The organism is Enterobacter huaxiensis (assembly GCF_003594935.2).
Taxonomy (GTDB): domain Bacteria; phylum Pseudomonadota; class Gammaproteobacteria; order Enterobacterales; family Enterobacteriaceae; genus Enterobacter; species Enterobacter huaxiensis.
The window spans coordinates 1720751-1778421 of record NZ_CP043342.1; the positions used below are offsets into that span (position 1 = coordinate 1720751).

Below are 57671 nucleotides of genomic sequence, written 5' to 3' on the forward strand. Positions count from 1 at the left end.
GCTTTACACTGATTTACAGGTGTTATGTTCTGTTTGTTGGTTTATTTATGGGATTTTGGTTTGTCCGGTTGTGAATGTAAGGGCATTTGTTTGTACTTGCCGCAGCTAAGAAAATTCCCTGTTCTGCTGATGGGAATATTCTTATCATTTTAACTCTGACCGCAACCGTAGCCCGGGGGATATAAAAAGCTTTCCTTAGCTTTGCATTGATAATATTAATTATCTGACATGTATGTCGTTGGAAACAGAATCAATTGTGAATGTTCTCTCTATTTGAGGGAGGGGTAGCCTTTGCAATTAAAACCATGATGGTGATGATTATGAACACGAAAAAGGTCTTCCTGCTGAGTTATGACATTTATCTTTTCTCAGGGATTAGGTCATTTTTACCTAATCTGATACTGGTGGATACCGGAACCTACATCAACGATTCTGATATCTCCACGCCCCAGTACAAAACCTGCCTGTTAATTATTGATAGCCGAATGCCATTTGGCCTGGTGAAACGGTGGCTGCAAAGAAACAGCAGCCAGTTTATTAATATCAAGAGTGTGGTTATTAGGCTGAGTGAAAATAAATGTATTAACCGAGGCTTTGAATACGCGGAGTGTATCGATGCCAAACTGGACGCTGATGACATCATTGATTCGCTGAAGCAGATTTTGATGGCGAACACTGAAAACGGTGCGCCCGCCAGAATAGGCCTTGTGGATGAATTCCGCCTGAGCGATTTTGAACAGGAGATGCTCAATGCCTCATTCACCCGAACCGGCCAGGAGGAATTTTGCCGGGCGAATTCGCTGGCGGTGAAATCGCTTTATCGCTATCGGGATAAAATAACCCATCGTCTGGAATTTGATAATTTCAACGAGTCTATTATTTTCCTTTCCCGCAACGGCCTGCTGGCAGAGAGAATAAGTGGAAATGAAAAACCGCCGCGCTATGTCTGTGATAATAACGAGACCGATCGATTGAGCCTGGCGCTGAAAAATGAGGAGATTATTCCATATTATCAACCTATTATGGGCAGCAGTGGAGAGCTGAGCGGGGTAGAGGTGCTGGCGCGCTGGCCGTTGGGTCATAATTACGCTATCTCCCAGCGTGAGTTTATTCCGCTCGCGGAAAAAAGCGGGCTGATTAATGAGCTGACCAGCTATTTGATGAATAAGGTGGCCAGCGACTTGAATCACAGCATTCACCGGCACGGACAGTCTTTTTTTGTCGCCTTTAACGTAAGCCCTTCAAGCCTGAGCAATCCCGTCTTTTACTGGGAGTGCCTCAACTTTTTAGAGTTAACGGAATCGTTACCGATAAGGCTGATGATCGAAATAACCGAGAACCAGACGCTGGTGGTCACTCCGGCAATAAAGGAGCTGATCCGCTCCCTGCGCAATCGTGGGGTACTGTTTGCCCTGGATGATTTTGGCACGGGGTATGCGAATCTTTGCTATCTGAACGAGCTTGAACTCGATGTGATCAAAATCGACAAGACCTTTATCAACGGCATCCACGCGCATGAGCAGTCGCTGCCGATGCTGGAGTCGATAATAAACCTCGCCGCCATTCTGGGGCTGCAAACCGTGGCTGAGGGGGTGGAGTATGACTACCAGCGCGACTGGCTTGTGGATAATCAGGTCGACTACCAGCAGGGGTACTTTTTTATGCCCCCGGTGGCGCTGGCGGAGTTTAAAGGCTTCATGAAGCGGTGTGAAAATATCGCGAGGCCCGTCCGGGAAAAGAAGTCCCCAGGGCAGGAAAAGCAGGACAATCCCCGCCTTACCGCACCCTGAATTCGCTCGCCCCGTATAAGGGGCGAGCGTAGTTTTAACTAAACATCACCTGCGCCCAGCGCGCTAACCCTGCGGTCACGGATCCAAAATCATCGCCCCCGGCAATCGGAATGCCCGGCAGCTGTTCCGCCAGCGCTTTCTTGATCAGCGGCGAGCGGGCGCTACCGCCCGTCAGGTAAATTACGTCCGGCTTCTCGTTGCCGTTTTCCAGCGCCAGCTGCACCTGCTCCAGAATGCGCTGCAGCGGCTGGGCGAGCGCGGTTTCGAGGCCATCCTGGGAAATCGCCGTGGCGAGATCGTTGCTGATGAACGGCAGCGAAACGGCGTGTTCCGCGCGATCCGAGAGCGCAATTTTGCTCTCTTCGGCGGTGCGTACCACGCGGTAGCTAAGGCGCTGACGCCACACCTTATACAGCAGTGCGACCTTCTCGGCGTCCTGCGCGTCGCGCACCAGGTCGTTGAGGAAACGACCGTTAGCGGTGCTGTAAAAATCACTCTGTGCGGGAACGTCGTTAATGGCGATCGCGTTCCACCACGGCAGGATCGGCAGGGCGATCCCTTTTTCGGTTTGCCCGCCCATGCCGAGCAGCGGCATCAGGCTCTTGAAGGCCAGGGCGATATCCAGATCGTTACCGCCCACGCGGCAGCCGCTGTGCCCCAGCAGGCTGTTTTCACGATCGCGACGATTATGCCACTCCGGGCCCATCAGCAGCAGCGAGCAGTCTGTGGTACCCCCGCCGATATCCACCACCAGCACGCGCTTTTCTTCCGTCAGGGTGGCTTCGAAATCCAGTCCTGCCGCAACCGGCTCATACTGGAACACCACGTCGCGGAAGCCCGCACGGTGCGCAGCACGCTCCAGGATCCCCTGTGCCTGCTGGTTCGCGTCATCACCGCCCAGCCCCTGGAAGTTGATCGGGCGGCCAATGACCGCCTGAGTGATGGCGTCCGGCACCTGGGCCTGCGCCTGATTGCGGATATGCAGCATCATGGCGCACACCAGGTCTTCAAACATCGCCACCTGCTGCGGCTTCAGGCCGCTCGCACCGAGGAATGATTTTGGCGATTTAACGAAGTAAACCTCCTCCGGGTCCTCTATATAGTGCCCGAGAGAAGAGAGGCCGAACTGCACGCTGGACGGCGTAACGTCGATGTCTTCTTCACGGTTAAAGCTGACCGCGCGGCGCAGCAGCGCCTGGGATTCCGCCGCCGTGGCGGAAACCTGATGATGGCGGAACAGCCATTCACTCACCGCTTCACGGGTTGGGGCGCAGAGCATCGAGGGCAGCAGCGTGCTCTCGTTCTCCATTTTCAGGAGCTGTGGTTGTCCGTTTTGCATAATCGCAACCGAACAGTTTGCGGTACCGTAGTCAAATCCAATAAACACGCAGGAGTCCCCATGCCGGTGAGAAGGGGCGAGACTTTAGCGAAATGTCCGCGCGGCGACAACTGGAATATGAAAGCAAGGCGTCGCGCGCGCAATCGGTTTATGCTGGAGAGAACTGAAAAGGAGACGCGATGTACACCCTGAACTGGCAACCCCCTTACGACTGGCAGTGGATGTTTGGCTTTCTCGGCGCGCGTGCGGTGACGGGCGTGGAAACCGTCACGGAACGCTATTACGAGCGCAGCTTTGCCTGCGAAGGGCATCAGGGGATATTTCGCGTTACGCCGGATACCCAACGCAATACGCTGACGGTGGCGCTTAGCCCGGGCCTGGAGCCGGTGGCGCCGCGCTGTCTTGAACGTATTGAACGCCTGTTCGATCTCGCCTGCGATCCAAAGCAAATCGCGGACGCGCTGGGCGAGCTTGGCGCCGCGCGGCCTGGCTTACGTTTACCGGGAGCCATGGATGCCTACGAGCAGGGCGTGCGGGCCATTCTCGGGCAGCTGGTGAGCGTGGCGATGGCGGCGAAACTGGCTTCGCGGGTGGTGGCGCTGTGCGGTGAGCCGGTGAAGGACGCTCCGGCCTATACCTGTTTCCCCACGCCGCTGGCGCTGGCGGCAGCCGACCCGCTGGCGCTGAAGGCGCTGGGCATGCCGGTTAAGCGTGCGGAGTCGTTGATTCATCTTGCGCAGTCGGTGGTGGAGGGGGAATTCCCGCTTTTTCCGCCTGAGGATATTGAGGCCGGGATGAAGGCGCTTCAGCAGCGTCCGGGGATCGGGCGCTGGACGGCCAATTATCTGGCGCTGCGCGGCTGGCAGGCGAAGGATGTCTTCCTGCCGGATGACTACCTGATTAAACAGCGGTTCAGCGGCATGACCCCCGCGCAGATCCGCCGCTACGCTGAGCGCTGGCAGCCGTGGCGCTCTTATGCGCTTTTACACATCTGGTATACCGACGGCTGGTCACCGTTAATTGATGGCGAAGTAGCTGGTGTTCAGGAGTAGCTCCAGCGGCTGCGGTTCGGCAATGGTATCGCCGTAGATAAAATCAATGCCAATGCCGGAGAGCGTGTCCATCATGATCGGCTGGTTGCACGGTCCGGCAAGGGTTTTCATCCCCAGACGCTGGGCGTGCCCCTGAATAATGGTCACCATCATCTCGTCCATCAGATTGCCGTGCACGTTGCTCACCACTTCGGTATCCAGCATCAGATAGTCCGCCATATTGGGGCTGAGGTGATTAAAGACGTCCATATCGCGTCCCACCTGGCTTAGCACCACCCGACAGCCCGCATGACGAAGTTTTTGCAGGCTCTGATGCACGTTTTCGTCCGGGCTGTGCAGCACCTCAACGGCGATCGTCAGATGCAGCAGACGGCCCGGCAGCGGGCTTTTCTCAAGCAGCTCGAGCAGTTCATCCACCAGCGTGACGCTGGCCAGGCCGGCCAGTGAGAGCGGGAGGGCAACGCCCATGCCTTTTGCTGCCACCGGTGCGGCATACGCCCGGAAGAATTCGCTGAAGATCCGCCTGTCGAGCGCGTGGAGCAGCTCGGGCTCTGCCAGCCCGGAGCGGAACGCATGCTCTTCCTGCACTTCTCCCTGGCTGGTCCACAGGCGGAGCGAGATCAGCCAGAAGTTACAGCTTTCCGGAATACGCGGTGAGGCGACGCTGCGGGCAATCATCAGCAGGTGGTTGTCTTTGATCATGTGCCACTGCTCGTCCAGCGACATCATGCTTCGGTGGCTGTGGATCCGATCCTGCTGCGGTTCGTACACCGTCACCACGCCACGGCCGCTGTTTTTCGAGGCGTAGCAGGCAATATCGGCCTGCGACATCACTTCCGCCGCCTGGTGATTACCGTCGTCTATCAGCGCGATCCCCGCGCTGGCGCCGATCCGATGCAGGCGGCCTTCCCACATAAAGTGATAGTTGTTGATGGCGTGGATCAGGCGCCCGGCAATGTACCGGGCGCTTTCGACATTGCAGTCCGGCAGCAGCAGCCCAAACTCATCCCCGCCCAGACGCGCCAGCACATCGCTGGAGCGCAGCAGGGTCAGCATTAACGACGACAGCTCGCGCAGCAGGGCATCGCCCGCCGCGTGGCCGGCGGTATCGTTCACCGCTTTGAAGCGGTCGAGATCGATAAACACCAGCGCATGGCGCTGACGCGTCTCCTGCACCGTCTGCAGCAGGCGCTTGAGGTGGCTCTCAAAGCTGACGCGGTTAGCCAGGTGGGTGAGGGCGTCGTGGGAAGCGCTGTAGCTCAGCTGGCGCAGCATTTTGCGCGACTCGGTAACGTCCTGAATCACCAGCACGGAGCCGATGTTTTGCCCGTCAAGCGTACTCAGCGGGGTGATGCTGTAGTGAATATCGAAGCTCCCGCCGGTGCGGCAGTTGAGCACCACGTCCTGTTCGATGTCGGAGCGAGACATATCGCCGCTGTGGATGTTCTCCATCAGCGGGCCATTTTCGCCAAAGGTAATATGCAGCACTTTCAGGATCGGCTGCCCAATGGCCTCCGCCTGCGGCCAGCCGCTCATCTCCTCCGCGACCGGGTTCATAAAGGTGACGTTCATGTCGATATCGGTACAGAGCACGGCTTCGCCGATGGAATCAAGCGTGATGTGCAGCCGCTCTTTTTCCTGGAACAGCGCCTCGTTAAGCGCTTTAACCTCGGTCATGTCCATATTGATCCCGAGCAGGCGCTCCACCTCACCCTGCTTGTTCAGCACCCGATTGGCGAGAGAACGAATGTGGCGAACGCCTTCCTTCACCCGAATGCGGAATTCCAGCTTAAACGGCAGCCTCGCCATCAGCGAATCGCGGAGCACCTGTTCGGCATGTTCGCGATCTTCAGGCACCATCGCCTCGTGCCAGAGCTGCCAGGTTGGCTTGATGTGCGGCGGAATTTCGTAAAGCTCGAACATCCGCTTATCCCAGCTGATAACGTCCGGCTCAAGATCCCACTCCCAGATGCCGATACCGCCGGCTTCGTTGGCGAGCGTAATCCGCTCCATCAGGCGTTTGTTAACCCATTCGGTCTGCTTGAGATCGTTAATGTCTTCAATCTGAGCGATAAAGTAGAGCGGGGTGCCGTCGGCATGGCGCACAACGGAGACGGCGAGCAGGGCCCAGACAACCTCTCCGCTGCGGGTGTAGTAGCGTTTTTCCAGGGAGTAAGTGTTGATTTCCCCGTTGACCAGCTGTTCCAGCTGTTCCAGGTCGGTGTTCAAATCCTCCGGCCAGGTGAGCTGCTGAAAGGTGAGGGACTGGAGCTCCGTCTGGCTGTAGCCGAGGAAATTGCACAGCGCTTTGTTAGCCTGCAGCCACTGGCCTTCAATGCCGACCAGCGCCATACCAATCGCGGAATATTCCATCGCATTGCGAAAACGCTCTTCGCTCTCGGTGATGTGTTTACGCTCGGCGCGAAACGCATACATCACCATCGTCATCACGTTAGCGGGCAAAAGCAGCATCAGGAACGGCAGCCAGGGGGCGTTGAACATGACGACGGTGGTTTGCGGCGATATCACGATCGGGTCTCGCGCCATCATCAGCGAAACCATCATCACGGTGACTAGAAAGACCAGGAAGGCTTCCATGCGCGGCAGGCGCACGGCGCTCCACATCAGCAGAACGATGACGCAGGTAAACGGCCAGGGCAGCCAGGAAATCGCCGCCCAGCTCAGAACCAGCGTTACGGCCAGCGTGACCAGCGTTTCCAGCAGCAGCCTGGGGTTACGATGACGCAGCAGATAGTGCGGTTTAAACAGCAATCCGAGCGGGACCAGCGCCAGCGCGCCGATGGATTCTGACAAGACCCAGACGAGGAAGGTACGCAGCGGCTCTGCGCTCGGCACCAGAAAATGGACCAGCACCCCGCCGATGAGAGGGGGGATGAGGGCGCTACCGATAGCCAGGCGGACCCAGTCGTTCAGGTTTTGCAGCGGGTTGTACCAGGGGAGCAGCTTGCGCAGCAGTATCGCACCAATGCTGGCCTCGATGATGTTTACAACGGGATAGGTAAGGCTGACGGAGTCCCACGAAAACAGCATCCACGAGGCCAGCACGTTCCCGAACGAGCAGGCAAGCGCGATGCCGGGCCACATTTTTCCCGCGTGGCGGTAAAACGCCACCATCATAATGGAGGTCGGGAACCAGAGCGGGGCCAGCAGCGTACCGAAGCGGGTCAGCTCAAGGGAGAATAAGGTGAAGATGAACGTGACCAGACCCAGACAGACAAGCCGCAGTAAAGGATGTGGGGTCGTAACCAAAACCCGCTGGTATTGTTTATTCATTACCGCTTTATCCAGGGACGCCATGCTGTCAGGAGCGAGGTCCGGACGCGCGAAATTAATAATTTGGTTTATGCTAGTACAAACAATTTACAATTTATATGCCGACTGCTCATAATTTGACATCATAGACTTATTAAATAGTTACTCTGCTAAAAATTCACGTTAAACGCCGAAAAAGTGCTCGTTAAAATTTAGCTCAGGGCGCGAAAAGCGACTTTACAGCCCGTCTCGCATAACCTGCGCATTCGACTGGTATCATGCCCGCGAAATCCCTATAATTGCCGCGTTTGACGCTCCGGCGTCGTCCTTCCTTAACATCCAGGTTAATCAGGTCGCTAAATTTATGACTGATAAGTCTCATCAGTGCGTCATCATAGGCATCGCCGGCGCATCAGCTTCAGGTAAAAGTCTTATTGCCAGTACGCTTTACCGCGAACTGCGTGAACAAGTTGGTGATGAGCACATCGGCGTCATTCCCGAAGATAGCTATTACAAAGATCAATCCCATCTTTCGATGGAAGAGCGCGTTAAAACCAACTATGACCATCCGAGCGCGATGGATCACAGCTTGTTATTCCAGCATCTTCAGTCACTTAAAAACGGCACGGCCATTGAGCTGCCGGTTTATAGCTATGTAGAACATACCCGCACCCAGGAAACTGTCCGCATTGAGCCGAAGAAGGTGATTATCCTCGAAGGTATTCTGCTGCTGACCGACGCCCGCCTGCGTGAGTCGATGAACTTCTCGATTTTCGTCGACACCCCGCTGGATATCTGCCTGATGCGCCGCATTAAGCGCGACGTGAACGAACGTGGCCGCTCCATGGACTCGGTCATGGCGCAATATCAGAAAACCGTCCGCCCAATGTTCCTGCAATTTATCGAGCCATCTAAGCAATACGCCGATATTATCGTGCCTCGCGGCGGTAAAAACCGTATTGCCATTGATATCTTGAAAGCGAAAATCAGCCAGTTTTTTGAATAAGCCGCGCGAATTGTGTACCGTTCAGAGATAACCTGGTTTTGCCCTGAGCCTGAAAAGCCTCAGGGCGCGATGCACGAAAGGAGAAAGTGCCATGCGTCTTTGTGACCGTGATATAGAAGCCTGGCTGGATGAGGGCCGCCTGTCTATCACCCCGCGCCCGCCGGTAGAGCGGATTAACGGCGTGACCGTTGATGTGCGTCTGGGGAATAAATTCCGCACCTTCAGCGGCCATACCGCCCCGTTTATCGACCTCAGCGGGCCGAAAGACGAAGTCAGCGCGGCGCTGGATCGCGTGATGAGCGATGAAATCGTTCTCGACGAGGGTGACGCTTTCTATCTGCATCCGGGTGAGCTGGCGCTGGCGGTGACGTATGAATCCGTTACGCTGCCTGCGGATCTGGTGGGGTGGCTGGATGGCCGTTCCTCACTGGCGCGTCTGGGCCTGATGGTTCACGTGACCGCGCACCGTATCGATCCCGGCTGGTCTGGCCGTATCGTGCTGGAGTTCTTCAACGCCGGCAAGCTGCCGCTGGCCCTGCGCCCTGGCATGATGATCGGTGCGTTGAGCTTTGAGCCGCTGACGGGCCCGGCCGATCGTCCTTATAACCGCCGCCAGGACGCAAAATATCGCGACCAGCAGGGTGCGGTTGCCAGTCGTATTGATAAAGACTGATTGTTAGACCACTGAGGATGCCATGAGAAGAGTTCTGACAACGCTGATGATTTTGCTGGTGGTGCTGGTTGCTGGCCTTTCCGCGTTGGTGCTGCTGGTTAACCCCAACGATTTCCGTACCTATATGGTGCGGCAGGTCGAAGCACGCAGCGGGTATGAACTCAAGCTGGACGGCCCGCTCCGCTGGCACGTCTGGCCGCAGCTCAGCATTCTCTCTGGACGCATGTCGTTAACCGCTCCCGGGGCGACGCAGCCGCTGGTCTCGGCGGATAATATGCGTCTTGACGTGGCGCTTATCCCGCTTTTCTCGCATCAGCTCCAGGTGGACCAGGTGATGCTGAAAGGGGCGGTGATCCAGCTCACGCCTCAATCGGAGGCGGTCCGTGAGGCGGATGCGCCGGTGGCTCCGCGCGAAAATACCTTACCTGATGTCCCCTCAGATACCGGCTGGTCATTCGATATCGGCAAACTGAAAGTGGCGGACAGCGTGCTGGTTTTCCAGCATGAGGGTGACGAACAGGTTACCGTTCGCAATATCAACCTGAAGATGGAGCAGGACGAACTGCACGTCGCTACCGTGGAGTTCTCCGGGCGCGTCAACCGTGACCAGCGCGATCTGAACCTCTCCATGAATGCCAACGTTGACGCGTCGGACTATCCCCATCAGCTCACCGCGGATATCCAGCAGCTCAGCTGGCAGCTGACGGGCGCGGATCTGCCGCTCAAAGGCATTACCGGCCAGGGGACGCTGCAGGCCGTCTGGCGTGAAGAGCTGAAGCAGCTTGAGCTGAAAAACCTTAACCTGCAGGCCAATGACAGCAGCCTGAAAGGGCAGGCGAGCGTCACGCTGGCTGAAGAGCCGAAATGGGTTCTCGACCTGCAGTTCGATAAGCTTAATCTGGAGAACCTGCTTCCGCCGCAGCCGGCGAGCGCGACGGACGGCGACGCCGTTCAGACGGGCCAAAGCCAGCTTGCGAAATCTCGCCCGGTGATCTCCTCCAATCTCGATCAGCCCGACTACAACAGCCTGCGCGGGTTTACCGCCGACATTCTGTTGAAAGCCAACGCCGTACGCTGGCGTGGCATTGATTTTACCGACGTCAGCAGCCAAATGTTCAACCATAACGGGCAGCTGGCCATCTCTGAGCTTAGCGGCAGAATGGGGGCAGGGCATATATCGCTGCCGGGTACGCTGGACGTTCGAAAAGATGTCTCCCGCGCCGAGTTCCAGCCGCGGCTTGAGAATGTTGAGATTGGTACAATCCTTAAAGCCTTTAATTACCCCATCGCCATGACCGGGCAGCTGACGATGGCGGGGGATTTCTCCGGCACCAGGATAGATGCCGAGGCGTTTCGTCACAGCTGGCAGGGCCAGGCGCACGTTGAGCTGAAAGATACGCGCATGGAAGGGCTGAACTTCCAGCAGCTGGTGCAGCAGGCGGTTGAGCGCAGCAGCAACGTGAAGGCCAATGAGAATTACGACAGCGCTACCCGCCTCGACACTTTCACTACCGAACTGTCGCTCGCAAACGGGCAGCTCTCAATGGATAACATGGAAGGAACGTCATCCCTGCTCTCCTTAACGGGTGAAGGCTCGTTGGATCTGGTGAAAGAGACGGCCGATACCCGCTTTAACGTCCGGGTCCTTTCTGGCTGGGAAGGGGAAGGCGAGCTTATCGACTTCCTGAAGGAGACCCCGGTCCCGCTGAATGTTTACGGCAAATGGCAGGAGCTGAACTACAGCCTGCAGGTTGATCAAATCCTGCGCAAGCATCTGCAGGATGAAGCTAAACGTCGGCTGAGTGACTGGGCGGAACGCAATAAAGATTCACAAAACGGCAAGGACGTGAAGAAGCTGTTAGATAAGCTTTGATGTCGGTGGTGCCGGGTGGCGGCTACGCCTTACCCGGCCTACAAAAGCTGACGCGCCGGGTGGCATGTGCGGCCTGATGCCCTCACCCCGACCCTCTCCCACGTGGAGAGGGCGCAAACACTAAAAACGGCAACGAGGTTGCCGTTTTGCTTTTATCTACACCTCAAAATCTATCTCATCCTCGCTTCGCAGCGGTATTAGCTGCACCTTCTGCACGCGATGGCTTTCAACCTGCAGCGTTTTGAGCATGAAATCCCCCACCTGAACCTCTTCTCCCGGCTGCGGGATCCGCTGCAGATACTCCATTAACAGTCCCGCTATGGTGTGGTATTCGCGCTTGTCGTCCAGCGGCAGCGGTACAAACTGCACCAGGTCCTCCAGCGGCATATGGCCGTTTGCGGTCCAGCTTCCGTCGGCATTCTTCTGAATGTCATGGCGCGCATCGATCTCATCCACCTCGTTAGGCAGATTACCCGCGATGGTTTCCATCACGTCGCTGAGCGTCACCAGGCCTTCGACAGAGCCGAACTCGTCGACCACAAAGGCAAAGTGCGTGCGCGCATTGCGGAACTGTTCAAGCGCGGAGAGCAGCGGCAGGGCTTCAGGGAACACCAGGGGCTGGCGCACCAGCGCGCGCAGGTTAAGCGGTTCACCGTGCAGCTGCTGCTGCAGCAGATCGATCACATGCACCACGCCCAGCAGCTCTTCCTCTTCTTCACCGCCTGTCACCACTACGCGGGTGTGCTGGTTTTTATCCAGAAGGGCGAGGATCTGCTCTTCCGGGGCCGTCAGGTCGATATGCTCAATGTCATGGCGCGAGGTCATGATGCTGCTGACCGAGCGCTGGTTCAGGTTGAGCACCCGCTCAATCATCCTGCGCTCCTGCGGGTTGAAAATCTGCCCGTCGCTGTGATCGGCAAGCATCGACGCGGATTCTGCGTCCAGCTCTGCATCCTCTTTCCGCCCGCTGAGCAGGCGCATCACGGTATCGGCAGTGCGCTGACGCAGGGTCTGGTTCGCCGAAAGGAAGCGGCGACGATTGAATATAGCAAGCTGGTTCAGCGACTCAATCATGACCGAGAAGCCAATCGCTGCGTACAGGTAGCCTTTCGGGATGTGGAAGCCAAAGCCGTCGGCGACCAGGCTAAAGCCAATCATCAGCAGGAAGCTCAGACAGAGGATCACGATGGTCGGGTGGCTGTTCACAAACCGCGTAAGGGCTTTACTTGCCATCACCATCAGCGTGATGGCGATGATCACGGCGGCCATCATCACGGCCAGATGGTCGACCATCCCGACGGCGGTGATCACCGAATCCAGCGAGAAGACGGCGTCCAGCACCACAATCTGCGCGACGACCGGCCAGAATTTCGCCCCGCGTCGCTGGGTGGGGTTGTCGCTGTCCTTCCCTTCGAGCCGCTCGTTCAGTTCCACCGTGGCTTTGAAGAGCAGGAATAGCCCGCCAACGAGCATGATCAGGTCGCGGGCGCTGAAGCTGAAGCCGCGAACGGAGAAAAGGGGAGTCGTGAGGGTGACCAGCCAGGAAATCGAGGCCAGCAGCAGCAGGCGCATAACCATCGCCAGCAGCAGACCCGTCACGCGCGCGCGGTCGCGCTGCGATGGGGGCAATTTTTCGGCAAGGATGGCGATAAAGACCAGATTATCAATACCGAGAACTAATTCGATAACGACCAGCGTAACCAGCCCGGCCCAGATTGATGGATCGGCAATCCATTCCATAGTAATAGCAATACCTTCTGTTATATGACCAATGTCACACTTCGATCATGGATAAAGCTGACCGAAAATGCAATGCCGGGATGAGATTTCTCTTAATAGCCTTCTAAAAAATCAGCGCAATTCGCCAACGGTGTAAATAAGCTAATGACGTATATTTTATTACGCTGAGGTGTATTTAGGATATATCGCAATAAATGGTTTGAATTGATATTTTGTCAATATAAAGAAAATCCTAAAACGTGAAAATTTTGCGCTTAATATTAATCTTAAAAACCGTTATTAGGACAGTTGTCTCCTTGCCTGCTATTAGGTTAGCTGCAACAATTCTCCCAGCATCAAATGTTAAATTTCCTTGTTGCTATTATTGTTTCGGTCTTTAGTCACGGTAACGCTTTATCAGCATGCTTGCTGAAGCTGCTGATATATTTCCAAAAAGACCTTATCCATGAGGGTGTATATCCATAACATATTGTTTAGACAGTGGATTGGTAACTGAAAGCCAAGGGCGGTAGCGTGCCTGAAAGCGTGTGAATCAGCCTCGATTATTCTGTCAATAGCCAATGGATGAATAAGCTTTTTTTAGGACTGATGCCAGTTATATTTCGAATTGATTAACTGCATTCTGAATGCCAAAACGACCCGCGCTTATTTAAATTGCACAGGATAATTACTCTGCCAAAGTGATAAATAATCAATGATGAAATCCAAAATGAAATTGATGCCATTATTGGTGTCTGTGACCTTGATGAGTGGTTGCACGGTCTTTCCCGGCAGCAATATGTCAACAATGGGCAAGGATGTGATCAAACAGCAAGATGCTGATTTTGATCTCGACAAAATGGTGAATGTTTATCCATTGACGCCACGTCTGGTAGAACAATTACGTCCGCGTCCGAATGTTGCCCAGCCGAATATGTCTCTGGACCAGGAAATTGCCGCCTACCAGTATCGCGTAGGGCCAGGTGACGTTATCAACGTGACCGTCTGGGACCATCCTGAACTAACAACTCCTGCGGGCCAGTACCGCAGCTCAAGCGACACCGGTAACTGGGTGCAGTCCGACGGCACGATGTTCTATCCGTACATCGGCAAAGTGCACGTGGTTGGCAAAACGCTGGCTGAGATCCGTAGTGATATTACCGGCCGCTTAGCGCAGTACATCGCTGACCCGCAGGTGGACGTTAATATCGCCGCATTCCGTTCGCAAAAAGCCTATATCTCCGGCCAGGTAAACAAATCGGGCCAGCAGGCGATCACCAACGTTCCGCTGACCGTTCTCGATGCCATTAATGCCGCAGGCGGCTTAACCGACGGTGCCGACTGGCGTAACGTCGTTCTGACCCACGAAGGCAAAGAGCAGCGCATTTCCCTGCAGGCGCTGATGCAAAACGGCGACCTGACGCAGAACCGCCTGCTCTATCCGGGCGACATCCTGTACGTGCCGCGTAACGACGATCTGAAAGTGTTCGTGATGGGTGAAGTGAAGAAACAGAGCACCCTGAAGATGGACTTCAGCGGGATGACCCTGACCGAAGCGCTGGGCAATGCGGAAGGTATCGATCTGACCTCCTCGAACGCCAGCGGCATCTTCGTGATCCGTCCGCTGAAAGGCGAGGGCAGCGCGAAAGGCAAAATTGCCAACATCTACCAGCTCGATATGTCCGATGCGACGTCGCTGGTCATGGCCACGGAGTTCCGCCTCCAGCCATACGATGTGGTGTATGTCACTACCGCGCCGGTTGCCCGTTGGAACCGCCTGATCAACCAGTTGCTGCCAACCATCAGTGGCGTTCGCTACATGACGGATACGGCGCGCGACATTCATACCTGGTAATCCGCGATGTTTAACAAAATATTGGTGGTATGCGTGGGGAACATTTGCCGTTCCCCCACGGCTGAACGGCTGCTTCGCCATTACCAGCCTGGCTTAACGGTCGACTCCGCGGGGCTTGGGGCGCTGGTGGGCAAAGGCGCCGACGAGCGCGCCGCAAGCGTGGCGCAAGATCACGACCTTTCTCTCGACGGGCACATCGCCCGTCAGATTTCCGGCCGGATGTGCCGCGAGTACGACCTGATCCTGACGATGGAAAAACGCCACATTCACGCGCTGTGCGAGATTGCTCCGGAAATGCGCGGCAAGGTGATGCTGTTTGGTCACTGGGACAATGAGCGCGAAATTCCCGATCCGTATCGCAAGAGCCGTGAGGCATTTGAGGCGGTATACACCTTACTTGACCAGTCTGCCCGACAGTGGGCGCAGGCACTGAAAGCTCAGCAGGGATAACAATGACAGAAAAAACAAAACCTTCTGCCGCCCCGATTTCGGGCAGTGATGAAATCGACATTGGTCGCCTGGTCGGCACCGTGGTAGAGGCAAAGTGGTGGGTGCTTGGGATCACCGCCGTGTTCGCCGCTGCGGCCGTCGTCTATACGCTGTTTGCGACGCCGATCTACAGCGCCGATGCGCTGGTGCAGATAGAGCAGAACTCCGGTAACTCGCTGGTACAGGACATCGGCTCTGCCCTGGCGAACAAGCCGCCCGCCTCCGACGCTGAAATCCAGCTCATCCAGTCGAGACTGGTGCTGGGCAAAACGGTTCACGATTTAGGGCTGGATATCTCGGTTACCAAAAATACCTTCCCGGTGTTTGGTGCCGGCTGGGACCGCCTGATGGGCCGCAGCAATGACACCGTGAAAGTGACGGATTTCGTGCTGCCAAAAGGCGGTGCGGAGCAGACCTTTACCCTTACCGTGCTTGGCCCGAAACAGTATCAGCTGACCAGCGATGCGGGCTTTAGCGCGCGCGGTGAAGTGGGGCAGATGCTGACCAAAGACGGCGTCAGCATGATGGTTAGCGCGATCAATGCGCAGGAAGGCGGTGATTTTACGGTCACCAAATTCTCCACGCTGGGGATGATTAACAACCTGCAGAACAACCTGACCGTCACCGAAAACGGCAAGGACACTGGCGTCCTCAGCATGACGTTCACCGGTGAAGATAAGGACAAAATCCGCGATATCCTGAACAGCATCACCCGCAACTACCTTGAGCAGAACGTTGAGCGCAAATCAGCGGAAGCGGCAAAAAGCCTGGCCTTCCTCGCGAAACAGCTCCCGGAAGTGCGCGCCCATCTTGATGACGCAGAGAACAAGCTGAACGCCTATCGTCAGGATAAAGATTCCGTCGACCTGCCGCTGGAGGCGAAATCGGTTCTCGACTCGATGGTAAACATCGACGCCCAGCTGAACGAGCTGACCTTTAAAGAGGCGGAAATTTCCAAGCTGTACACCAAACGTCACCCGGCGTACCGAACCCTGCTGGAAAAACGTCAGACGCTGGAAGAAGAGAAGGCGAAGCTGAATAACCGCGTTACGGCCATGCCGAAGACGCAGCAGGAAATTGTGCGCCTGACGCGCGACGTGGAGTCCGGCCAGCAGGTTTATATGCAGCTGCTGAACAAACAGCAGGAGCTGAAAATCACCGAGGCGAGCACCGTAGGCGACGTGCGTATCGTTGACCCGGCGATTACGCAGCCTGGCGTGCTGAAGCCGAAGAAAGCGCTGATTATTCTCGGCAGCATTATTCTCGGCCTGATGCTCTCCATCGTTGGCGTACTGCTGCGCTCCCTGTTCAACCGGGGTATCGAAAGCCCGCATGTGCTGGAAGAGAACGGCATCAGCGTCTATGCCAGCATCCCGCTTTCCGAATGGCAGAAGTCGCGTGACAGCGTTAAAACCGTTAAGGGCGTCAAGCGCTACAAGCAGAGCCAGCTGCTGGCCGTCGGTAACCCGACCGATCTCGCGATTGAAGCGGTGCGCAGCCTGCGCACCAGCCTCCACTTCGCCATGATGCAGGCCAAAAACAACGTTCTGATGATGACCGGCGTCAGCCCGTCTATCGGTAAAACGTTCGTCTGCGCCAACCTGGCGGCGGTGGTGAGCCAGACCAACAAGCGCGTGCTGCTGATCGACTGTGACATGCGTAAGGGCTATACCCACGAGCTGCTGGGCACCAACAACGTCAACGGTCTTTCGGAAATTCTGCTCGGCAAAGGGGCGATCGAAGAAAGCGCGAAGCCGACCTCGATTCCGAAATTTGACCTGATCCCGCGTGGCCAGGTGCCGCCGAACCCGTCTGAGCTGCTGATGAGCGAACGCTTCAGCCAGCTGATTGAATGGGCGAGCAAAACCTATGACCTGGTGCTGATCGATACGCCACCGATTCTGGCCGTGACCGACGCCGCCGTAGTGGGCCGCCATGCGGGCACTACCCTGATGGTCGCGCGCTATGCGGTGAACACGCTGAAAGAGGTGGAAACCAGCCTGAGCCGCTTCGAGCAGAACGGTATTGAGGTGAAGGGGGTCATTCTGAACTCCATCTTCCGCCGCGCGACCGGGTACCAGGATTACGGTTACTACGAGTACGAATACAAATCTGACTCTAAATAAAAAAGATCTCTCACCCCTCACCCTCTCCCTTCGGGGGAGAGGGCCGGGGTGAGGGGTGAGGGGAAAATATGACCACACAACGCCCTTTGATTTCTATCTATATGCCGACATGGAATCGTCAGCAGCTGGCGATCCGCGCGATTAAATCGGTCCTGCGTCAGGATTACGACAACTGGGAGCTGATCGTCGTGGATGACTGCTCCTCCTCTTTTGAACAGCTGCAGGCATTCGTTGACGACCTTAACGACCCGCGCGTGGTGTACACCCATAACCCGATCAATTCCGGGGCGTGCGCGGTACGCAACCAGGCGATTATGCAGGCGAAAGGGCAGTATCTGACCGGCATTGACGACGATGACGAATGGACGCCAAACCGGCTGTCGATTTTCCTGTCGCACAAAGCGCAGCTGGTGACGCACGCGTTTCTCTACGCCAACGACTATGTCTGCCAGGGCGAAGTGTACTCGCAGCCGGCCAGCCTGCCGCTGTATCCGAAATCACCTTACTCCCGCCGCCTGTTTTACAAGCGCAACATTATCGGCAACCAGGTCTTTACCTGGGCGTGGCGATTCAAAGAGTGTCTGTTCGATACCGAGCTGAAGGCCGCGCAGGATTACGACATTTTCCTGCGGATGGTGGTGGAGTACGGCGAACCGTGGAAGGTGGAAGAGGCGACGCAGATCCTGCACATCAACCACGGGGAGATGCAAATCACCTCCTCGCCGAAAAAATTCTCCGGCTACTTCCACTTTTACCGCAAGCACAAGGACAAGTTCGACCGTGCCAGCCGTAAGTATCAGCTCTTTACCCTCTATCAGATCCGCAACAAGCGCATGAACTGGCGCACGCTGTTTACGCTGCTTTCGGTACGTAACGGCAAGCGTCTGGCCGACGGGCTTCGGGGGAAATAATGTTTCTGGAAGATTGCCGCGCAAACGGCTGGAGCCTGCGCCCGTGCTGTATGGTTCTGGCGTACCGCATCGCGCATTTCTGCTCGGTGTGGCGCAAGAAAAACGTGCTTAACAACCTGTGGGCTGCACCGGTGCTGGTGCTGTACCGCATCATCACCGAATGCTTTTTTGGCTATGAAATTCAGGCCGCTGCCACCATTGGCCGCCGCTTCACCATTCACCACGGCTACGCCGTGGTCATCAACAAGTTCGTCGTCGCGGGCGATGATTTTACCATTCGCCATGCCGTCACTATTGGCAACCGCGGGCCGGAGAGCCTGGCCTGCCCGGTGATAGGCAATAACGTCGAGCTGGGCGCGAACGTGGTGATGATTGGCGATATCACCGTCGGTAACAACGTGACGATTGGCGCAGGCAGCGTGGTGCTGGACAGCATTCCGGATAACGCGCTGGTGGTGGGTGAAAAAGCCCGCGTGAAGGTGATTAAATGAACATTCTGCAATTTAACGTGCGCCTCGCAGAGGGCGGCGCGGCAGGCGTGGCGCTGGATCTGCACCAGCGCGCGCTGCAAAAAGGGCTACAGTCGCGCTTTGTTTACGGCTACGGCAAAGGCGGCAAGAAAAGCGTCAGCCATGATAACTACCCGCAGGTGCTTAAGCAGACCCCGCGACTGACCTCCATTGCCAACATCGCGCTGTTTCGCCTGTTCAACCGCGATCTGTTTGGCAACCTGAACAGCCTGTACCGCACCGTGACGCGCACCCCCGGTCCGGTGGTGCTGCATTTTCACGTGCTGCACAGCTACTGGCTGAATCTGGAAGAGGTGGTGGCGTTTTGTGAGAAGGTAAAGGCGCATAAGCCGGATACCCGATTCGTCTGGACGCTGCACGATCACTGGAGCGTGACCGGACGCTGCGCCTTTACGGACGGCTGCGAAGGCTGGAAAGATAACTGCCAGAAATGCCCGACGCTAAACAATTATCCGCCGGTAAAAGTGGACCGTGCGCATCAGCTGGTTGAGGGCAAACGCCAGCTGTTCCGAGACATGCTCTCGCTCGGCTGCACCTTTATTTCCCCAAGCCAGCACGTGGCGGATGCCTTCAACAGCCTGTACGGGGCAGGGCGCTGCAAGATCATCAATAACGGTATCGACGTGGCGACGGAAGAGATTCTGGCGGAACTGACGCCGGTCGCCGAAACGCCGGGCAAACCGAAGATTGCCATTGTTGCGCACGACCTGCGCTACGACGGCAAAACCAACCAGCAGCTGGTGCGCGACATCATGGCGCTGGGCGAAAAGATCGAGCTTCACACCTTTGGTAAATTTTCCCCGTTCGAAGGGGTAAACGTGGTGAACCACGGGTTCGAAACCGACAAGCGCAAGCTGATGAGCGCCCTGAACGGAATGGATGCGCTGGTCTTCAGCTCCCGCGTGGACAACTATCCGCTGATCCTGTGTGAAGCGCTCTCCATCGGCGTGCCGGTGATTGCCACCCACAGCGACGCCGCGCGCGAAGTGCTGGAAAAGTCCGGCGGAAAAACCTTTGCCGAGCAGGAGGTGCTGCCGCTGGTGCAAATGCCGAAGGCGGATATCGCGCAGGCAGTTTTTGGCACTGACCTGGAATCGTTCCGCAACCGAAGCCGCAAGGCCTACAGTGGACAACAGATGCTGGAGGAGTATGTCTCGTTCTATCAGAATCTGTAGTTATCTGCTGCTCCCGCTGATCTACCTGCTGGTCAACGTTAAGATTGCCCAGCTGGGAGAAAGCTTCCCGATCACCATCGTCACCTTCTTGCCCGTGCTGCTTTTGCTCTTCGTTGAGAAGATTAGTCTTAAGAAGCTGATGATTGCGCTGGGTATGGGGGTTGGCCTGACGGCATTTAACTACATCTTTGGTCAGTCTCTGGACGCCAGCAAATACGTCACCTCGACCATGCTGTTTGTTTATATCGTCATTATTATCGGCATGGTCTGGAGTATTCGCTTTAAAACTATTTCCCCGCACAATTATAGGAAAATCCTTAGGTTCTTTTATATTGTGGTCGGGATCATCGTTATGCTTGCCGCGATGGAGATGGCGCAAATTATTCTGACCGGCGGCAGCAGCCTGATGGAAATAATTTCGAAATATCTCATTTACAGTAACAGCTATGTTCTGAACTTCATTAAGTTTGGCGGAAAACGTACCACCGCGCTCTATTTTGAACCGGCTTTCTTTGCTCTGGCGTTAATCTCAATTTGGCTCAGCATCAAACAGTTTGGTATCAAAACCCCCAAGACCGATGCTATGATTCTTGCAGGAATTGTTCTGTCAGGATCGTTCTCAGGGGTAATGACGTTTATCCTGTTTTACCTGCTTGAGTGGGCGTTCCAGTATCTGAACAAAGATGCCATAAAGAAAAAGATGCCGCTGGCGATTATCTCCCTGACGGTATTTATGGTGGGCATAGTATTTGCTTTCCCATACATCTCTGAACGTTTGGGCGATCTGGGAACCGAAGGCTCATCATCTTATTATCGCATCATTGGTCCGCTGGTGATGGTGGGTTATTCCTTAACCCATATTGATGGCGTAGTAAGATTTGGCTCACTTTACGAATATGTTGCATCATTCGGAATCTTTAACGGTGCGGATGTCGGTAAAACCATAGACAATGGTCTGTATCTGTTAATTATCTACTTTTCGTGGTTCGCCGTACTGTTGACGCTGTGGTACCTGTTTAAAGTTTTCAAAATGATGATTAACGCGTTTGGTGATAACCAAAACTTTCGCGTGCAGCTTTATCTTTTTACGCCCGTGTCGCTGTTTTTTACCGGGTCAATATTTAGCCCGGAATATGCATTCTTAATTGTATGTCCGTTTATTTTGCGCAAGGCGCTCAATATTACGCGCGTATGACGAAATGAGGTGATTTATGTTTCTTAGCGTCATTACTGTCGCCTTTCGTAACTACGAAGGGGTGGTAAAAACCTGGCGCTCGCTGCGCAACCTGGCGCGCGACCCAAGCCTCACCTTTGAGTGGATTGTGGTCGACGGCGGCTCGGACGACGGTACGGCTGAGTTTCTGGAAAAACTCAACGGTGAGTTCAACTTACGTTTCATCAGCGAGAAAGATAAAGGCATCTACGATGCGATGAATAAAGGCATTGCCATGGCGCAGGGGCGCTATGCCATCTTCCTGAATTCCGGTGACGTATTCCATGATGACGTGGCGCTGTTTGCCCGCCAGCTGTCTCGCCAGAAAGAAGAGGCAATGTTTATTGGCGATGCGCTGCTCGATTTTGGCGACGGAAATAAGGTGCTGCGTAGCGCAAAGCCGGGCTGGTATATTTACCACAGCCTGCCGGCCAGCCATCAGGCGATTTTCTTCCCGGTGAGCGGCCTGAAAAAACAGCCCTACGATTTGCAGTATAAAGTCTCTTCAGATTATGCGTTGACCGCCAGTTTGTACAAGTCAGGCTATCCGTTCCGTCGAATTAAAGGGCTGGTATCCGAATTTTCCATGGGCGGCGTGTCAACCTCGAATAATCTGGAATTATGCCAGGACGCAAAAAAAGTGCAGCGTAAAATATTACGCGTGCCGGGCTTCTGGGCAGAATTGTCTTATTTCTTGCGTATTAAAACCACGGGTAAAGCGAAAGCCTTATATAACAAAGCCTGAAATATAAGGAAACGTAATGCAGGAACTCAAAGGATTCACCGTGCCGAAAGGCTTTCGCGGTGGCAACGGTATTAAGGTGCAGCTGTGGTGGGCCGTTCAGGCAACGTTATTTGCCTGGTCGCCGCAAATACTGTACCGCTGGCGAGCATTTTTATTGCGTCTGTTTGGCGCAAAAATAGGAAAAAACGTAGTCATTCGCCCCTCGGTAAAAATTACCTATCCCTGGAAATTAACGCTCGGGGATTATGCCTGGGTTGGGGATGACGCGGTATTATATACCCTTGGCGAGATTACGATTGGCGCAAATTCGGTGGTTTCACAAAAGTGTTATTTGTGCACCGGCAGCCACGATTTTATGAGCCCGCATTTCGATATTACCGCCACGCCCATAGTGATTGGCGAGAAATGCTGGCTGGCAACCGATGTGTTTGTTGCACCGGGCGTCACCGTTGGCGACGGCACGGTTATTGGTGCCCGCAGCAGCGTTTTTAAATCGCTTCCGGCAAATAAAATTTGCCGGGGCAACCCCGCAGTGGTGATACGCGAACGCGTTGAAACTGAAAAACTTTGATAAGTACAGAGGAATATAAACATGTCTAAAGTCGCTCTCATCACCGGCGTTACCGGACAGGATGGTTCTTACCTGGCAGAATTGCTGCTGGAAAAAGGGTATGAAGTACACGGTATTAAGCGTCGTGCTTCTTCGTTCAACACCGAGCGCGTTGACCATATCTATCAGGACCCTCACTCCGCGAACCCGAAATTCCATCTGCATTACGGCGATCTGACGGATTCCTCGAACCTGACCCGTATTCTGCAGGAAGTTCAGCCGGATGAAGTGTACAACCTGGGCGCGATGAGCCACGTTGCGGTCTCCTTCGAATCCCCGGAATACACCGCTGACGTTGATGCCATGGGCACCCTGCGTCTGCTGGAAGCCATTCGCTTCCTCGGCCTTGAGAAGAAAACCCGTTTCTACCAGGCGTCCACCTCCGAGCTGTACGGCCTGGTGCAGGAAATCCCACAGAAAGAGACCACGCCGTTCTACCCGCGCTCTCCGTATGCGGTCGCCAAACTGTACGCCTACTGGATCACCGTAAACTACCGTGAATCCTACGGTATGTACGCCTGTAACGGCATTCTGTTCAACCACGAATCCCCGCGCCGCGGCGAAACCTTCGTGACCCGCAAAATCACCCGCGCGATCGCCAACATTGCACAGGGTCTGGAATCTTGCCTGCACCTCGGCAACATGGACTCCCTGCGCGACTGGGGCCATGCGAAAGACTACGTGAAAATGCAGTGGATGATGCTGCAGCAGGACAAGCCGGAAGACTTCGTGATTGCAACCGGCGTGCAGTACTCCGTGCGTCAGTTCGTTGAGATGGCCGCCGCGCAGCTGGGCATCAAACTGCGCTTTGAAGGCACCGGCGTGGAAGAGAAGGGCATCGTTGTTTCCGTGACCGGCCACGACGCACCGGGCGTGAAGCCGGGCGACGTTATCGTTCAGGTTGACCCGCGCTACTTCCGTCCTGCTGAAGTGGAAACCCTGCTGGGCGACCCAACCAAAGCGCACGAAACCCTGGGCTGGAAGCCAGAAACCACGCTGCAGGAGATGGTCTCTGAGATGGTAGCTAAAGATCTTGAAGCAGCGAAAAAACACTCCCTGCTCAAGTCTCATGGCTACGAGGTTGCCATCGCGCTGGAGTCCTGAGAATGACAAAACAACGTATTTTTGTTGCCGGTCATCGCGGAATGGTGGGTTCCGCGATTGCACGCCAGCTGGAGCAGCGCGGTGACGTAGAGGTGATTGTCCGCACCCGCGACGAGCTGAACCTGCTCGACAGCGGCGCGGTGCAGGACTTCTTTGCCAACGAACGTATTGACCAGGTGTATCTGGCGGCGGCGAAGGTGGGCGGCATTGTCGCTAACAACACCTACCCGGCGGATTTCATCTACGAGAACATGATGATCGAGAGCAACATCATTCACGCGGCGCATCTGCACAACGTGAATAAGCTGCTGTTCCTCGGCTCATCCTGTATCTACCCGAAAATGGCGAAGCAGCCGATCGCCGAAAGCGAGCTGCTGCAGGGCACGCTGGAAGCGACCAACGAGCCGTACGCGATTGCCAAGATTGCCGGGATCAAGCTGTGCGAGTCCTACAACCGTCAGTACGGCCGCGACTATCGCTCGGTGATGCCGACCAACCTGTACGGGCCGCACGATAACTTCCACCCGAGCAACTCGCATGTGATCCCGGCGCTGCTGCGCCGCTTCCACGAGGCAACCGCCGAGAACGCGCCGGACGTGGTGGTGTGGGGCAGCGGTACGCCGATGCGCGAGTTCCTGCACGTGGACGATATGGCAGCCGCCAGCATTCACGTGATGGAGCTGGATCGCGAGGTGTGGCAGGAAAACACCGAGCCGATGCTGTCGCACATCAACGTCGGTACCGGCGTGGACTGCACCATCCGCGAGCTGGCGCAGACCATCGCCCAGGTGGTGGGCTACAAGGGCCGCGTGGTGTTTGACGCCACCAAGCCGGACGGTACGCCGCGCAAGCTGCTGGACGTCACCCGCCTGCATCAGCTGGGCTGGTATCACGAGGTATCACTGGAGCAGGGGCTGGCCAGCACCTACCAGTGGTTCCTCGAAAATCAGCACCGCTTCCGGGGGTAATGATGTTTTTAAGTCAGGAAGATTTTGCCACGGTAGTGCGTTCCACTCCGCTGATCTCAATTGATTTGATCGTGGAGAACGAACGCGGCGAGTTCTTGCTGGGGAAACGAACCAACCGCCCTGCTCAGGGCTACTGGTTCGTGCCCGGCGGGCGCGTGCAAAAGGATGAGGCGCTGGCAAATGCCTTTGAGCGCCTCACTCTGGCGGAACTGGGCCTGCAGCTGCCGATGGCGGCGGGCCAGTTTTACGGGGTCTGGCAGCACTTCTATGACGACAACTTTTCAGGCACCGGGTTCTCCACGCACTACATCGTGCTGGGGTTCCGCCTGAAGGTGAGTGAGGCAGACCTGCGTCTGCCTGATTCTCAGCATGACGACTACCGCTGGCTGACGCCAGAGGCGCTGCTGGCAAGCGACAACGTCCACGACAACAGTAGAGCGTATTTCCTCGCTGAGCGTCAGGCCGAGGTGCCGGGCCTATGAAGATCCTCGTCTATGGAATTAACTACTCGCCGGAGCTGACCGGTATCGGGAAATACACCGGCGAGATGGTCGAGTGGATGGCGAGCCAGGGACATGACGTGCGGGTCATTACCGCGCCGCCGTACTACCCGGAGTGGAAGGTGGGCGAGCGCTACTCAAGCTGGCGCTATCGCCGCGAAGAGGGCGCGGCGACCGTGTGGCGCTGCCCGCTCTACGTGCCGAAGCAGCCTTCGACGCTGAAGCGTTTACTTCACCTGGGCAGCTTTGCCCTGAGCAGCTTTTTCCCGCTGATGGCGCAGCGTCGCTGGAAGCCGGACCGCATTATCGGCGTGGTGCCGACGCTGTTTTGCACGCCGGGCATGCGCCTGCTGGGCAAACTCTCCGGCGCGCGCACCCTGCTGCACATTCAGGATTATGAAGTCGACGCCATGCTCGGCCTGGGGATGGCAGGCAAGGGCAAGGGCGGCAGGGTGGCGAAGCTCGCCAGCGCCTTTGAGCGCAGCGGGCTACACAACGTGGATTACGTCTCGACGATTTCGCGCTCGATGATGAATAAGGCCCAGGAGAAGGGCGTACCGGCCAGGAAGGTGATCTTCTTCCCGAACTGGTCCGAAGTGGCGCGCTTTCGCGACGTGGCTGAGCAAGACGCTCAGGCGCTGCGCGCCCAGCTCGGTTTGCCCGATGACCATAAAATCATTCTTTACTCGGGCAACATCGGCGAAAAACAGGGGCTGGAGAGCGTGATTGAAGCCGCGCACCAGCTCAGCAAACATGCCTGGACGTTTGTGATTGTCGGGCAGGGCGGCGGCAAAGCGCGGCTGGAGAAGCTGGCGCGCGAACGCGGCCTGACAAACGTGAAGTTCTTCCCGCTGCAGTCTTACGAGGCGCTGCCGGCGCTGCTGAAGATGGGCGACTGCCATCTGGTGGTGCAAAAGCGCGGCGCGGCGGACGCGGTGCTGCCCTCCAAGCTGACCAACATTCTGGCGGTGGGCGGGAACGCGGTGATTACGGCGGAAGCCGAAACCGAATTAGGCCAGCTGTGCAACAGCTATCCGGGGATCGCCGTATGCGTGGAGCCGGAATCGGTCTCTGCGCTGGTGGCCGGAATTGAGCAGGCACTCGCCATGCCAAAAGAGAACACGGTGGCACGTGAATATGCCGAACGCACCCTCGAGAAAGAGAACGTGCTGAGCCAATTTATTGCAGATATACGGGGATAAATCATGAGTCATACCACGTTGTATCCGGTTGTGATGGCAGGTGGCTCTGGTAGCCGGTTATGGCCGCTGTCCCGCGTGCTCTATCCAAAACAGTTCCTCTGCCTGAAAGGGGAGCTCACCATGCTGCAAACGACGGTCAACCGTCTGCAGGGCGTGGAGTGTGAAAGCCCGGTGGTGATTTGTAACGAACAACACCGCTTTATCGTTGCCGAGCAGCTGCGCCAGCTGAACAAACTGACAGAAAATATCATTCTGGAGCCTGCCGGACGTAATACCGCGCCCGCTATCGCCCTCGCGGCGCTGGCGGCAAAACGCAGCAGCCCGGACTGCGACCCCCTGATGCTGGTGCTGGCCGCAGACCACGTGATTCAGCAGGAAGATGCCTTCCGTGACGCGGTGCGCGCGGCGATCCCTTACGCCGACAGCGGCAAGCTGGTGACCTTCGGCATCGTGCCGGACCTGCCGGAAACCGGCTACGGCTATATTCGCCGTGGCGCAGTGACGCCGGGCGCGGGCGATAGCGTGGCCTTTGACGTCGCGCAGTTCGTCGAGAAGCCGAACCTGGAAACCGCCCAGGCCTATGTGGGCAGCGGCGAGTATTACTGGAACAGCGGCATGTTCCTGTTCCGCGCCGGTCGTTATCTTGAAGAGCTGGAAAAATATCGCCCCGACATTCTCAGCGCCTGTGAGAAAGCGATGGCGGTGGTGGACCCGGATCTCGATTTTATCCGCGTTGACGAGAAATCCTTCCTCGCCTGCCCGGAAGAGTCCATTGACTATGCGGTCATGGAACGCACGGCGGACGCCGTGGTGGTACCGATGGACGCGGGCTGGAGCGACGTGGGCTCATGGTCATCCCTGTGGGAGATCAGCGCTCACACCCCGGAGGGTAACGTCCACCACGGTGATGTGATTAGCCACAAAACGGAAAACAGCTACGTTTACGCCGAGTCCGGTCTGGTCACCACGGTGGGCGTGAAGGATCTGGTGGTCGTCCAGACCAAGGATGCCGTGCTGATTGCCGACCGTAACGCCGTGCAGGACGTTAAAAAAGTGGTGGAGCAGATCAAGGCCGACGGCCGTCACGAGCACCATATTCACCGCGAGGTGTACCGTCCGTGGGGCAAATATGACTCCATCGACTCCGGCGATCGCTATCAGGTAAAACGCATTACCGTGAAGCCGGGTGAAGGGCTCTCCGTGCAGATGCACCATCACCGCGCCGAGCACTGGGTTGTGGTGGCGGGCACCGCAAAAGTCACCATCGACGGTGAAATCAAACTGCTGGGTGAAAACGAGTCAATCTATATTCCGCTCGGGGCGACGCACTGCCTGGAAAACCCGGGGAAAATTCCGCTCGACTTAATTGAGGTGCGCTCCGGCTCGTATCTGGAGGAGGACGATATCGTTCGCTTCCAGGACCGCTACGGGCGGGTCTAGCGCCATCTTTAACGCCGGATGACGCTTCGCTTATCCGGCCTACGAATGAATAAAAACAATTTTGCCTGTTAATCGGGCGGGCCAACTGTTGCCTGAAAAAGGGGTCATCATGGAAAAGTTAACCTGTTTCAAAGCCTACGATATTCGCGGCAAGCTGGGCGAAGAGCTGAATGAAGACATCGCGTGGCGCATTGGCCGCGCGTACGGCGAGTATCTGAAGCCAAAAACCATCGTGCTTGGCGGCGACGTGCGTCTGACCAGCGAGTCCCTGAAGCTGGCCCTGGCAAAAGGGCTGCAGGACGCGGGCGTGGACGTGCTGGACATCGGCCTTTCCGGCACCGAAGAGATCTATTTTGCCACCTTCCACCTGGGCGTGGACGGCGGTATCGAAGTGACCGCCAGCCATAACCCGATGGACTACAACGGCATGAAGCTGGTGCGCAAGGGCGCGCGTCCGATCAGCGGCGATACCGGCCTGCGCGACGTGCAGCGCCTGGCGGAAGCCAACGACTTCCCGCCGGTGAACGAGGCGACGCGCGGCAGCTATAAGCAGATCGACCTGCAGAAAGAGTACATCGACCACCTGCTGGGCTACATCAACGTGGCGAACCTGAAGCCGCTGAAGCTGGTGATCAACTCTGGCAACGGCGCGGCGGGCCCGGTGGTGGATGCGCTGGAAGCCCGCTTTAAGGCGCTGAACGTGCCGGTCTCCTTCATCAAGGTGCATAACACCCCGGACGGTAACTTCCCGAACGGTATTCCAAACCCGCTGCTGCCGGAGTGCCGCGACGACACCCGCAACGCGGTGATCGCGCACGGTGCGGATATGGGCATCGCCTTTGACGGCGATTTCGACCGCTGCTTCCTGTTCGACGAGAAAGGCCAGTTCATCGAAGGCTACTACATCGTCGGCCTGCTGGCGGAAGCGTTCCTTGAGAAGAACCCCGGCGCGAAGATCATTCACGACCCGCGTCTCTCATGGAACACCGTTGATGTGGTCAGCGCCGCGGGCGGCGAGCCGGTGATGTCCAAAACCGGACACGCGTTTATTAAAGAGCGTATGCGCGAAGAAGACGCCATCTACGGCGGCGAGATGAGCGCCCACCACTACTTCCGCGACTTTGCCTACTGCGACAGCGGGATGATCCCGTGGCTGCTGGTGACCGAGCTGCTGTGCCTGAAAGGCCAGACGCTGGGCGAACTGGTGCGCGACCGCATGGCGGCCTTCCCGGCGAGCGGGGAGATTAACAGCAAGCTGGCGCAGCCTGCCGAGGCCATTGCCCGCGTGGAGCATCACTTCGCGATCCACGCCCTGGAAATCGACCGCACGGACGGCATCAGCATGTCGTTCCCGCAGTGGCGCTTTAACCTGCGCTCCTCCAATACCGAGCCGGTGGTGCGCCTGAACGTGGAATCCCGCGCCGATACCGCGCTGATGGAAGCCCGAACGAAGGACATTCTGGCGCTGTTGAATCAGTAATACGAAAACCTTACCCCTCACCCTAACCCTCTCCCCAGAGGGGAGAGGGAACTTGAACACCCTCTCCCCTTTGGGGAGAGGGCCGGGGTGAGGGGCGAGGGGTAAGGTTTTGAACTAAAGGAACAACGATGACGAATCTAAAAAAGCGCGACCGAGCGAGAACGAATGCATCGTTAATCTCTATGGTGCAGCGATTTTCTGATATCACCATCATGGTCGGCGGATTGTGGGCGGTGTGCTGGGTAAGCGGACAAGCCTTCCTCTACATGCACCTGCTGATGGCGTTAATCGCGCTGGTTGTGTTTCAGATGATCGGCGGAATGACCGACTTCTATCGTTCGTGGCGCGGCGTAAAAATTACCACCGAGCTGATGCTGCTGCTGCAGAACTGGACCCTGGCCCTGATTTTCAGCGCCGGGCTGGTGGCGTTTAGCCATGATTTTGATAACCGCCTGGTGACCTATCTGTGCTGGTATCTGTTGACCAGCGTCGGGATGGTGGTCTGCCGTTCTTTGATCCGCTTCGGTGCCGGCTGGCTTCGCAACCGGGGCTACAACACCCGCTACGTGGCCGTTGCCGGGGATTTGCCGGTAGGCCTGGTGCTGCTTGATAGCTTCCGCAAAGAGCCATGGTTAGGCTTTGAGGTGGTCGGGGTTTATCACGATGCCAAGCCGGGTGGCGTGCCTGCCGAGTGGGCGGGAAACTACGAACAGCTTATCGACGACGCGAAGGCCGGAAAAATTCACAACGTCTACATCGCCATGCAGATGAAAGACGAATCCCGGATTAAGAAACTGATGCGCGAGCTGGCGGATACCACCTGCTCGGTGATCCTCATCCCGGACGTTTTTACCTTCAACATCCTCCATTCGCGTATCGAAGAGGTGAACGGGGTTCCTGTCGTTCCGCTTTACGATACGCCGCTGTCCGGCTTCAACCGCGTGCTGAAGCGCGTGGAAGATATCGTGCTCTCCACGCTGATCCTGCTGCTTATCTCCCCGGTGCTGTGCTGCATTGCGCTGGCGGTAAAAATCACCTCGCCTGGCCCGGTCATTTTCCGCCAGACCCGCTACGGCATGGACGGCAAGCCGATTATGGTGTGGAAATTCCGCTCCATGAAGGTGATGGAAAACGACAAGGTGGTGACCCAGGCCACGCAGAACGATCCGCGCGTGACCCGCGTAGGCAACTTCCTGCGCCGTACCTCCCTGGACGAGCTGCCGCAGTTCATCAACGTATTTACCGGCGGGATGTCGATTGTCGGACCGCGTCCGCACGCCGTCGCCCATAACGAACAGTATCGCGCGCTGATTGAAGGCTACATGCTTCGCCACAAGGTGAAGCCGGGCATTACCGGCTGGGCGCAGATTAACGGCTGGCGCGGCGAGACCGACACCCTGGAAAAAATGGAAAAACGTATCGAGTTCGACCTGGAGTACATCCGTGAATGGAGCCTCTGGTTCGATATCAAAATTGTTTTTCTGACCGTCTTCAAAGGCTTCGTGAACAAAGCGGCGTACTAAGATGAGCTTACGTGAAAAAACCATCAGCGGCGCGAAGTGGTCTGCCATGGCCACCATCGTCATCATTGGCCTGGGCCTGGTGCAGATGACCGTGCTGGCGCGCATTATCGATAACCACCAGTTCGGCCTGCTGACCGTTTCGCTGGTGATTATCGCGCTGGCCGATACGCTGTCTGATTTTGGTATCGCCAACTCGATTATCCAGCGCAAAGAGATCGGCCATCTTGAGCTGACCACGCTCTACTGGCTGAACGTCGGGTTAGGGGTCTTCGTGTTCGTGCTGGTGTTCCTGCTGAGCGATACCATTGCCCGCGTGCTGCACAACCCGGATCTGGCGCCGCTGATGCGCACGCTGTCGTTTGCCTTCGTGGTGATCCCGCACGGCCAGCAGTTCCGCGCGCTGATGCAAAAGGAGCTGGAGTTCAACAAGATCGGCATGATCGAGACCAGCGCCGTGCTGGCGGGCTTTACCTTCACCGTGGTCAGCGCCCACTTTTGGCCGCTGGCGATGACCGCCATTCTCGGTTACCTGGTGAACTCTGCCGTGCGCACGCTGCTCTTCGGCTACTTTGGCCGCAAAATTTACCGTCCGGGGCTGCATTTCTCGCTGGCCTCCGTGTCAACCAACCTGCGTTTTGGCGCGTGGCTGACCGCCGACAGCATCATCAACTACGTTAACACCAACCTCTCCACGCTGGTGCTGGCGCGTATTCTCGGCGCAAGCGTGGCGGGGGGCTACAACCTGGCCTACAACGTCGCGGTTGTCCCGCCGATGAAGCTGAACCCGATTATTACCCGCGTGCTGTTCCCGGCGTTCGCCAAGATTCAGGACGACACCGAGAAGCTGCGCGTCAACTTCTACAAGCTGCTTTCCGTCGTGGGGATCATCAACTTCCCGGTGCTGCTGGGGCTGATGGTGGTCTCCAGCAACTTCGTGCCGCTGGTGTTTGGCGAAAAGTGGAACAGCATCGTGCCGATCCTGCAGCTGCTGTGCGTGGTGGGGCTGCTGCGCTCCGTGGGGAACCCGATTGGTTCCCTGCTGATGGCAAAAGCCCGCGTCGATATCAGCTTTAAGTTCAACGTCTTTAAAACCTTTCTGTTTATCCCGGCGATCCTCGTGGGCGGGCATATGGCGGGCGCAATTGGCGTCACCCTCGGCTTCCTGCTGGTGCAGATCGTCAACACCGTGCTGAGCTATTTTGTGATGATCAAGCCGGTGCTGGGCTCCAGCTACCGTCAGTACATCCTGAGCCTGTGGCTGCCGTTTTATCTCTCTTTACCGACGCTTGCCGTGAGCTACGGCCTGGGCGTCGTGCTCGGCGGCCACCTGCCGCTGGCGGCGCTGCTGGCGGTGCAGGTGGCCGCGGGCGCGCTGGCGTTCGGCGTGATGATTGTGCTGTCGCGCAACGCGCTGGTGGTCGAGATGAAGCGCCAGTTTTGCCGTAACGAAAAAATGAAAACGCTGCTTCGCGCAGGCTAACTCTTTAAGAGGCCATTATGAAATTACTTATCCTTGGCAACCATACCTGCGGCAACCGTGGCGACAGCGCCATTCTGCGCGGTTTATTGGATGCAATTAACACGCTTGAGCCTGAGACAGAAGTGGATGTAATGAGCCGCTACCCGGTCAGCTCATCCTGGTTACTGAACCGCCCGGTGATGGGCGACCCGCTCTACGGCCAGATGAAACAGCATAACAACGCTGCGGGCGTGATGGGCCGCGTGAAGAAGGTGCTGCGCCGTCGCTACCAGCACCAGGTGCTGCTCTCGCGCGTGACCGATACCGGCAAGCTGCGTAACATCGCGATTGCGCAGGGCTTTACCGATTTCGTGCGCCTGCTGTCGGGCTATGACGCCATCATTCAGGTCGGCGGCTCGTTCTTTGTCGATCTCTACGGCGTGCCGCAGTTCGAGCACGCGCTCTGCACCTTTATGGCGAAAAAGCCGCTGTTCATGATTGGGCACAGCGTTGGGCCATTCCAGGATCCGCAGTTTAACCAGCTGGCGAACTACGTATTCGGCCACTGTGATGCGCTGATCCTGCGCGAGTCCGTGAGCCTCGATCTCATGAAGCGCAGCGATATTGATACCTCAAAAGTTGAGCACGGGGTGGACACGGCCTGGCTGGTGGATCATCAGGACGATCGTTTCCAGGCGAGCTACGCGGTGCAGCACTGGCTGGACGTGGCGGCGAAAGAGAAAACGGTCGCCATCACCCTGCGCGAGCTTGCGCCGTTCGACAAGCGCCTCGGCACCACTCAGGCGGCCTACGAGAAGGCCTTCGCCGACGTGGTAAACCGCGTGCTGGACAGCGGCTACCAGGTGCTGGCGCTCTCTACCTGTACCGGTATTGACAGCTACAACAAGGATGACCGCATGGTGGCGCTCAATCTGCGCCACCTGGTCAACGACCCGTCGCGCTACCACGTGGTGATGGATGAACTTAACGACCTGGAAATGGGCAAGCTGCTTTCTGCCTGCGACCTGACCGTCGGCACCCGCCTGCACTCGGCCATTATCTCCATGAACTTCGGCACGCCGGCCATCGCCATCAACTACGAGCACAAATCTGCCGGCATCATGCAGCAGCTCGGCATGCCGGAAATGGCGGTGGATATCCGTCATCTGCTGGACGGATCGCTTGGCGCTATGGTCGGCGACACGCTGGGACAGCTGCCTGCGATTAACGAGCGCCTGGCCGTGGCGGTGAAAGCCGAGCGCGAAAAAGGGATTGGGATGGTGAAATCCGTACTCGACCGCGTCGGGGAGGGGAAATGAAGGTTGGTTTCTTCTTACTCAAATTTCCGCTGTCGTCAGAAACCTTCGTGCTGAACCAAATCACCGCGTTTATCGATATGGGATACGACGTGGAGATTATCGCCCTGCAAAAGGGCGATACGCAGAACACCCACGCGGCGTATACCCAATACGGGCTTGAAGCGAAAACCCGCTGGCTGCAGGACGAGCCGGGCGGGCGTATGAACAAGCTGCGCTACCGCGCCAGCCAGACCCTGCGCGGGATCCACCGCGCCTCGACGTGGCGGGCGCTGAACGTCTCCCGCTACGGCGCGGAATCACGCAACCTGATCCTGTCGGCAATTTGCGGCCAAACGTCGCAGCCGTATCGTGCCGACGTGTTTATCGCCCACTTTGGCCCGGCGGGCGTCACGGCGGCAAAGCTGCGCGAGCTGGGCGTTATTGACGGCAAGATTGCGACCATCTTCCACGGCATCGACATCTCCAGCCGGGAAGTGCTGAACCACTATACGCCGGAATATCAGCAGCTCTTCCGACGCGGCGACATGATGCTGCCCATCAGCGAGCTCTGGGCCGGGCGCCTGAAAACCATGGGCTGCCCGAGCGAAAAAATTACCGTTTCGCGGATGGGCGTTGATATGGAGCGCTTTACCCAGCGTCCGGTGAAGGTGCCGGGTCAGCCGCTGCAGATTATCTCCGTCGCCCGCCTGACCGAGAAAAAAGGGCTGCACGTGGCTATCGAAGCCTGCCGCCAGCTAAAAGAGCGCGGCGTAGATTTTCACTATCGCATTTTAGGTATCGGCCCGTGGGAGCGACGCCTGCGCACGCTGATTGAACAGTATCAGCTGGAAGGCTGCGTGGAGATGCCCGGCTTTAAGCCGAGCCACGAAGTGAAAGCGATGCTCGACGAGGCGGACGTTTTTCTGCTGCCGTCTGTGACCGGGTCCGATGGCGATATGGAAGGTATCCCGGTTGCGCTGATGGAGGCGATGGCGGTGGGTATTCCCGTGGTGTCTACGCTACACAGCGGCATACCGGAGCTGATAAGATCGGAACATTCCGGCTGGCTGGTACCTGAAAACAATGCGTTAGCCCTCGCGGACCGCCTGGCCGCCTTTAGCGACATCGACCAGCACGAGCTTGTGCCCGTGCTGCAAAATGCCCGACAAAAAGTCGAAGCCGATTTTAACCAGCAGGTGATCAATCGCCAGTTAGCGAGCCTGCTGCACACGCTGTAACGCCGAGGTTGTATGCTTAAAAAGATTACCCGACGCCGCTTTGTCTCTTCACTCTCCGTCCTGGCCGCTATGCCGCTGCTGTCGTCCCGCGCTGCGCGGGCGGGAGCCGGGAAGACCGTCTCCATTAATCAGTACAACAACAACGACTGGATCGCCGCCTTCAAGCAGGCGTTTACCGAGGCCGACACCGTTATTGTCCCCGCCGGCGTCGTCTGTGAAAACATCAATACCGGGATTTTTATCCCCGACGGTAAAACGCTTCTGATACGCGGCGGGCTCAAAGGCAACGGGCGAGGCCGGTTTGTGCTTCAGGAAGGGAGTAAAGTCGTCGGAGAGGGGGCAGGGCGCACCCACAATATCACTCTCGACGTGCGCGGATCTGACTGCGTGATTAAAGGGCTGGCGATGAGCGGCTTCGGCCCCGTCACGCAGATCTATATCGGTGGGAAAAAGCCGAGAGTGATGCGCAACCTGGTCATTGATAACATCAACGTTAGCCAGGCCAACTACGCCATTCTGCGTCAGGGCTTTCATAACCAGGTCGACGGGGCGCGTATCACCAACAGCAGGTTCAGCCACCTGCAGGGAGATGCCATCGAGTGGAACGTGGCCATCAACGACCGCAATATCCTGATTTCTGACCACGTCATCGACAACATCAACTGCACCAACGGCAAAATCAACTGGGGCATTGGCATTGGCCTTGCGGGAAGCACCTACGACAATGACTACCCGGAAAAGCAGACCGTGAAGAATTTCGTGGTGGCAAATATCACCGGCAGCAACTGTCGCCAGCTGGTCCACGTTGAAAACGGCAAACACTTTATTATCCGGAATATAAAAGCTAAGAATATTACACCCGATTTCAGCAAGAAGGCGGGAATAGACAACGCCACGGTAGCAATTTATGGCTGTGATAATTTCGTTATTGATAATGTCGATATGGTCAATAGTGCCGGAATGTTAATCGGTTACGGCGTGATTAAAGGTGATTATCTGTCGATACCACAGAACTTCAGGCTCAACGATATTCGCCTGGATAACCGACAGCTTGCCTATAAGCTGCGCGGAATACAGATTTCCTCGGGTAATGCCACGTCGTTTGTCGCCATCACAAACCTCGATATGCAGCGCGCGACGCTGGAACTGCACAACAAGCCTCAGCATCTTTTTATGCGCAATATCAACGTGATGCAGGAGTCGTCCGTGGGGCCGGCGCTGAAAATGAACTTCGACTTGCGAAAGGACGTGCGGGGCAAGTTTATGGCGAAAAACGAGACGCTGCTGTCGCTGGCAAACATCAAGGCGGTCAATGAAAAAGGGCAAAGCTCGGTGGATATTGACCGGGTGGATCAGCACGTTGTGAATACGGAGCGGCTGAATTTTGCGCTGCCGCAAAGATAATCATCGGCTGCCAATTTTGCGACGATTCCTGGTTGAATAACGTGATCTATTCAGATTACAACTACTGTAATTTGTGGTGCCTGGGCGTAACATGGATCCAGAATTACGGCAAATCATGCTGGCGAAAACAGGTTTAAAAGCTATAATTCGTCAACCATTTTAAGGTGGAAGATATAATGATTAATTTGAAAGCAGTCATTCCGGTAGCGGGTCTGGGCATGCATATGCTGCCAGCCACAAAGGCAATTCCAAAAGAGATGCTGCCGATTGTCGACAAGCCGATGATTCAGTACATCGTCGACGAGATTGTTGCTGCAGGGATCAAAGAAATCGTTCTGGTCACGCACTCGTCCAAGAATGCGGTAGAGAACCACTTCGACACCTCTTATGAACTCGAAGCGTTGCTTGAGCAGCGCGTTAAACGCCAGCTGCTGGCTGAGGTGCAGTCCATCTGTCCTCCAGGCGTAACCATCATGAACGTGCGTCAGGCGCAGCCGCTGGGTCTGGGCCACTCCATTCTGTGCGCTCGCCCGGTAGTGGGCGACAACCCGTTCATCGTCGTTCTGCCGGACATCATCATTGATACCGCGTCTGCGGATCCGCTGCGCTACAACCTGGCGGCAATGGTTGCTCGCTTTAATGAAACGGGCCGCAGCCAGGTGCTGGCGAAACGTATGGATGGCGATCTGTCCGAGTACTCCGTTATCCAGACCAAAGAGGCGCTGGAGACGGAAGGGCAGGTGAGCCGTATTGTCGAGTTCATCGAAAAACCCGATCAGCCACAAACGCTGGATTCCGATCTGATGGCGGTGGGCCGCTATGTCCTGAACGCGGATATTTGGGCCGAGCTGGAAAAAACCGAGCCGGGCGCCTGGGAACGTATTCAGCTGACCGATGCTATCGCCGAGCTGGCGAAAAAACAGTCCGTTGATGCCATGCTGATGACCGGTGACAGCTATGACTGTGGTAAAAAGCTGGGGTATATGCAGGCGTTTGTGAACTATGGGCTGCGCAACCTGAAGGAAGGGGCGAAGTTCAGAAGCCGCATTGAGAAGCTGCTGGCTAACGACTGATTTCCCTCTGTCTCTTTGATTAAGCGGCAGTTATCATTTGGTTATGGTGAACATAACCAAAATGGTAGCTGCCGTTTTTTGTTATTAATTCTAGCGATAACATGGAGTTATCTGATTCAAAAGTGGACTGATTTGTAACGATTTGTGCTTGTTTCCAGGTCCATTTAGGACGACAATTAACGCCAGTTTTTTGTCTGTAATCAGACCCCACAATCCATTTTCCAACTTTCGCTCAGTGCACTGGTAGCTGTTAAGCCAGGGGCGGTAGCGTGCAAAATTTCTGAAACCGTTATTATTAATCGGGTTTCAGAGCATCAATATCTCGATATACCCAACAGATGGAATAGCTAACGTGAAAATTCTTGTGACGGGCGGTGCCGGTTTTATCGGCTCAGCGGTGGTGCGACATATTATTAAAAATACCCAGGATGCGGTCGTCAATGTGGATAAACTGACGTACGCAGGTAACCTGGAGTCACTGACCGACGTCAATGATAGCGATCGCTATGTCTTTGAACATGCCGATATTTGTGATAAAGCGGCCATGGATCGCATTTTCGCCGAGCACAAACCGGATGCGGTGATGCACCTTGCGGCAGAAAGCCACGTTGACCGTTCTATTACCGGCCCCGCAGCGTTTATTGAAACTAACATTGTCGGCACCTACGTGCTGCTGGAAGCCGCACGAGCCTACTGGTCAACGCTGGATGACGCTGCGAAAAGCGCATTTCGCTTCCACCACATCTCTACTGACGAAGTGTACGGTGATTTACCTCATCCTGATGAACAGCCTGCCGCTGCTGAGCTGCCGCTGTTTACCGAAACCACGGCCTATGCGCCGAGCAGCCCGTACTCTGCGTCTAAAGCGTCCAGCGATCACCTCGTACGCGCATGGCTGCGTACCTACGGGTTCCCAACGATCGTCACCAACTGCTCAAATAACTATGGCCCGTATCACTTCCCGGAGAAGCTGATCCCGCTGGTGATTCTGAACGCGCTGGACGGCAAAGCGCTGCCAATTTACGGTAAAGGCGACCAGATCCGCGACTGGCTGTACGTCGAAGACCATGCTCGTGCGCTGTACACCGTGGTGACCCAGGGGCAACTGGGTGAGACTTACAACATCGGCGGCCATAACGAGAAGCAGAATCTGGACGTGGTGCACACCATTTGCGATCTGCTGGATGAAATCGTGCCGAAAGAAGGCTCCTATCGCGATCAGATTACCTACGTTGCTGACCGCCCGGGGCACGATCGTCGCTATGCGATTGATGCGCATAAAATTGGCGTTGAGCTGGGCTGGAAGCCGGAAGAGACGTTTGAAAGCGGGATCCGCAAAACGGTTGAGTGGTATCTGAGCAATCAGGATTGGGTTAATAACGTTAAAAGCGGTGCCTATAAAACCTGGATCGAGCAGAACTACGGAGAGCGTCAATAATGAACATTCTTCTGTTCGGCAAAACAGGGCAGGTCGGTTGGGAACTCCAGCGAGCACTCGCACCCTTAGGAAACCTGATTGCACTCGATGTGCACTCGAAAGAGTACTGCGGTGATTTCAGCAACCCGGAAGGCGTGGCTGAGACGGTACGGGCGATTAAGCCAGACGTGATCGTCAACGCCGCTGCGCATACTGCGGTCGATAAAGCTGAATCAGAGCAGGAATTCGCGCAGCTGCTCAACGCTACCAGCGTAGAGGCCATTGCGAAAGAAGCGGCGAAAATCGGTGCCTGGGTTGTTCACTACTCGACTGACTACGTGTTTCCCGGCGATGGCGAAACGCCATGGCGCGAAACGGATGCGACCGCACCTCTCAACGTGTATGGACGGACCAAGCTCGACGGTGAAAAAGCGCTCCAGAATCATTGTGCTAAGCATCTGATTTTCCGTACCAGCTGGGTATACGCCGGCAAGGGCAATAACTTTGCGAAAACGATGCTTCGCCTGGCGAAAGAGCGTAAAGAACTCTCCGTGATTAATGACCAGGTGGGTGCGCCAACGGGGGCCGAATTACTCGCAGACTGTACCGCGCATGCAATTCGTGTTGCGATGGTTAAACCCGAAGTGGCCGGTCTTTATCATTTGGTCGCGTCTGACACGACGACGTGGTACGACTATGCTGCGCTGGTATTCGATGAAGCCAGAAAGGCGGGAATGGAACTGGCAATTGAAAAGCTCAATGCCGTGCCGACAACCGCTTATCCTACACCTGCGCGTCGTCCGCAGAATTCGCGCTTAAACACTGAGAAATTCCAGCATAACTTTGGTCTGGTGCTGCCGGCCTGGGATGTTGGCGTTAAGCGCATGCTTGCTGAGCTTTTCACCGCTCAATCAATTTAAATTTTATAGAAATGCCCGGATTAGGGCATTTCGTGTTTATAGAGAAATTATAATGGCTACGCGTAAAGGTATTATTCTTGCTGGTGGATCCGGCACTCGTCTGTACCCTGTGACTATGGCAGTGAGTAAACAGCTGCTGCCTATTTACGATAAACCAATGATTTACTATCCGCTGTCAACGCTGATGTTGGCGGGCATCAAAGATATTCTCATCATTAGTACCCCGCAGGACACGCCGCGTTTTGAACAACTGCTCGGTGACGGTAGCCAGTGGGGCCTGAACCTCCAGTATAAAGTGCAGCCAAGCCCGGACGGTCTGGCACAGGCCTTTATTATTGGTGAAGAGTTCATTGGTGATGATAGCTGCGCGCTGGTTTTGGGCGATAACATTTTCTATGGTCATGATTTGCCTAAACAGCTCGAAGCAGCCCTGAATAAAGATGATGGTGCAACGGTATTTGCCTATCACGTTAACGACCCGGAGCGCTATGGCGTTGTGGAATTCGATAAAAACGGTACGGCCATCAGCCTGGAAGAAAAGCCGCTGGAGGCTAAGAGCAACTATGCGGTTACGGGCCTCTATTTCTACGATAACGATGTTGTCGAAATGGCTAAAAACCTCAAGCCTTCTGCTCGCGGTGAGCTGGAGATTACGGACATCAACCGTATCTACCTGGAGCAGGGACGCCTGTCGGTTGCCATGATGGGGCGCGGCTATGCCTGGCTGGATACCGGTACACACCAGAGCCTGATCGAGGCAAGTAACTTCATTGCGACTATTGAAGAGCGTCAGGGGCTAAAGGTTTCCTGTCCGGAAGAGATTGCGTATCGCAAAGGGTTTATTAATGCAGAGCAGGTGAAGAAGCTGGCTGAACCGTTGAAGAAAAATGCCTACGGGCAATACCTGCTGAAGATGATTAAAGGTTACTAAGTCATGAACGTTATTAAAACAGATATCCCGGATGTACTTATTTTTGAGCCAAAAGTTTTTGGTGACGAACGTGGTTTTTTCTTTGAGAGTTTCAGCCAGAAAGTATTCGAAGAGGCGGTAGGGCGTAAAGTTGAGTTTGTGCAGGATAACCACTCTAAATCCTGCAAGGGCGTGCTTCGCGGTTTACATTATCAACTGGACCCGTATGCGCAGGGCAAACTGGTGCGCTGTGTCGCCGGAGAAGTATTTGATGTTGCGGTTGATATTCGCAAATCCTCTCCGACTTTTGGTAAGTGGGTTGGAGTAAATCTTTCTGCTGAGAATAAACGCCAGTTGTGGATCCCTGAAGGGTTTGCTCATGGTTTTCTGGTGTTAAGTGAATCAGCGGAATTCTGCTATAAAACAACAAATTATTACCATCCCGAAAGTGAGGGGAGTATACATTGGGAGGATGAAAGTTTAAATATTTCTTGGCCTGATAAAACAAATATAAAGATTTCGGAAAAAGATAAAAAAGCTTCATCCTTCACTAGTTGCATGAATTTAATGTAATCATATAATGCCAAATTTAATTTTAAATAATAAATTTTTAAAAAGTGTAGCCATAGTTGCTTCCGGAACTGCACTGGCGCAGATTATTAATCTTGCTGCTATTCCCATCATTACACGTCTTTACGGTCCAGAAGCGTATGGAATGATGGGGAGTTTTATGTCGATTATTAATATTTTAATTCCCCTTTCTGCGTTGAGCTACCCAATTGCTGTGGTTTTACCAAGAAAAGATAACGTTTCTAATACAATTGTACGATTGAGTTTGACACTTGGTATTGCCACATCCAGTGTGGTTCTAATTGGTTTGATTTTGTATTCACTTATTACTGATAACTCCAATTTACAACTTTGGTATATAGTTGTAATCCCATTAACTATGCTTATCCTTCCACTTCAGCAAAGTGGGCAGCAGTGGCTAATAAGAAAAAAACAGTACCGCGCTATAGCTAAAGTGTCAGTCATTCAATCAGTTATAGTAAACACACTTAAAATATCCATCGGTGTACCATTACATGGTGTGAAGACCTTAGTAATTATAACGGCATTAGGATATTGGCTTCAGGCACTACAGTTTTTACACAACGCGAAAAAAAATGGATTAAATATATCAAACGGGCACTATTTAAGAAATTTGACAAGGGTAGGGCGAGTATATTCTGACTTCCCAATTTATAGAACTCCACAAGTTTTGATTAATGCTCTTTCACAAAGCTTACCGATTTTTGTGATTGGATTTTATTTCGGTTCAGCTGAAGTGGGTTACTTTAGTTTAGCTCAGACTATTCTGGGTGCTCCAGTGACGTTACTTACCGGTGCGCTAAGTAATGTGTTGTTTCCTAAAATCACACAGAAAATTAATGATAAAGAGCTAATAAGTCCATTAATCAAAAAATCATTCTTAGGGCTTCTTATTTTATCAACATTGATATATTTAGTTGTTATGCTATTTGGTCCGCAATTGTTCTCATTTATATTTGGTAGTAAATGGGAGGCTGGAGGGGATTATGGACGTTGGATGGCTCTATATTGTATTTTCTGGCTTTCCGCTCGACCAGCTATAGATGCTATTCCCGCATTGAAGATTCAACGCGAATTTCTAATATATGAAATATGTTCACTTGCCCTACGGTTTATAGGATTAATTGTTGGAGTATACGTATTTGGCTATAGCATTTATGCGATGATTATATATTCAATAATAAATGCCTTATGTTATTTTTCTTTATCATTGTTTGTATTATGGAAATCTAAAAAATATGAGCAAAACTTATCAAAATCACATTATTAGAGATGAGAGAGTACATGTGCAAAGAGCCACTAATTTAAAATCCACAAACGAGCTTATAATAAATTTTATTTTTGGGTTATGCATTTTTGCTACTTCTTTCCGTATACTAATTGTTGCTGTTGTTTTATTAGCCATAAGTGCATTATGGATGTTGTTGACTTTAAAAGCACCACTAAAAACCTTCGCTATAATTGGTTTAGTATTGCTATTTTTATTTTCCTATTATTTTTTAGGTTTGGCTCATTATGAGAGAGGGCCAGAAAAATTTACTAATGCATTTTCTCTAATATTGTTATCTTTTATATTTTTCTTCATCTTGGGTTATAAAGAAAGAAGTGAAGATAAAATTAAATGGTTAAACTATTTTTCACTTTGTAGTATTAGTTATGTCTTAATCGTCTGTGTTTATAGTATGTCGAAAGGCTATCCAGGATACAATCTTGTTTACGACCCAATTAATCGGAGTGAAGAAAATTCACCATTATATGCACTTCAATTAGTACTTTTTACTATTGCTTATGTCAATTTTAATTGGTCAAGAAAGAGTAGGTTATTCAATATAATATTAACGGTTGTTGCAACCATTTTTAGTGTATTTTATCTTGGCTCTAGAGCAGCCTTTTTTCTCTTAGTAATTTTTTGGGCCTTGAAATTTATTTTCAAGAAAAAAAACGTACTACCTATGTTATTGGTTGTATTCATCATTTCGCCAATAATTATTATCTTAATAAGTAACTACGACTTCACCGGCTCATTTAACTTTGGTGGTTTTTCTGAACGGGGTCTAGATAGCCCAAGGTTCAGTATGTTCATCTACGGTGTATCGCATTTTTTAGATTATCCAGTTGGTGGACTGAAGGTACATGCAGACGGTTATACCGGCATATGGTTCCATAATATGTTATTAGACATAGTTCGTGTGTCCGGTTTTTATGTAATGTTTTTATGGATGTTTATCCTCAGTATTACTACCTATTTTTTAATTAAAAATAAAAATAAATCATACCTTATACTTTTTATTATAATAAACATTGCCTTCATGCAGGATTTGGCATTCGATGGATTTTTTAATCTTATGGCATTAGAATTTTATCTGATTGGAGCATCATTATTTAGGGGACGAGATTCTTATGTTTGAGAAAATACTATTCATAAATGAGTCGCCAGTTTATGGCGGACATGAAGAGATGTTCTTGCGGCACCTCAGGGAAGTATCTAAAAGCAATTATCTTAAGATAATCTTGATTGTTAATGACAGAAACAAGCGTCTCATAGATGAGGTTAAGATTTTAGCTGGGAAAAGTAAAAACATTGGCCTCGAATTGATTCAACACCATTTTTTAGGGTTGCCGCTTAGACCGGTAACTAATTTTTTTTGCATAAGCGACTTCTATTGGCTATTCAAACAAATAAAACGAATTAAACCAGTTAAAATAGTTATAATCCAAGGAACAATAGAAATCGGTGGGTTATCTCTTTTTGCTGCAAGAGTCGCAGGGATATACACCTCTACATATCTTCCTATAACGAAAAAAAGCAAACACATTGGAGTTATGTTAGGAGGTTTCAGAGATTTTATTAATAAGCTGCTTTATTATCGCTTGCCACATCAAATTATTACTATTTCTGAATTTAATAAAAATGAATTAATAAATAATTTTGCGGTAGATAAATTCAAGATTCAGGTCGTTAAGAATTTCATTGATACACCATCCGACACAATTTCAGAGTTTAACCATCATAAAACTAATATTTTATTAATAATCGGAAGGATCGATCTCAATCAAAAAAGACAAGATCTTTTTCTCGATTGTTTTGTGAATAGCAGTTTATCAAACTCTTTTGAAGTTCATATAATTGGAGATGGAAATGATGCAGCATCTCAAGCCATTAGGGATAAATTCCGAGGGAAACATAATGTTGTTTTCTGTGGATGGTTATCGTCTGATGATGTTGCCAAACATATGTCTCAGTCCAAAGCTGTAATCATACCTTCCAAATTTGAAGGTGTACCGCTTGTTATGATTGAAGCCGTAAAATTAGGAAAAGTTGTCATAGCAAGTGACGTTGATGGGATGAAAGAATATTTACCCAAAGAATGGCTATTTAATGCGAATGAAATAAGTGATTCGTTAAGGGTTATCTCTCATTTAAAAGAAGAACCGACAAAATTAGAAAATCTAGTACCGGAAATACAAGCACAATTTCAAGATATGTTCGATCCGTTCGAGAATTCAAATGAATTTATGAAGTTAATTAATAGTAGAAATTAAATATGAAAATTCTTCTTGACTGCAGATTAATCAGCAACCGTCCCACTGGTATTTCAAGATACACAGAGAAAATGTTGGGCTATTATATTGAGAAATATGGTGTTGAAAATATCTGCGCACTAGTTAATGAATATAGTGATAAAATACAATGCAAACAAATCATTACTAGACTAAAACCATTTAATTTTGCGCATTGGTTAATTTTCCCATTGTGGTTAAAAAAACAAAGTTACAGTTGGATAATCAGTTTTCATTATTCAGGTTTGGCATACTCTCTAAAAAGTACCAAGTCTGTAATTACAGTGCACGATCTTATGTTTGAGTTAGTGCCTAATTTTTTCAATACCACTCTGAAAAAGCTTGTTGGTAAAATATATTATCGCATAATTGTTAAACAAAGCATTAAGAACTCAAATTTAACAATAAGTGTTTCTGAAACGACTCACGATGATATATTGCGGCTGTACAAATTCAAATCAAAAATAAGCGGGGAGGGGGTTTTTCTTCAGGCTGAATGTGATGCTAATATTTTAGCTAAACATAACTTAGTTTCGAAAGATTATTTCCTGTACATAGGAAATAATAGGCCACATAAAAACATTGATTTTCTGAAAAGTTGTTTTCAAGAATACAAAGCTTTATATAACAATGATACAAAGTTAGTATTAGTAGGCCATGCAGGTCAAAGTAAAAATGATATAATCTACACCGGGATATTGTCGGATGAGGAAATCGTTGGCTTGTATAAAAATGCAAAAGCATTTGTTTTCCCATCTAAATATGAAGGTTTTGGTTTGCCTATATTGGAGGCATTAGATAATAGATGCCCAGTCATAGCATCGGATATAGCTGCCTTCCGGGAGTTTTCAAACAATAATATAAGTTATTTCAAATTAAAAGATAAGGAGAAATTAATTGAATTATTTTCCTGTGATCATAAGTTTGATGATGCTGAGGCCCAGAAAATAATTAAGAAATATAGTTGGCCGCAGACTTATAAAAATTTAGATAATATTTTTGGTGATCTTATATGAAAGATTTGATTATCGTTCATGATTTCGATGGAAGACCGTATTTTAAAGCACTTGAAAAAAACTTCCGTTGCAAATTTGTCAATAGTAGACCGATTAGATTCCTTTTACGTGATATTATTAAAAAAAGGAGAATCACCAAAGATACAGTTGACTCACTATTATTTTTACTTTTCTTACCCTTTCATAAAGATAAAATTATAATTTTGGGTATGGCACCTTTTAATTTTAGATTATTCATCTATGGTTTACTTTGTCATCGCAATAAAGTTCTCTTACATTCTTCTTGGCATCTATGGATGGGGAAAACACCATTTTCATATGTAGAGTTTGTAAATAATTTTTTAAAAAAAATTTGGCATTTTTATCTTCGCCGTTTTGATAAGATAATTGCTGTAACCGCAGCAACTAAGAAGTCTATTTTGGATTTTTCGTATCCACTGTCATTAAATGTTGATGTTGTTCCGCACGTTGTTGATATTGAACCAATTTCTAAGTCTGATTTAGATAATAAGTGGAATACAAATAAAATTGAAGCGTTATTCGTAGGTAGATTAACCGCTGAAAAAGGCATTAAAGACATAATAGCTCTTTCAGATAAAATGCAAACGTCGCCCCTTAAAGATTTTCATATCACAATTGCAGGTAAGGGAAATCTTGTGAGTGAAGTGGTTGACGCTAGTAGAAATATTCCAGAGTTATATTATGCAGGTTATATCAATTCTCGAGAGAAACTTAGGGACCTTATGAGACAATCCCAGTTTTTTTTACTGCCCTCCAAAAAAATAAAAGGCTGGGAAGAGTTGTTTGGCTTAGTGATTGTTGAAGCCATGAGTCAAGGATGTGTTGTAATAGCCTCCAATCATATAGGGCCTGAAGAAATCATTGATGAAAACATTGATGGTATCCTTTGTGAAGAAAATGCCTTTGTAGATGTTACATTAAAAACGTTTAATCAATTTCATCTGGATAATGAATTTTATAGAGAGATTTCAGCTCGTGCACTTCATAAAAGCCAAAAGTATAATATGAAAAATATTTCACAAAAATGGTTGGAACTCTTAAACAATTTAGAAAGTTAAGGCTTTATATGAATGTTTTTATTAGTGTTGTTTCACATGGACACGCCGCTATAATTAAAGAGCTAGATTGCTTAGCTTCCCTTTCAACGATTTTTACAGTCGTAATTAAATGCAATAAAGCTGGTGATGCTGAAGCACTTGCTGATTATGCAAATAGCAAAAATATGTATATCATCAATGATGATTTTGGTCTGGGGTTCGGCAAAAACAATAACTATGTCTTTGAATATTGTCGAACCAAACTGAATATGAATAATGACGACTTTTTTATTGTTCTGAACCCAGATGTTAAAATTGAGATAAATGCTATACATAAATTGATCAAGTGGATGGTCGATGAAAATAATAAATTAGCCGCTATTAATTTATTCAAAAACTCTGACATGACAATTTATGATAATTCGGTAAGGAAGTTTCCTGGTTTTATTGATTTCTTGTCATCCTTCATGTTCAAAAAAAATAATGTTTTGTATAATAAAAACCAAATACTTCTCCCTACGGATGTTGATTGGGCTGCAGGCTCTTTTTTAGCATTCAAAGTTAGTCACTATGCATTGCTAAATGGTTTCTCTGACAGATATTTTATGTACTGTGAAGATATTGATATCTGCTATCGCTCACATCTGTATAAGATTCCTGTGAGATATTATCCGGATGTTAAAGCTATTCATTTTGCAAAACACGCTAACAGAAGTATTTTCTCGAAGCATTTTCTCTGGCATGTGACTAGTATTATCAAGTTTCTATTATTTAGATATAACAACAAGGTGCAGAAATGATTATACCAGTAATAATGGCTGGAGGTAGTGGAACTCGTCTGTGGCCTTTATCTCGTTCACTTTTCCCAAAGCAGTTTCTTAACCTGTTTTCACAAGGTAGTTTGATTCAGAATACACTTAATCGGTTAAAAAATCATGATTATGGTCGTCCAATTATTATTACAAATGATGAATACCGTTTTTTGGTGCAAGAACAAATAAAGCATACTAAATACTCAAACTCACTGATTATCTTAGAGCCGGTCGCAAGAAATACTGCGCCTGCAATAGCAATCTCGGCATTCAGTGCTATGAGAAATGGAGAGGATCCTCTTTTACTCATAATGCCTTCAGATCATCTTATTAAAAATGAGATACAATTTTCAGAAATGATCCAAAAGGCACGTTTGTATGCTGAACAGGGTTATTTAGTTACCTTTGGTATCAAACCCACAACTCCAGAAACCGGATATGGATATATAAAATCTAGTGGTAGTGTTGGTGAAGGTGTCTACGAAATAGAGCGATTTGTTGAAAAGCCTAGCCTCGATAAAGCTATAGAATATATTTCCGATAATGATTATAGTTGGAATAGTGGTATTTTTCTTTTCAAAGCTTCCACATTTCTTGAGGAATTAAAAGCATTCCGACCACAAATCTATGATTCTTGTTTGGAATCCGTTAGTCTAGCCTCTACGGACCTTGGTTTTTTAAGAGTTGAGCCAAATAGTTTTACTAATTGCCCCTCTGATTCTATTGATTTTGCGGTAATGGAATTAACAACTAAAGGTCTTGTCATTCCTGTCGATATTGGGTGGAGTGACGTCGGTTCTTGGAGTGCACTGTGGGATGTTAGCAATAAAGATGAGAATAATAATGTCTCGAATGGTGATGTCTATCTAAATGAAACCTCAAATAGTTTAATCTACGCTAAGAATAAATTTGTTGCTTGTGTAGGTGTGGATGACATTATCGCGGTAGATACACCGGATGCTTTATTAATTGTTTCAAAGTCTAAAGTACAAAAGGTGAAGGATATTGTTAATCATCTTGTGATTAACAATAGGACTGAATATCAAAATCATAATGAACAATTTCGCCCCTGGGGCAGTCACGAACTTGTGAGTTCTGGCAGTAAATATAATATTAAGCGCGTTGTTATTAAGCCCGGCCACAGTAGTTCGGAACAAATTCATTATAATAGGGCAGAACATTGGATCGTACTTTCCGGGACAGCTCTTGTAAAGTGTGGTGAGGATGTTAAAACAGTCAAAGAAAATGAATCCACTTTCATTCCAGCAGGAATGAAACATAATTTTTCCAATCCAGGAAAGATTGATTTGGAAATTATAGAAGTACAAACGGGTCCATACCTAGCAGACGACGATATTTATAGGAATTGATTTTCATAATGCAAAAGTTAACCTGTTTTAAAGCCTACGATATTCGCGGCAAGCTGGGCGAAGAGCTGAATGAAGACATTGCGTGGCGCATTGGCCGCGCGTACGGCGAGTATCTGAAGCCAAAAACCATCGTGCTGGGCGGCGACGTGCGTCTGACCAGCGAGTCCCTGAAGCTGGCCCTGGCAAAAGGGCTGCAGGACGCGGGCGTGGACGTGCTGGACATCGGCCTTTCCGGCACCGAAGAGATCTATTTTGCCACCTTCCACCTGGGCGTGGACGGCGGTATCGAAGTGACCGCCAGCCATAACCCGATGGACTACAACGGCATGAAGCTGGTGCGCAAGGGCGCGCGTCCTATCAGCGGCGATACCGGCCTGCGCGACGTGCAGCGCCTGGCGGAAGCCAACGACTTCCCGCCGGTGAACGAGGCGACGCGCGGCAGCTATAAGCAGATCGACCTGCAGAAAGAGTACATCGACCACCTGCTGGGCTACATCAACGTGGCGAACCTGAAGCCGCTGAAGCTGGTGATCAACTCTGGCAACGGCGCGGCGGGCCCGGTGGTGGATGCGCTGGAAGCCCGCTTTAAGGCGCTGAACGTGCCGGTCTCCTTCATCAAGGTGCATAACACCCCGGACGGTAACTTCCCGAACGGTATTCCAAACCCGCTGCTGCCGGAGTGCCGCGACGACACCCGCAACGCGGTGATCGCGCACGGTGCGGATATGGGCATCGCCTTTGACGGCGATTTCGACCGCTGCTTCCTGTTCGACGAGAAAGGCCAGTTCATCGAAGGCTACTACATCGTCGGCCTGCTGGCGGAAGCGTTCCTTGAGAAGAACCCCGGCGCGAAGATCATTCACGACCCGCGTCTCTCCTGGAACACCGTTGACGTGGTCAGCGCCGCGGGCGGCGAGCCGGTGATGTCTAAAACCGGTCACGCGTTTATTAAAGAGCGTATGCGCGAAGAAGACGCCATCTACGGCGGCGAGATGAGCGCCCACCACTACTTCCGCGACTTTGCCTACTGCGACAGCGGGATGATCCCGTGGCTGCTGGTGACCGAGCTGCTGTGCCTGAAAGGCCAGACGCTGGGTGAGCTGGTGCGCGACCGCATGGCGGCCTTCCCGGCGAGCGGGGAGATTAACAGCAAGCTGGCGCAGCCTGCCGAGGCCATTGCCCGCGTGGAGCATCACTTCGCGATCCACGCCCTGGAAATCGACCGCACGGACGGCATCAGCATGTCGTTCCCACAGTGGCGCTTTAACCTGCGCTCCTCCAATACCGAGCCGGTGGTGCGCCTGAACGTGGAATCCCGCGCCGATACCGCGCTGATGCAAGAAAAGACTCAGGAAATCCTTGATCTGCTTAGAAAGTGATAGTCTACGTCGGCATTTTTGCGAGACATGAATGTAGCATGAGTATGCAATAGGTGTGACATAGAGCAGCAAAAGCTATTCATATCCTCCGATCCTGAGTTAACATCAGAAAAACATATCAAGCCGCGCATTAGCCGCGGTGACCACACCTGACAGGAGTATGTAATGTCCAAGCAACAGATCGGCGTTGTCGGTATGGCAGTGATGGGGCGCAACCTGGCGCTCAACATCGAAAGCCGCGGTTATACCGTCTCCGTTTTCAACCGTTCCCGTGAAAAAACCGAAGAAGTGATTGCCGAGAACCCAGGCAAGAAACTGGTTCCTTTCTATACGGTTCAAGAGTTTGTTGAGTCCCTGGAAACGCCTCGTCGTATCCTGTTAATGGTGAAAGCGGGCGCAGGTACCGATGCAGCCATCGACTCCCTGAAGCCTTATCTCGATAAAGGCGACATTATCATTGATGGTGGTAACACCTTCTATCACGACACCATTCGTCGTAACCGTGAACTGTCTGCTGAAGGCTTTAACTTCATCGGTACCGGCGTATCCGGTGGTGAAGAGGGTGCACTGAAAGGTCCTTCTATCATGCCTGGCGGCCAGAAAGAAGCGTACGAACTGGTCGCTCCTATCCTGACTAAAATTGCAGCCGTTGCTGAAGACGGCGAGCCGTGCGTGACCTATATCGGTGCAGATGGTGCGGGCCACTATGTGAAGATGGTTCACAACGGCATCGAATACGGCGATATGCAGCTGATTGCCGAAGCCTACTCCCTGCTGAAAGGCGGCCTGAACCTCTCCAACGAAGAGCTTGCTGAGACCTTCACCGAGTGGAATAAAGGCGAGCTGAACAGCTACCTGATCGACATCACCAAAGATATCTTCACCAAGAAAGATGAAGACGGTAAATACCTGGTTGATGTGATTCTTGATGAAGCGGCGAACAAGGGCACCGGTAAATGGACCAGCCAGAGCTCTCTGGATCTGGGTGAGCCGCTGTCTCTGATCACTGAATCCGTATTCGCACGTTATATCTCCTCTCTGAAAGAGCAGCGCGTTGCCGCTTCGAAAGTGCTGTCCGGTCCTCAGGCCAAACCAGCCGGCGATAAGGCTGAATTCGTTGAGAAAGTTCGTCGTGCTCTGTACCTGGGTAAAATCGTCTCTTACGCACAGGGCTTCTCACAGCTGCGTGCCGCTTCAGACGAAAATAACTGGGATCTGAACTACGGCGAAATCGCGAAGATCTTCCGTGCTGGCTGCATCATTCGCGCCCAGTTCCTGCAAAAAATCACCGATGCCTACGCTGAAAATGCTGGCATCGCTAACCTGCTGCTTGCGCCGTACTTCAAGAAAATTGCGGACGAGTACCAGCAGGCGCTGCGTGACGTAGTGGCCTACGCTGTTCAGAACGGTATTCCGGTTCCTACCTTCTCTGCTGCAGTAGCGTACTACGACAGCTACCGTGCTGCCGTTCTGCCTGCAAACCTGATTCAGGCGCAGCGTGACTACTTCGGCGCGCATACCTACAAGCGTACTGATAAAGAGGGTGTGTTCCACACCGAATGGCTGGATTAATCTGATTTAACTCAGCCAGATATTAAAGCCCGGTGATGCTCACCGGGCTTTTTTTATCACGTATAAGCCCATCTGGACTTGCTTTGTCCAGTGAGTGCCATTCAACACCGCATAAACCACTGCATTAACTCGATTCCGCAGCCAGGCATTCGCCTTGACAGCCGCTCAACTTAAGAGGTAAAAACCTCAACAGTTGTTTATTGCGGTGGTGTGTATACGCCTCCAGAAACCTAAACTTGTAGAAGTTGAACGAATGAAAATAACAATCTCCGGAACAGGCTACGTAGGCCTGTCAAACGGTATCCTGATTGCGCAAAACCATGAAGTGGTTGCACTGGATATCGTTCAGTCAAAAGTAGACATGCTTAACCAGAAGCAATCTCCAATCGCTGATAAAGAGATCGAAGAGTATCTGTCTAACAAGCCTCTGAACTTCCGCGCGACGACTGATAAAGAAGATGCCTATCGTGATGCAGATTTCGTTATCATCGCCACCCCTACTGATTACGACCCTAAAACCAACTACTTCAACACCTCAACCGTAGAAGCGGTGATCAAAGACGTTGTTGCAATTAACCCTAATGCGGTAATGATCATCAAGTCGACCATTCCGGTCGGTTTCACCAAATCCATCAAAGAAGAGTTGGGTATTGATAATGTCTTCTTCTCGCCGGAGTTCCTGCGCGAGGGCAGGGCGTTATACGATAACCTGCACCCGTCCCGTATCGTTATTGGTGAGCGTTCTGAACGTGCCGAACGTTTTGCCGCGCTTCTTCAGGAAGGCGCAATCAAGAAAGATATCCCGGTGCTGTTTACTGACTCCACTGAAGCGGAGGCCATTAAGCTTTTCGCCAATACCTATCTTGCAATGCGCGTTGCCTATTTCAACGAGCTGGACAGCTATGCAGAGAGTCTGGGCCTGAACACCCGCCAGATCATCGAAGGCGTATGCCTCGATCCGCGTATCGGCAACCATTACAACAATCCGTCGTTTGGCTACGGCGGCTATTGCCTGCCAAAAGATACCAAGCAGCTGCTGGCAAACTATCAGGCCGTGCCAAACAACCTGATTTCGGCGATTGTGGATGCCAACCGCACGCGTAAAGACTTCATCTCAGATTCCATTCTGGCGCGTCAGCCGAAGGTGGTGGGTGTCTATCGTCTGATCATGAAGAGCGGGTCTGATAACTTCCGCGCCTCTTCCATTCAGGGGATCATGAAGCGTATTAAGGCTAAAGGCGTGCAGGTCATTATCTATGAACCGGCAATGCAGGAAGACGAGTTCTTCCACTCTCGCGTCGTTCGCGATCTGGATGCCTTCAAGAAAGAAGCGGATGTGATTATCTCGAACCGTATGGCCGAAGAGCTGGCGGACGTTGAGGCTAAAGTCTATACCCGCGATCTGTTTGGTAGCGACTGATTCTCAAATGAGCGTCAATAAAAAACCCGGCGAGTTGCCGGGTTTTTTGTTTTAAACCTTATAGAAATTGCGGTACCAGTCTACAAAGTTCTTGACCCCGTCTTTGACTGAGGTCTGAGGTTTGAATCCGATGACGTCATAAAGCGCTTGGGTATCTGCGCTGGTTTCCAGCACATCGCCCGGCTGGATAGGCATCATGTTTTTCTCTGCCTCTTTCCCGAGCGCCTCTTCCAGAGCGGTAATGTAATCCATCAGTTCTACAGGGGAACTGTTACCGATGTTGTAAACGCGATACGGCGCGGAGCTGGTGGCAGGTGAGCCTGTCTCAACGGTCCAGTCCGCATCGGCCTGAGGAATAACATCCTGAAGGCGAATGATTGCCTCAGCGATATCATCGATATAGGTGAAGTCACGCTTCATCTTGCCGTAGTTGTAGACGTCGATGCTCTTGCCTTCAATCATGGCCTTGGTGAACTTGAACAGCGCCATGTCCGGGCGTCCCCACGGACCGTATACCGTAAAGAAGCGCAGGCCGGTTGTAGGCAGATTGTAGAGATGTGAGTACGTGTGCGACATCAGCTCATTGGCTTTTTTGGTCGCCGCATACAGTGATACCGGATGGTCTACGGAGTCGTCAGTAGAGAACGGCATCTTGCGGTTAAGACCGTACACCGAGCTGGAGGAGGCATACAGCAGGTGCTGAACCTTGTTATGACGGCAGCCTTCCAGCACGTTGAGATGCCCGATAAGGTTAGCTTCCGCATAGGCGTGCGGATTGTCCAGCGAGTAACGTACGCCTGCCTGTGCGGCAAGATGAATGACGCGATCAAATTTCTCTTTGGCAAACAGCTCCGCCATGCCGGTGCGATCGGCCAGGTCCAGCTTATGGAAGGTAAAATTGCTGGATGACAGGAGGTCGAGGCGCGCTTGTTTAAGGCTAACGTCATAGTAGTCGTTCAGATTATCGATGCCGACAACAGAGTATCCTGCATCCAGTAACCGCTTGCTGACATGTGCGCCGATAAATCCCGCTGCGCCCGTAACCAGAAATTTCATAACTTCCCTCATACGCCATTCACATTTATGCACTTTGCATCACAATGGTGCCTATGATAGCGCGGCGGGCAGAAGTTACATAACCCATCTTTACGATATAACTCATCGGATTCCTATAGAAAAATCTGCAGCAACAGATACACTATGCAAACATCATTTTTTTTGCCCTTTATTTCTGTTAGGGATTGTATGACGCAGAACAACAATGACCTGGTCACTCGAAGCAATGACCCGGAGCAAATTGATTTACTTGATTTAGTGCTGCAGCTGTGGCGTGGGAAGTGGGTAATAGGGGCGTTTGTTGCTATTTTTATCGTATTAGCTGGCATATATATCACGGTTGCCAAAGAGAAATGGACGTCCTCGGCGATCATTGCCCAACCTGACGCAGCGCAAATCGCAACTTACTCCAACGCGCTCAATATCCTCTATGGAGGGGCTGCGCCATCTATGCTCGACATTCAAACTCGCGTGATTGGTCGTTTTAATTCATCTTTTTCGGCGCTAGCCCAGGCGCTTGAAAATCAGGAAGATCCTGAAAAATTGACCATAGAGCCTGCTGTTAAAGGACAATCATTACCCCTGTCCGTAACTTATCAAGGCGAATCTGCCGAAGCCGCACAAAAGCAGCTCGCACAGTACATCCAGCAGGTTGACGAGCAAACCGCAAAAGAGTTGACCCTCGATCTCAGAGACAACATCAAGCAGCAGATCACCACCCTGAACGACTCCCTGGAAAACCAGGAGAAGGTCTCTCAGGAGCAAAAAGATCTGCGCATCAAACAGATTACTGAGGCGCTTAAAAACGCTGAGGCGGCAAAAATCACCACGCCTCAGATTCAGCAAACCCAGGATGTGACGCAGGAAACCATGTTCCTGCTGGGCAGCGAAGCGCTGAAATCAATGATTGATAACGAAGCGTCTCGTCCGCTGGTTTTCTCTGGCGCTTACTACCAGACGAAACAAAACCTGCTGGACATCCAGAACCTGAACGTGAACCCGGATACCGTTCACGTTTACCGTTACGTGATGAAACCTGATCTTCCAATCCGTCGCGATAGCCCGAAAAAAGCCATTACGCTGATTCTTGCCGTACTGCTGGGCGGGATTATCGGTTCCGGTGTGGTACTGGGCCGTAACGCGCTGCGCAACTACAAGCCAAAAGCCTGATTCGCAGACAAAAAAAGACCGGGTTACCCCGGTCTTTTTTTATTTATGGCGCTTACGTAAATTCTCAATCACCGCCGTTAAATCCAGTTCCTGATCCTGCAGCAGCACCAGCAGGTGGTACATCAGGTCAGACGCCTCGTTAGTCAGCTCGTCCCGGTCATGTACCGTTGCGGCCAGCGCCGTCTCAACGCCTTCTTCACCCACCTTCTGCGCAATGCGCTTGGTTCCGCTGGCGTACAGCTTAGCGGTATACGAACTTTCCGGGTCAGCCGTTTTTCGTTCAGCCAGAAGTTGCTCAAGCTGGTAAAGGAACAGCCACTGGTGGCTCGCTTCGCCAAAGCAGCTGCTGGTGCCCCTATGGCAGGTTGGGCCTATCGGGTTGGCCAGCACCAGCAGGGTATCGTTATCACAGTCCGGCGTAATGCTGACCACGTTCAGGAAATGACCCGAGGTTTCGCCTTTGGTCCACAGGCGCCGTTTGGTGCGCGAGAAAAAGGTGACCTTGCCGCTGTCGAGCGTTTTCGCCAGCGCGTCCTGGTTCATATACCCCAGCATCAGCACTTCGCCGGAAACGGCATGTTGTACAACTACCGGCAGTAATCCGTCAGTTTTTTCCCAGTCCAGCTGCGCCTGTTGTTGCTCTGTTAACATACCCTTATCTCCACGCCCTGGTCTGCCAGGTACGTTTTTAACTCGCCAATATTGATAATCTGCTTGTGAAACACGGAGGCCGCCAGCGCGCCATCCACGTTCGCCTCGCGGAAGGCTTCCAGGAAGTGCTCCATGGTGCCCGCACCGCCGGATGCAATCAGCGGCACGTTGCACACCGCGCGTACTCTCTTCAGCTGCTCCAGGTCGTAGCCGTTACGCACGCCGTCCTGGTTCATCATGTTCAACACAATTTCACCCGCACCGCGCTTCTGCACTTCCTGCACCCAGTCCAGCGTCTCCCACTGGGTCACGCGGGTGCGGCTTTCGTTGCCGGTGTACTGGTTAACGTGGTACTTGCCCGTTGCCTCGTCAAACCAGGTGTCGATGCCGACCACAATACACTGGACGCCGAAACGGTCAGCCAGCCGGGTAATCAGCTCGGGTTCTGCAAGAGCAGGGGAGTTGATGGAAATTTTGTCGGCACCGAAGGAGAGGATTTTGGCCGCGTCGTCCGCGGATTTGATTCCACCCGCCACGCAGAACGGAATATCGATCACTTCTGCCACGCGTGCGACCCAGCTTTTGTCGACCACGCGTCCATCGCTGGAGGCGGTGATATCATAAAACACCAGCTCGTCGGCGCCTTCCTCGGCATAGCGTTTTGCCAGCGGGACGATGTCGCCAATGATCTCATGGTTGCGGAACTGCACGCCTTTCACCACCTGGCCGTCACGTACGTCCAGGCAAGGGATTATCCGTTTTGCCAGCATTGAATCGCCTCCGTCACAGTAAATTTTCCTTCCAGCAGGGCCCGCCCCACAATCACACCCTGAACGCCCGTACCGCACAGCGCGGCAACGTCGTCCAGATCGCCTATGCCGCCTGATGACTGGAAGGCCACCTGCGGATAACGCGCGCAGACCTCGTCATACAGCGAAACGTTAGAGCCAGCCAGCGTACCGTCGCGTGAGATGTCCGTACACAGCACGTGCTTCAGCCCAACGGGGAGATAAATATCGACCAGCGCTTCCAGCGTCACGCCGGAGTTTTCCTGCCAGCCGCTGACGGCAACCTGCTTGTTACCCTGCTCGTCGATGCGCACGTCCAGCGCAAGCACCAGTGCATCTGCGCCGAAGCGGCGGAACCAGCCTTTGACCATATCGGGATCTTTCACGGCGGTAGAGCCGACCACCACGCGCGCCACGCCCGCGTCCAGCAGGGCCGCAACGTCATCTTCCGTACGCACGCCGCCGCCAACCTGCACGGGTACATCCACGCCCGCGACCAGCTTTTTGAGCAGCGGTATCTGTCGTTTTGCCGGATCTTTCGCGCCGGTCAGGTCGACCAGGTGCAGCACCTCAGCGCCCTGCGCCGCGTAGTCCTGCAGGCGCGGCAGCGGGTCGTTACCGTAGTCGCGCTGCTGTCCGTAATCGCCCTGATGGAGACGAACAACCGTACCGTCAATTAAATCTAATGCGGGAATAATCATCACATCTCCAGGAAGTTTTTCAGCAGCTGTGCGCCTGCAGCGCCGGAGCGTTCCGGGTGAAACTGCACGCCGTAGAAGTTATCTTTCTGTACAGCCGCGGTAAACGCCTCGCCGTAGTTGCACTGGGCAATCGTGTCGGCATTTACCGGCATGGCGTAGCTGTGCACGAAGTAAAAGTACGCGCCGTCCTCGATTCCCTGGAACAGCCTGT

The 57671-nt window shown here is 52.5% G+C and carries 49 protein-coding genes (1 of these 49 cut by a window edge); 41 read left to right on the forward strand and 8 right to left on the reverse strand.

The window, feature by feature from the left end; translation table 11 throughout:
- The first annotated feature begins 320 nt into the window (after positions 1–320).
- Complete coding sequence (locus D5067_RS08200; protein ID WP_119938322.1) at positions 321–1790, forward strand: EAL domain-containing protein; 1470 nt, start codon at positions 321–323, stop codon at positions 1788–1790.
- Between the two features lie 34 nt (positions 1791–1824).
- On the opposite strand, the gene yegD is transcribed toward D5067_RS08200, so the two are convergent.
- Positions 1825–3177, reverse strand: coding sequence for a molecular chaperone (gene yegD / locus D5067_RS08205; RefSeq protein WP_119938268.1), 1353 nt, complete (start codon positions 3175–3177; stop codon positions 1825–1827).
- Positions 3178–3308: 131 nt separating this feature from the next.
- Between yegD and alkA the strand changes: the two genes are divergently transcribed.
- The gene (gene alkA, locus D5067_RS08210; RefSeq protein WP_119938267.1) at positions 3309–4181 is read left to right on the forward strand and encodes a DNA-3-methyladenine glycosylase 2; all 873 of its coding nucleotides are present in this window, start codon (positions 3309–3311) and stop codon (positions 4179–4181) included.
- Here the strand turns inward: alkA and D5067_RS08215 are convergent.
- Positions 4146–7475 carry a diguanylate cyclase gene (locus D5067_RS08215; RefSeq protein ID WP_119938321.1) on the reverse strand — a complete coding sequence of 1110 codons (3330 nt, stop codon included), beginning with the start codon at positions 7473–7475 and terminating at the stop codon, positions 4146–4148. The two genes, alkA and D5067_RS08215, sit on opposite strands and share 36 nt — an antisense overlap.
- Positions 7476–7818: 343 nt before the next feature.
- On the opposite strand from D5067_RS08215, the gene udk reads away from it, so the two are divergent.
- The 3 genes from udk (at position 7819) to asmA (ending at position 11006) form a co-directional block, all read left to right on the forward strand.
- The gene (gene udk, locus D5067_RS08220) at positions 7819–8460 is read left to right on the forward strand and encodes a uridine kinase (RefSeq protein WP_119938266.1); all 642 of its coding nucleotides are present in this window, start codon (positions 7819–7821) and stop codon (positions 8458–8460) included.
- 91 nt (positions 8461–8551) lie between these two features.
- The gene (gene dcd, locus D5067_RS08225; protein WP_119938265.1) at positions 8552–9133 is read left to right on the forward strand and encodes a dCTP deaminase; all 582 of its coding nucleotides are present in this window, start codon (positions 8552–8554) and stop codon (positions 9131–9133) included.
- A gap of 22 nt (positions 9134–9155) precedes the next feature.
- Positions 9156–11006 carry an outer membrane assembly protein AsmA gene (asmA, locus tag D5067_RS08230; protein WP_119938264.1) on the forward strand — a complete coding sequence of 617 codons (1851 nt, stop codon included), beginning with the start codon at positions 9156–9158 and terminating at the stop codon, positions 11004–11006.
- A 156-nt stretch (positions 11007–11162) separates the two neighbouring features.
- Here the strand turns inward: asmA and D5067_RS08235 are convergent, their stop codons facing one another.
- Positions 11163–12746, reverse strand: a complete 1584-nt coding sequence (locus D5067_RS08235) for a TerC family protein (protein ID WP_119938263.1) — start codon at positions 12744–12746, stop codon at positions 11163–11165.
- 694 nt (positions 12747–13440) lie between these two features.
- Here D5067_RS08235 and D5067_RS08240 point away from each other — a divergent pair.
- The 35 genes from D5067_RS08240 to ugd all read left to right on the forward strand — a co-directional run bounded on the left by D5067_RS08240 (position 13441) and on the right by ugd (position 53094).
- Complete coding sequence (locus D5067_RS08240; protein WP_119938262.1) at positions 13441–14580, forward strand: polysaccharide export protein; 1140 nt, start codon at positions 13441–13443, stop codon at positions 14578–14580.
- A gap of 6 nt (positions 14581–14586) precedes the next feature.
- Complete coding sequence (wzb, locus tag D5067_RS08245) at positions 14587–15030, forward strand: low molecular weight protein-tyrosine-phosphatase Wzb (RefSeq protein WP_119938261.1); 444 nt, start codon at positions 14587–14589, stop codon at positions 15028–15030.
- A gap of 2 nt (positions 15031–15032) precedes the next feature.
- The gene (gene wzc, locus D5067_RS08250) at positions 15033–17195 is read left to right on the forward strand and encodes a tyrosine-protein kinase Wzc (protein WP_119938260.1); all 2163 of its coding nucleotides are present in this window, start codon (positions 15033–15035) and stop codon (positions 17193–17195) included.
- A gap of 68 nt (positions 17196–17263) precedes the next feature.
- Complete coding sequence (gene wcaA, locus D5067_RS08255) at positions 17264–18106, forward strand: colanic acid biosynthesis glycosyltransferase WcaA (protein WP_119938259.1); 843 nt, start codon at positions 17264–17266, stop codon at positions 18104–18106.
- On the forward strand, positions 18106–18597 hold the full coding sequence (gene wcaB, locus D5067_RS08260; RefSeq protein WP_042320603.1) for a colanic acid biosynthesis acetyltransferase WcaB: 492 nt from the start codon (positions 18106–18108) through the stop codon (positions 18595–18597). The genes wcaA and wcaB overlap by 1 nt, the downstream gene beginning before the upstream one ends.
- Entirely contained in the window at positions 18594–19811 is a 1218-nt protein-coding gene (gene wcaC, locus D5067_RS08265) for a colanic acid biosynthesis glycosyltransferase WcaC (protein WP_119938258.1), read from the forward strand. The genes wcaB and wcaC overlap by 4 nt, the downstream gene beginning before the upstream one ends.
- A complete protein-coding gene (gene wcaD / locus D5067_RS08270) occupies positions 19786–21006 on the forward strand; it encodes a colanic acid polymerase WcaD (RefSeq protein ID WP_119938257.1) in 1221 nt (406 codons plus the stop codon). The genes wcaC and wcaD overlap by 26 nt, the downstream gene beginning before the upstream one ends.
- 16 nt (positions 21007–21022) lie before the next feature.
- Positions 21023–21769 (forward strand): colanic acid biosynthesis glycosyltransferase WcaE, encoded by a 747-nt coding sequence (gene wcaE, locus D5067_RS08275; protein ID WP_119938256.1) that lies wholly within the window; start codon positions 21023–21025, stop codon positions 21767–21769.
- Between the two features lie 16 nt (positions 21770–21785).
- On the forward strand, positions 21786–22340 hold the full coding sequence (gene wcaF, locus D5067_RS08280; RefSeq protein WP_119938255.1) for a colanic acid biosynthesis acetyltransferase WcaF: 555 nt from the start codon (positions 21786–21788) through the stop codon (positions 22338–22340).
- A gap of 21 nt (positions 22341–22361) precedes the next feature.
- On the forward strand, positions 22362–23483 hold the full coding sequence (gene gmd, locus D5067_RS08285; RefSeq protein WP_010431938.1) for a GDP-mannose 4,6-dehydratase: 1122 nt from the start codon (positions 22362–22364) through the stop codon (positions 23481–23483).
- 2 nt (positions 23484–23485) lie between these two features.
- Complete coding sequence (fcl, locus tag D5067_RS08290) at positions 23486–24451, forward strand: GDP-L-fucose synthase (RefSeq protein WP_119938254.1); 966 nt, start codon at positions 23486–23488, stop codon at positions 24449–24451.
- A gap of 2 nt (positions 24452–24453) precedes the next feature.
- Complete coding sequence (locus tag D5067_RS08295) at positions 24454–24933, forward strand: GDP-mannose mannosyl hydrolase (RefSeq protein WP_119938253.1); 480 nt, start codon at positions 24454–24456, stop codon at positions 24931–24933.
- Positions 24930–26153, forward strand: a complete 1224-nt coding sequence (gene wcaI / locus D5067_RS08300; RefSeq protein WP_119938252.1) for a colanic acid biosynthesis fucosyltransferase WcaI — start codon at positions 24930–24932, stop codon at positions 26151–26153. Before D5067_RS08295 ends, wcaI begins: the two co-directional genes overlap by 4 nt.
- 3 nt (positions 26154–26156) lie before the next feature.
- Complete coding sequence (gene cpsB, locus D5067_RS08305) at positions 26157–27593, forward strand: mannose-1-phosphate guanyltransferase (RefSeq protein WP_119938251.1); 1437 nt, start codon at positions 26157–26159, stop codon at positions 27591–27593.
- Between the two features lie 109 nt (positions 27594–27702).
- Positions 27703–29073: a colanic acid biosynthesis phosphomannomutase CpsG gene (gene cpsG / locus D5067_RS08310; protein ID WP_125913282.1), complete on the forward strand. Its 1371-nt coding sequence runs from the start codon at positions 27703–27705 to the stop codon at positions 29071–29073.
- A gap of 128 nt (positions 29074–29201) precedes the next feature.
- A complete protein-coding gene (gene wcaJ / locus D5067_RS08315) occupies positions 29202–30596 on the forward strand; it encodes an undecaprenyl-phosphate glucose phosphotransferase (protein ID WP_119938533.1) in 1395 nt (464 codons plus the stop codon).
- 1 nt (position 30597) lies between these two features.
- A complete protein-coding gene (gene wzxC, locus D5067_RS08320; RefSeq protein ID WP_119938534.1) occupies positions 30598–32076 on the forward strand; it encodes a colanic acid undecaprenyl disphosphate flippase WzxC in 1479 nt (492 codons plus the stop codon).
- 17 nt (positions 32077–32093) lie between these two features.
- Positions 32094–33374 carry a colanic acid biosynthesis pyruvyl transferase WcaK gene (gene wcaK, locus D5067_RS08325; RefSeq protein WP_119938535.1) on the forward strand — a complete coding sequence of 427 codons (1281 nt, stop codon included), beginning with the start codon at positions 32094–32096 and terminating at the stop codon, positions 33372–33374.
- A complete protein-coding gene (gene wcaL / locus D5067_RS08330; RefSeq protein ID WP_119938536.1) occupies positions 33371–34591 on the forward strand; it encodes a colanic acid biosynthesis glycosyltransferase WcaL in 1221 nt (406 codons plus the stop codon). Before wcaK ends, wcaL begins: the two co-directional genes overlap by 4 nt.
- Before the next feature lie 69 nt (positions 34592–34660).
- Positions 34661–35995 carry a colanic acid biosynthesis protein WcaM gene (gene wcaM, locus D5067_RS08335; RefSeq protein ID WP_374208609.1) on the forward strand — a complete coding sequence of 445 codons (1335 nt, stop codon included), beginning with the start codon at positions 34661–34663 and terminating at the stop codon, positions 35993–35995.
- A gap of 176 nt (positions 35996–36171) precedes the next feature.
- Positions 36172–37068 (forward strand): GalU regulator GalF, encoded by an 897-nt coding sequence (gene galF / locus D5067_RS08340; protein ID WP_119938538.1) that lies wholly within the window; start codon positions 36172–36174, stop codon positions 37066–37068.
- Positions 37069–37420: 352 nt separating this feature from the next.
- Positions 37421–38506, forward strand: a complete 1086-nt coding sequence (gene rfbB, locus D5067_RS08345; RefSeq protein WP_119938539.1) for a dTDP-glucose 4,6-dehydratase — start codon at positions 37421–37423, stop codon at positions 38504–38506.
- Entirely contained in the window at positions 38506–39405 is a 900-nt protein-coding gene (rfbD, locus tag D5067_RS08350) for a dTDP-4-dehydrorhamnose reductase (RefSeq protein WP_119938540.1), read from the forward strand. Before rfbB ends, rfbD begins: the two co-directional genes overlap by 1 nt.
- A gap of 52 nt (positions 39406–39457) precedes the next feature.
- Positions 39458–40336, forward strand: coding sequence for a glucose-1-phosphate thymidylyltransferase RfbA (gene rfbA, locus D5067_RS08355; protein ID WP_119938541.1), 879 nt, complete (start codon positions 39458–39460; stop codon positions 40334–40336).
- Positions 40337–40339: 3 nt separating this feature from the next.
- Positions 40340–40888, forward strand: coding sequence for a dTDP-4-dehydrorhamnose 3,5-epimerase (gene rfbC / locus D5067_RS08360; RefSeq protein WP_119938542.1), 549 nt, complete (start codon positions 40340–40342; stop codon positions 40886–40888).
- Between the two features lie 7 nt (positions 40889–40895).
- Positions 40896–42176, forward strand: coding sequence for a lipopolysaccharide biosynthesis protein (locus D5067_RS08365; RefSeq protein ID WP_119938543.1), 1281 nt, complete (start codon positions 40896–40898; stop codon positions 42174–42176).
- Positions 42145–43314, forward strand: coding sequence for a hypothetical protein (locus D5067_RS08370; protein WP_119938544.1), 1170 nt, complete (start codon positions 42145–42147; stop codon positions 43312–43314). Before D5067_RS08365 ends, D5067_RS08370 begins: the two co-directional genes overlap by 32 nt.
- Positions 43307–44449, forward strand: a complete 1143-nt coding sequence (locus tag D5067_RS08375; protein WP_119938545.1) for a glycosyltransferase family 4 protein — start codon at positions 43307–43309, stop codon at positions 44447–44449. The genes D5067_RS08370 and D5067_RS08375 overlap by 8 nt, the downstream gene beginning before the upstream one ends.
- Before the next feature lie 2 nt (positions 44450–44451).
- Positions 44452–45483: a glycosyltransferase family 4 protein gene (locus tag D5067_RS08380; protein WP_119938546.1), complete on the forward strand. Its 1032-nt coding sequence runs from the start codon at positions 44452–44454 to the stop codon at positions 45481–45483.
- Positions 45480–46562: a glycosyltransferase family 4 protein gene (locus D5067_RS08385; protein WP_119938547.1), complete on the forward strand. Its 1083-nt coding sequence runs from the start codon at positions 45480–45482 to the stop codon at positions 46560–46562. The genes D5067_RS08380 and D5067_RS08385 overlap by 4 nt, the downstream gene beginning before the upstream one ends.
- Before the next feature lie 8 nt (positions 46563–46570).
- Positions 46571–47341 (forward strand): glycosyltransferase family protein, encoded by a 771-nt coding sequence (locus tag D5067_RS08390; protein ID WP_162844801.1) that lies wholly within the window; start codon positions 46571–46573, stop codon positions 47339–47341.
- Positions 47338–48723, forward strand: coding sequence for a mannose-1-phosphate guanylyltransferase/mannose-6-phosphate isomerase (locus D5067_RS08395; RefSeq protein WP_119938548.1), 1386 nt, complete (start codon positions 47338–47340; stop codon positions 48721–48723). The genes D5067_RS08390 and D5067_RS08395 overlap by 4 nt, the downstream gene beginning before the upstream one ends.
- Positions 48724–48731: 8 nt before the next feature.
- Positions 48732–50102, forward strand: a complete 1371-nt coding sequence (gene cpsG / locus D5067_RS08400) for a colanic acid biosynthesis phosphomannomutase CpsG (RefSeq protein WP_243544825.1) — start codon at positions 48732–48734, stop codon at positions 50100–50102.
- Between the two features lie 165 nt (positions 50103–50267).
- On the forward strand, positions 50268–51674 hold the full coding sequence (gene gnd, locus D5067_RS08405) for an NADP-dependent phosphogluconate dehydrogenase (RefSeq protein ID WP_119938327.1): 1407 nt from the start codon (positions 50268–50270) through the stop codon (positions 51672–51674).
- Positions 51675–51927: 253 nt separating this feature from the next.
- Entirely contained in the window at positions 51928–53094 is a 1167-nt protein-coding gene (gene ugd, locus D5067_RS08410) for a UDP-glucose 6-dehydrogenase (protein ID WP_119938328.1), read from the forward strand.
- A gap of 51 nt (positions 53095–53145) precedes the next feature.
- On the opposite strand, the gene D5067_RS08415 is transcribed toward ugd, so the two are convergent.
- A complete protein-coding gene (locus D5067_RS08415; RefSeq protein ID WP_119938329.1) occupies positions 53146–54150 on the reverse strand; it encodes an NAD-dependent epimerase in 1005 nt (334 codons plus the stop codon).
- Between the two features lie 189 nt (positions 54151–54339).
- Between D5067_RS08415 and wzzB the strand changes: the two genes are divergently transcribed.
- The gene (gene wzzB, locus D5067_RS08420) at positions 54340–55320 is read left to right on the forward strand and encodes an LPS O-antigen chain length determinant protein WzzB (protein WP_119938330.1); all 981 of its coding nucleotides are present in this window, start codon (positions 54340–54342) and stop codon (positions 55318–55320) included.
- Between the two features lie 39 nt (positions 55321–55359).
- On the opposite strand, the gene hisIE is transcribed toward wzzB, so the two are convergent.
- The 4 genes in view from hisIE to hisH are tightly spaced (each overlapping or abutting the next) and all read right to left on the reverse strand, a layout consistent with a single transcriptional unit that may run on beyond the window.
- Positions 55360–55971, reverse strand: a complete 612-nt coding sequence (gene hisIE / locus D5067_RS08425; protein ID WP_119938331.1) for a bifunctional phosphoribosyl-AMP cyclohydrolase/phosphoribosyl-ATP diphosphatase HisIE — start codon at positions 55969–55971, stop codon at positions 55360–55362.
- Positions 55965–56741 (reverse strand): imidazole glycerol phosphate synthase subunit HisF, encoded by a 777-nt coding sequence (hisF, locus tag D5067_RS08430; RefSeq protein ID WP_119938332.1) that lies wholly within the window; start codon positions 56739–56741, stop codon positions 55965–55967. Before hisF ends, hisIE begins: the two co-directional genes overlap by 7 nt.
- Positions 56723–57460 carry a 1-(5-phosphoribosyl)-5-[(5-phosphoribosylamino)methylideneamino]imidazole-4-carboxamide isomerase gene (gene hisA / locus D5067_RS08435; protein WP_119938333.1) on the reverse strand — a complete coding sequence of 246 codons (738 nt, stop codon included), beginning with the start codon at positions 57458–57460 and terminating at the stop codon, positions 56723–56725. Before hisA ends, hisF begins: the two co-directional genes overlap by 19 nt.
- Positions 57460–57671 carry the 3' end of an imidazole glycerol phosphate synthase subunit HisH gene (gene hisH, locus D5067_RS08440; RefSeq protein ID WP_119938334.1) on the reverse strand. The gene runs 379 nt beyond the window's last position, so 212 of the gene's 591 nt are visible here — the last part of the coding sequence; its start codon lies off the right edge, out of view; it ends in the stop codon at positions 57460–57462. Before hisH ends, hisA begins: the two co-directional genes overlap by 1 nt.

Coding starts and splice junctions, on each gene's coding strand:
- D5067_RS08200 (WP_119938322.1), top strand. CDS start 321: ATGAACACGAAAAAGGTCTTCCTGCTGAGTTATGACATTTATCTTTTC.
- alkA (WP_119938267.1), top strand. CDS start 3,309: ATGTACACCCTGAACTGGCAACCCCCTTACGACTGGCAGTGGATGTTT.
- D5067_RS08215 (WP_119938321.1), bottom strand. CDS start 7,475: ATGAATAAACAATACCAGCGGGTTTTGGTTACGACCCCACATCCTTTA.
- udk (WP_119938266.1), top strand. CDS start 7,819: ATGACTGATAAGTCTCATCAGTGCGTCATCATAGGCATCGCCGGCGCA.
- dcd (WP_119938265.1), top strand. CDS start 8,552: ATGCGTCTTTGTGACCGTGATATAGAAGCCTGGCTGGATGAGGGCCGC.
- asmA (WP_119938264.1), top strand. CDS start 9,156: ATGAGAAGAGTTCTGACAACGCTGATGATTTTGCTGGTGGTGCTGGTT.
- D5067_RS08235 (WP_119938263.1), bottom strand. CDS start 12,746: ATGGAATGGATTGCCGATCCATCAATCTGGGCCGGGCTGGTTACGCTG.
- D5067_RS08240 (WP_119938262.1), top strand. CDS start 13,441: ATGATGAAATCCAAAATGAAATTGATGCCATTATTGGTGTCTGTGACC.
- wzb (WP_119938261.1), top strand. CDS start 14,587: ATGTTTAACAAAATATTGGTGGTATGCGTGGGGAACATTTGCCGTTCC.
- wzc (WP_119938260.1), top strand. CDS start 15,033: ATGACAGAAAAAACAAAACCTTCTGCCGCCCCGATTTCGGGCAGTGAT.
- wcaA (WP_119938259.1), top strand. CDS start 17,264: ATGACCACACAACGCCCTTTGATTTCTATCTATATGCCGACATGGAAT.
- wcaB (WP_042320603.1), top strand. CDS start 18,106: ATGTTTCTGGAAGATTGCCGCGCAAACGGCTGGAGCCTGCGCCCGTGC.
- wcaC (WP_119938258.1), top strand. CDS start 18,594: ATGAACATTCTGCAATTTAACGTGCGCCTCGCAGAGGGCGGCGCGGCA.
- wcaD (WP_119938257.1), top strand. CDS start 19,786: ATGTCTCGTTCTATCAGAATCTGTAGTTATCTGCTGCTCCCGCTGATC.
- wcaE (WP_119938256.1), top strand. CDS start 21,023: ATGTTTCTTAGCGTCATTACTGTCGCCTTTCGTAACTACGAAGGGGTG.
- wcaF (WP_119938255.1), top strand. CDS start 21,786: ATGCAGGAACTCAAAGGATTCACCGTGCCGAAAGGCTTTCGCGGTGGC.
- gmd (WP_010431938.1), top strand. CDS start 22,362: ATGTCTAAAGTCGCTCTCATCACCGGCGTTACCGGACAGGATGGTTCT.
- fcl (WP_119938254.1), top strand. CDS start 23,486: ATGACAAAACAACGTATTTTTGTTGCCGGTCATCGCGGAATGGTGGGT.
- D5067_RS08295 (WP_119938253.1), top strand. CDS start 24,454: ATGTTTTTAAGTCAGGAAGATTTTGCCACGGTAGTGCGTTCCACTCCG.
- wcaI (WP_119938252.1), top strand. CDS start 24,930: ATGAAGATCCTCGTCTATGGAATTAACTACTCGCCGGAGCTGACCGGT.
- cpsB (WP_119938251.1), top strand. CDS start 26,157: ATGAGTCATACCACGTTGTATCCGGTTGTGATGGCAGGTGGCTCTGGT.
- cpsG (WP_125913282.1), top strand. CDS start 27,703: ATGGAAAAGTTAACCTGTTTCAAAGCCTACGATATTCGCGGCAAGCTG.
- wcaJ (WP_119938533.1), top strand. CDS start 29,202: ATGACGAATCTAAAAAAGCGCGACCGAGCGAGAACGAATGCATCGTTA.
- wzxC (WP_119938534.1), top strand. CDS start 30,598: ATGAGCTTACGTGAAAAAACCATCAGCGGCGCGAAGTGGTCTGCCATG.
- wcaK (WP_119938535.1), top strand. CDS start 32,094: ATGAAATTACTTATCCTTGGCAACCATACCTGCGGCAACCGTGGCGAC.
- wcaL (WP_119938536.1), top strand. CDS start 33,371: ATGAAGGTTGGTTTCTTCTTACTCAAATTTCCGCTGTCGTCAGAAACC.
- wcaM (WP_374208609.1), top strand. CDS start 34,661: ATGCCGCTGCTGTCGTCCCGCGCTGCGCGGGCGGGAGCCGGGAAGACC.
- galF (WP_119938538.1), top strand. CDS start 36,172: ATGATTAATTTGAAAGCAGTCATTCCGGTAGCGGGTCTGGGCATGCAT.
- rfbD (WP_119938540.1), top strand. CDS start 38,506: ATGAACATTCTTCTGTTCGGCAAAACAGGGCAGGTCGGTTGGGAACTC.
- rfbA (WP_119938541.1), top strand. CDS start 39,458: ATGGCTACGCGTAAAGGTATTATTCTTGCTGGTGGATCCGGCACTCGT.
- rfbC (WP_119938542.1), top strand. CDS start 40,340: ATGAACGTTATTAAAACAGATATCCCGGATGTACTTATTTTTGAGCCA.
- D5067_RS08365 (WP_119938543.1), top strand. CDS start 40,896: ATGCCAAATTTAATTTTAAATAATAAATTTTTAAAAAGTGTAGCCATA.
- D5067_RS08370 (WP_119938544.1), top strand. CDS start 42,145: ATGAGCAAAACTTATCAAAATCACATTATTAGAGATGAGAGAGTACAT.
- D5067_RS08375 (WP_119938545.1), top strand. CDS start 43,307: ATGTTTGAGAAAATACTATTCATAAATGAGTCGCCAGTTTATGGCGGA.
- D5067_RS08380 (WP_119938546.1), top strand. CDS start 44,452: ATGAAAATTCTTCTTGACTGCAGATTAATCAGCAACCGTCCCACTGGT.
- D5067_RS08385 (WP_119938547.1), top strand. CDS start 45,480: ATGAAAGATTTGATTATCGTTCATGATTTCGATGGAAGACCGTATTTT.
- D5067_RS08390 (WP_162844801.1), top strand. CDS start 46,571: ATGAATGTTTTTATTAGTGTTGTTTCACATGGACACGCCGCTATAATT.
- D5067_RS08395 (WP_119938548.1), top strand. CDS start 47,338: ATGATTATACCAGTAATAATGGCTGGAGGTAGTGGAACTCGTCTGTGG.
- cpsG (WP_243544825.1), top strand. CDS start 48,732: ATGCAAAAGTTAACCTGTTTTAAAGCCTACGATATTCGCGGCAAGCTG.
- gnd (WP_119938327.1), top strand. CDS start 50,268: ATGTCCAAGCAACAGATCGGCGTTGTCGGTATGGCAGTGATGGGGCGC.
- ugd (WP_119938328.1), top strand. CDS start 51,928: ATGAAAATAACAATCTCCGGAACAGGCTACGTAGGCCTGTCAAACGGT.
- D5067_RS08415 (WP_119938329.1), bottom strand. CDS start 54,150: ATGAAATTTCTGGTTACGGGCGCAGCGGGATTTATCGGCGCACATGTC.
- wzzB (WP_119938330.1), top strand. CDS start 54,340: ATGACGCAGAACAACAATGACCTGGTCACTCGAAGCAATGACCCGGAG.
- hisIE (WP_119938331.1), bottom strand. CDS start 55,971: ATGTTAACAGAGCAACAACAGGCGCAGCTGGACTGGGAAAAAACTGAC.
- hisF (WP_119938332.1), bottom strand. CDS start 56,741: ATGCTGGCAAAACGGATAATCCCTTGCCTGGACGTACGTGACGGCCAG.
- hisA (WP_119938333.1), bottom strand. CDS start 57,460: ATGATTATTCCCGCATTAGATTTAATTGACGGTACGGTTGTTCGTCTC.